The sequence below is a fragment of the Clostridiales bacterium genome, assembly GCA_015243575.1.
GTDB lineage: Bacteria > Bacillota > Clostridia > Peptostreptococcales > Anaerovoracaceae > Anoxybacterium > Anoxybacterium hadale.
On the sequence record CP042469.1, the window covers coordinates 3,171,518 to 3,229,188 of the forward strand.

Annotated in this window: 39 protein-coding genes (2 of these 39 running past the window's edge); 7 read left to right on the forward strand and 32 right to left on the reverse strand. The window is 48.7% G+C overall.

What is annotated here, in order from left to right:
• The 7 genes from FRZ06_14140 to FRZ06_14170 all read right to left on the reverse strand — a co-directional run.
• Window positions 1-180, reverse strand: partial view of a secretion protein F gene (locus tag FRZ06_14140; protein QOX65944.1) — the beginning only. 687 nt of this gene lie to the left of the window's left edge; the window shows 180 of its 867 coding nt (coding positions 1-180); it begins with the start codon at window positions 178-180; its stop codon lies beyond the left edge, outside the window.
• Window positions 181-203: 23 nt separating this feature from the next.
• On the reverse strand, window positions 204-1,136 hold the full coding sequence (locus FRZ06_14145; protein ID QOX64401.1) for a hypothetical protein: 933 nt from the start codon (window positions 1,134-1,136) through the stop codon (window positions 204-206).
• Between the two features lie 4 nt (window positions 1,137-1,140).
• Window positions 1,141-2,010, reverse strand: coding sequence for a hypothetical protein (locus FRZ06_14150; protein ID QOX64402.1), 870 nt, complete (start codon window positions 2,008-2,010; stop codon window positions 1,141-1,143).
• A 15-nt stretch (window positions 2,011-2,025) separates the two neighbouring features.
• Window positions 2,026-3,381, reverse strand: a complete 1,356-nt coding sequence (locus FRZ06_14155) for a CpaF family protein (GenBank protein ID QOX64403.1) — start codon at window positions 3,379-3,381, stop codon at window positions 2,026-2,028.
• Window positions 3,366-3,839: a hypothetical protein gene (locus tag FRZ06_14160; GenBank protein QOX64404.1), complete on the reverse strand. Its 474-nt coding sequence runs from the start codon at window positions 3,837-3,839 to the stop codon at window positions 3,366-3,368. Before FRZ06_14160 ends, FRZ06_14155 begins: the two co-directional genes overlap by 16 nt.
• A complete protein-coding gene (locus FRZ06_14165; protein QOX64405.1) occupies window positions 3,839-4,702 on the reverse strand; it encodes a ParA family protein in 864 nt (287 codons plus the stop codon). The genes FRZ06_14160 and FRZ06_14165 overlap by 1 nt, the downstream gene beginning before the upstream one ends.
• A 114-nt stretch (window positions 4,703-4,816) precedes the next feature.
• Window positions 4,817-5,575 carry a hypothetical protein gene (locus FRZ06_14170; GenBank protein QOX64406.1) on the reverse strand — a complete coding sequence of 253 codons (759 nt, stop codon included), beginning with the start codon at window positions 5,573-5,575 and terminating at the stop codon, window positions 4,817-4,819.
• 172 nt (window positions 5,576-5,747) lie between these two features.
• On the opposite strand from FRZ06_14170, the gene FRZ06_14175 reads away from it, so the two are divergent.
• From FRZ06_14175 to FRZ06_14195, 5 genes are all read left to right on the forward strand, one after another.
• The gene (locus tag FRZ06_14175) at window positions 5,748-6,971 is read left to right on the forward strand and encodes a tyrosine-type recombinase/integrase (protein ID QOX64407.1); all 1,224 of its coding nucleotides are present in this window, start codon (window positions 5,748-5,750) and stop codon (window positions 6,969-6,971) included.
• Window positions 6,968-7,960 (forward strand): tyrosine-type recombinase/integrase, encoded by a 993-nt coding sequence (locus tag FRZ06_14180; protein QOX64408.1) that lies wholly within the window; start codon window positions 6,968-6,970, stop codon window positions 7,958-7,960. The genes FRZ06_14175 and FRZ06_14180 overlap by 4 nt, the downstream gene beginning before the upstream one ends.
• Window positions 7,953-8,993 carry a tyrosine-type recombinase/integrase gene (locus FRZ06_14185; GenBank protein ID QOX64409.1) on the forward strand — a complete coding sequence of 347 codons (1,041 nt, stop codon included), beginning with the start codon at window positions 7,953-7,955 and terminating at the stop codon, window positions 8,991-8,993. The genes FRZ06_14180 and FRZ06_14185 overlap by 8 nt, the downstream gene beginning before the upstream one ends.
• A 99-nt stretch (window positions 8,994-9,092) precedes the next feature.
• Window positions 9,093-10,820 (forward strand): arsenical pump-driving ATPase, encoded by a 1,728-nt coding sequence (arsA, locus tag FRZ06_14190; GenBank protein QOX64410.1) that lies wholly within the window; start codon window positions 9,093-9,095, stop codon window positions 10,818-10,820.
• Window positions 10,821-10,832: 12 nt separating this feature from the next.
• Entirely contained in the window at window positions 10,833-11,249 is a 417-nt protein-coding gene (locus FRZ06_14195; protein QOX64411.1) for an arsenate reductase ArsC, read from the forward strand.
• 47 nt (window positions 11,250-11,296) lie between these two features.
• Here FRZ06_14195 and FRZ06_14200 read toward each other — a convergent pair whose 3' ends face one another.
• From FRZ06_14200 to FRZ06_14260, 13 genes are all read right to left on the reverse strand, one after another.
• Window positions 11,297-12,340, reverse strand: a complete 1,044-nt coding sequence (locus tag FRZ06_14200; protein QOX65945.1) for a DUF3991 domain-containing protein — start codon at window positions 12,338-12,340, stop codon at window positions 11,297-11,299.
• A gap of 43 nt (window positions 12,341-12,383) precedes the next feature.
• Complete coding sequence (locus tag FRZ06_14205; protein ID QOX64412.1) at window positions 12,384-12,932, reverse strand: hypothetical protein; 549 nt, start codon at window positions 12,930-12,932, stop codon at window positions 12,384-12,386.
• 12 nt (window positions 12,933-12,944) lie between these two features.
• Window positions 12,945-13,625, reverse strand: coding sequence for a DUF4314 domain-containing protein (locus FRZ06_14210; protein ID QOX64413.1), 681 nt, complete (start codon window positions 13,623-13,625; stop codon window positions 12,945-12,947).
• A 76-nt stretch (window positions 13,626-13,701) separates the two neighbouring features.
• Window positions 13,702-17,811: an S-layer homology domain-containing protein gene (locus FRZ06_14215; protein ID QOX64414.1), complete on the reverse strand. Its 4,110-nt coding sequence runs from the start codon at window positions 17,809-17,811 to the stop codon at window positions 13,702-13,704.
• Window positions 17,811-19,187, reverse strand: a complete 1,377-nt coding sequence (locus FRZ06_14220; GenBank protein QOX64415.1) for a hypothetical protein — start codon at window positions 19,185-19,187, stop codon at window positions 17,811-17,813. The genes FRZ06_14215 and FRZ06_14220 overlap by 1 nt, the downstream gene beginning before the upstream one ends.
• Window positions 19,177-19,848: a hypothetical protein gene (locus FRZ06_14225; protein QOX64416.1), complete on the reverse strand. Its 672-nt coding sequence runs from the start codon at window positions 19,846-19,848 to the stop codon at window positions 19,177-19,179. The genes FRZ06_14220 and FRZ06_14225 overlap by 11 nt, the downstream gene beginning before the upstream one ends.
• 10 nt (window positions 19,849-19,858) lie before the next feature.
• Entirely contained in the window at window positions 19,859-20,299 is a 441-nt protein-coding gene (locus FRZ06_14230) for a hypothetical protein (protein QOX64417.1), read from the reverse strand.
• 9 nt (window positions 20,300-20,308) lie between these two features.
• Window positions 20,309-27,328, reverse strand: a complete 7,020-nt coding sequence (locus tag FRZ06_14235) for a helicase (protein QOX64418.1) — start codon at window positions 27,326-27,328, stop codon at window positions 20,309-20,311.
• Window positions 27,329-27,369: 41 nt separating this feature from the next.
• The gene (locus FRZ06_14240; protein QOX64419.1) at window positions 27,370-27,747 is read right to left on the reverse strand and encodes a TnpV protein; all 378 of its coding nucleotides are present in this window, start codon (window positions 27,745-27,747) and stop codon (window positions 27,370-27,372) included.
• Window positions 27,748-28,509: 762 nt separating this feature from the next.
• Window positions 28,510-29,529, reverse strand: coding sequence for a chromosome partitioning protein ParB (locus tag FRZ06_14245; protein QOX64420.1), 1,020 nt, complete (start codon window positions 29,527-29,529; stop codon window positions 28,510-28,512).
• Between the two features lie 2 nt (window positions 29,530-29,531).
• The gene (locus FRZ06_14250) at window positions 29,532-30,344 is read right to left on the reverse strand and encodes a ParA family protein (protein QOX64421.1); all 813 of its coding nucleotides are present in this window, start codon (window positions 30,342-30,344) and stop codon (window positions 29,532-29,534) included.
• A gap of 98 nt (window positions 30,345-30,442) precedes the next feature.
• Window positions 30,443-33,892, reverse strand: coding sequence for a collagen-like protein (locus FRZ06_14255; protein ID QOX65946.1), 3,450 nt, complete (start codon window positions 33,890-33,892; stop codon window positions 30,443-30,445).
• A gap of 260 nt (window positions 33,893-34,152) precedes the next feature.
• Complete coding sequence (locus FRZ06_14260) at window positions 34,153-34,746, reverse strand: DUF523 domain-containing protein (GenBank protein ID QOX64422.1); 594 nt, start codon at window positions 34,744-34,746, stop codon at window positions 34,153-34,155.
• Between the two features lie 196 nt (window positions 34,747-34,942).
• Here FRZ06_14260 and zupT point away from each other — a divergent pair, with 196 nt between their 5' ends.
• A complete protein-coding gene (gene zupT / locus FRZ06_14265; protein QOX64423.1) occupies window positions 34,943-35,758 on the forward strand; it encodes a zinc transporter ZupT in 816 nt (271 codons plus the stop codon).
• A 119-nt stretch (window positions 35,759-35,877) separates the two neighbouring features.
• Here zupT and FRZ06_14270 read toward each other — a convergent pair whose 3' ends face one another.
• The 6 genes from FRZ06_14270 to FRZ06_14295 all read right to left on the reverse strand — a co-directional run bounded on the left by FRZ06_14270 (window position 35,878) and on the right by FRZ06_14295 (window position 47,461).
• Window positions 35,878-39,438, reverse strand: a complete 3,561-nt coding sequence (locus FRZ06_14270) for a hypothetical protein (GenBank protein QOX64424.1) — start codon at window positions 39,436-39,438, stop codon at window positions 35,878-35,880.
• A 15-nt stretch (window positions 39,439-39,453) separates the two neighbouring features.
• Window positions 39,454-41,199, reverse strand: coding sequence for a hypothetical protein (locus FRZ06_14275; protein QOX64425.1), 1,746 nt, complete (start codon window positions 41,197-41,199; stop codon window positions 39,454-39,456).
• Between the two features lie 257 nt (window positions 41,200-41,456).
• Window positions 41,457-42,554, reverse strand: coding sequence for an alanine/ornithine racemase family PLP-dependent enzyme (locus FRZ06_14280; GenBank protein ID QOX64426.1), 1,098 nt, complete (start codon window positions 42,552-42,554; stop codon window positions 41,457-41,459).
• A 72-nt stretch (window positions 42,555-42,626) separates the two neighbouring features.
• On the reverse strand, window positions 42,627-44,399 hold the full coding sequence (locus FRZ06_14285; protein QOX65947.1) for a long-chain fatty acid--CoA ligase: 1,773 nt from the start codon (window positions 44,397-44,399) through the stop codon (window positions 42,627-42,629).
• Window positions 44,400-44,573: 174 nt separating this feature from the next.
• Window positions 44,574-46,295, reverse strand: coding sequence for an AMP-binding protein (locus FRZ06_14290; protein QOX64427.1), 1,722 nt, complete (start codon window positions 46,293-46,295; stop codon window positions 44,574-44,576).
• A gap of 128 nt (window positions 46,296-46,423) precedes the next feature.
• A complete protein-coding gene (locus tag FRZ06_14295; protein ID QOX64428.1) occupies window positions 46,424-47,461 on the reverse strand; it encodes a hypothetical protein in 1,038 nt (345 codons plus the stop codon).
• Between the two features lie 323 nt (window positions 47,462-47,784).
• On the opposite strand from FRZ06_14295, the gene FRZ06_14300 reads away from it, so the two are divergent.
• Window positions 47,785-48,948, forward strand: a complete 1,164-nt coding sequence (locus tag FRZ06_14300) for a hypothetical protein (GenBank protein ID QOX64429.1) — start codon at window positions 47,785-47,787, stop codon at window positions 48,946-48,948.
• Between the two features lie 171 nt (window positions 48,949-49,119).
• Here FRZ06_14300 and FRZ06_14305 read toward each other — a convergent pair whose 3' ends face one another.
• The 6 genes from FRZ06_14305 to FRZ06_14330 form a co-directional block, all read right to left on the reverse strand.
• Complete coding sequence (locus FRZ06_14305; protein ID QOX64430.1) at window positions 49,120-50,469, reverse strand: APC family permease; 1,350 nt, start codon at window positions 50,467-50,469, stop codon at window positions 49,120-49,122.
• Between the two features lie 57 nt (window positions 50,470-50,526).
• Window positions 50,527-51,456, reverse strand: a complete 930-nt coding sequence (gene cysK, locus FRZ06_14310) for a cysteine synthase A (protein ID QOX65948.1) — start codon at window positions 51,454-51,456, stop codon at window positions 50,527-50,529.
• Window positions 51,457-51,493: 37 nt separating this feature from the next.
• Window positions 51,494-52,408, reverse strand: a complete 915-nt coding sequence (locus FRZ06_14315; protein ID QOX65949.1) for a DMT family transporter — start codon at window positions 52,406-52,408, stop codon at window positions 51,494-51,496.
• A gap of 149 nt (window positions 52,409-52,557) precedes the next feature.
• Window positions 52,558-53,418, reverse strand: a complete 861-nt coding sequence (locus FRZ06_14320) for a response regulator (GenBank protein QOX64431.1) — start codon at window positions 53,416-53,418, stop codon at window positions 52,558-52,560.
• Complete coding sequence (locus FRZ06_14325; protein QOX64432.1) at window positions 53,415-55,292, reverse strand: hypothetical protein; 1,878 nt, start codon at window positions 55,290-55,292, stop codon at window positions 53,415-53,417. Before FRZ06_14325 ends, FRZ06_14320 begins: the two co-directional genes overlap by 4 nt.
• Before the next feature lie 170 nt (window positions 55,293-55,462).
• Window positions 55,463-57,671: the end of an S-layer homology domain-containing protein gene (locus FRZ06_14330; protein QOX64433.1), read on the reverse strand. 2,765 nt of this gene lie beyond the right edge of the window; the window shows 2,209 of its 4,974 coding nt (coding positions 2,766-4,974); its start codon lies off the right edge, out of view — the gene reads right to left on this strand; its stop codon occupies window positions 55,463-55,465.

Below are 57,671 nucleotides of genomic sequence, written 5' to 3' on the forward strand. Positions count from 1 at the left end.
CTTGGAAAGCCTTGCCGCCAGTTCCATGATAAAGGCGTCCGAGTCCCGTGCCTTTTTCCGTTCCCGTTTGCCCATGCCAAGAATTGCCTTGGTCGCCTTATAGGTCGGTACGTTCAGCAGCTCCGCCGAAATTAGATAAAGCCCTGCTGTGAAAAACAGGGCAAAGAAAAGTAGAATCATATTCTGCACAGTGAAAGCACCTCCTAACGCTTATATTCAATGGGACGGGTATGCTTGGCGACGGCGGCCACCGACAGGAAAATCACTCCGGCGCAGATTGCCAGCAGCACCTTTCCAAACTCGGTGAACATCAGGGTATGATACCAGTCCCGATTGAGAAAGTACATGAGTGGAATACTGCCAAGCAGAAGCACCACCATGGTGATGTATTCTTTGACGGGCTCAAACAAAAGAAGGTCAAGCTCTGCCGACACCACACGCATATCCGACAGCTTGGCAACGATGGGCGGCAGGATTGTTTTCAGGTTGTAATCGTCCTGACACGCAATTACCGCATCCACCCATTCGTGAAAGACACTGTTGTCAATCCCAACCTTTAATCCCTCCAAGGCTTCCTTGGTATTGGAGTTGATGAGCTTGGCCTGCAGCAGGAAGTTGCGGAATACCTCTGCTACCGGCGGATTCAAATAAGGCTGGTTTTCTTCAATGGCACGGATGATGGTGTTCTTTCCTCTTAGGTAACTGGTGGTGATGATGGATAAGGCGGTTTCCAATTCCGTGTTGATTTGCTTTTTATGCCGCCCTGCCGTGAGCTTCACATAATAAAAAGGCAGGAGCGCCAAGCCTGCCGCCAGTACCGGTACAAGATAGCCGTTTTTCATGGAAAGGGCAATCCTAGCCCCTACCACAAACAGCAGCATGGACAGGATGCAAAGAGCGGTAAACATACCGCTCTTGCCTGTGACACGCAGAATCTCTCTTGTTTCCAGAAAGAGCAGCTTTAAGCCCTTTGGCTGTTTGTTCTTCCGGCTCTTTCTGATTTTACTTTTCATTGTGGTTTTCTGTGGACGGACATAATTCGCCAGCCCTTCAAAAAAAGTAAAGGGCGATAACGAAAGCAGAATAAAGCTGCCCGTTACCGCCAGTAAAAACGCTATTGTTATCAATATTGTCAATGTTCTATGCCTCCATTTCCTCTAAATCCTCCATTAAATCCTCATAGCCTTTATACCGGGTCACGGTATCCGTCACCTCATGCAGATGGTCAACCATATCCCGGTGGCTTTCCGGCAAACTCTGAGAAGCAATTTCCTTTCTCATATCGGAATAGCTCCCCAAGAAGCCCCAGCAGCTATCCGTTTCCTCGCCGTTTTCATAAAGCCGAAAGCCATAGCACTGCCCGGAAAGATAGCAGTCATAGCTCTCCACCTCGGATTTCAGAAGGGCTTCGGCCTTTTCTCTGCTTTCCGGGGTCAGGCTGCCGTACTCCTTTTCCATATCCTCCGGCGTGGCGTAAATCCATCCCACCTGACCGGAATCCCACTCGGCGTGCTGCGCTCTCCCTAAAAAGGAGCCGGTTGACATACGCAGCATGGAGTGGTCGTAGAGGTTTAAGGGTAGGATGATATTCTTTTCCGCAGCCAGCAGATAAAGGTCAGGGTTTGGCAGGGTGTCCACAAGGCTTTCAAAAATCTCCTGCCGGTTTGCTTCCAGCTTGCCGGGAAAGGAAGCCTCATCGTACCATTTCTTGAAGTGGGTATCATAGCTCCTGATTTCCCAGCTTGCCGCAGCGCGGTCATATTCCAGTTTCACGCTGTCTGCCTTGCCGGATTTCACATAATCAATGACTGTATCCGGCGAAACGCTGTTCATTACCAACTCTTTGAACAGCTCGTTTGTATCCTCAAAATTGTGTTCATCCCCAAGATTATACCGCCTGTGCCAGCAAGCCATATGGCCGAAGTTATCATAATCAGTGCGGGGATTTAGGGGTTCATCATCCATCATAATTTGTAGAAGATACGGCGCTTTATAAGCGACCATGCTCATAAAAATGCACCTCCTTTATGCGCTTAAAAGCCGCTGCTGCAAGGACAGCGGCATACCGTTTTCACGAAGCCGCTTGCACAGGCTTTCGGATGGACCGTTTACTTTTTCATAATGCCCTATGATCTTGGCTTTTCCGTTTTCCATGCGGTTGTCGGTGATGTTAAAGCGGTACAAGGTGCGCATAATCGGCACACCGGCTTTTACGCCCACGCACTCGGCAATTTCCATCAGGCGGCGGCTGTTGTCCTCCAGCTTCTTGGCAAAGGCCACGATGGGAAAGCCCCTTGTGGCAAGCCCCATCAGGGTGGCGTCATCCATGGAGCTGCTTTCCTTGCAGAGTGCCGCCATGCGGTAATAGGTGTCCTCACAGCCGTTGGCGTGAATGGTGGTCAAAGAGGTATGCCCGGTATTGGCCGCCTTAATTGCTTGCAGGCTTTCCTCGCTTTTCATCTCCGCAACCACCAGAAAATCCGGGTGCATGGTAAGAGCCAGTTCCAAGAGCTTTACCATGGATACCACCTGTTTGGGATCGTCAGACTCCTTGGTAATAAAGTGAATGACATTATTCAGGACCCTGCCCAACTCGTCACGCTTCACGCTGTCGAACTCACGACAGCCCTTTTCAATGGTAATCAGCCGCTTATCATTGGAAATCTGGTCGAGTATCCAGCTCATCAAAGTGGTTTTGCCGGAGGAAGTGGCCCCGGTCATACACATGGAAACGCCATAATTAAAAAACACCGAGAGCATATCCAACATCTCGGCGGTGGCTGTGCCATAAGTGACAAATTCCTCTTTTTTCAGCTTGCGGGGATTGACGATACGAATGGATACAGACAAACCCTTGTCCTCGTCCACGATACCCGGAGAGGTAGCCGTAATACGGATTTTGTTGGACAGATGCCCAATGACATAGGGCTTGGCATTATCGAGTATCATGCCGGACTTATGCAGCATACGCTTGATGACATCAAGGGCGTGCTGGGGTGAGGTAAACCGTTCCTTGGTGGGCAGCACCTCACCGTTTGCGTAAATGACCTTCACATCATCCCACTGGTTGATGTTCACTTCCTCCACATCATTTCGGTAGAGGTATTTGGACAGGAAGGAAAAGCCGGTCATTTCTCCGTACAGAAGCTCGGCAAGCTCCTCCTGTTCCATGCCTTCCACACCAAGCCGCTGTTCTTCAAGGTATTTTCGGATGTAGCTGTGAATCAGAGCACGGCTCTGGTCAGGGTCATCCTTTAGGGTTCCTGCATAATTTTTGCTGATGTGTTCCTGCACTTCCCTCAAAACCTCGGCAAAAGGGCGCAGATGGATTTCCCCACCCATCAGTCCTGCGTTATCATGAATATTTAAGATGTTCTGCAAGTTTTGTCCTCCTTTCGGACCAGGATAATTTCATACAAATACTTCGGGCAGACTGGAGCCTTATCGGTTCTCGGTCTGCCCGGTTGGTTCCAGCTCCCGCCCTTGCTGGTATAGCAGTAGGAAAATCCGCTTGCCAAAAGGCTTTTGCCGTTTTCCTCCGCTAAAATATAGGTAATGAGTCGCTGATAGCCCAGCGCCTTTGCCGCACAGCGGCAGGCTCCGTATAGTTTAGAGCAGGCGTTCCTCGTGCCGTCCGTACAGAGCCGCAGAACCTCCACAGTCATACACTGGTCAATACGGCGGGAGCGCGGTCTGCCCACAATAGCGACACCGCACAGCCTGCTATCCTCGAAACAGGCAAGGGAAAATCGGTGTCCCCGCACAGCTCCGTGATGCCGGTGATGTGCCGTCACATAGGCATTGGCATCTTTCAGTTCTATATGGCTGATGGTGAGCACTAAAACTCACCCCGGTTTTTTGCAAAGGGCAATCGAAAAGCCGGTTTTGCTTTTTGCTTTTCATTCTGCTTTGCGCCCTCTGTGTCCGTTGCCTCAGCGGGTGAAGCGGACCTTGTCTTGGATTTCACTGCGTGTATTCCCAAAAGCCGTTCCACTCCAGCGGTATATCCGGTGCTTTCCGGCTGGGCCAGCGGGGTCAGCAATGCCAGTTCATCATACTGCTGCTCCAGTTCCGGCACATAGGGCAGCACAAAATCCGTGCCGCCGTATTGCTGGGCGGCAGACTCCCAATCCTGCCCTGCTTTCAGGTTGCCGATTACGGTCTGATGGGTATCCTTTCGGAAACGGCTGTCCGCCAGCATGGAGTCATGGGTCAGATAATAGGAAACGCCCTTTAGGTTGGCCGTCCCCAGCCTGAAAACCCTGTCCGCTAGCTCTATCGCCACAATGGATGCCGGGTCAGCTTCAAATGCGGAGGTACAGTCGATGATGACATGATCGGCCAGATACCGGAGCAGGATAAAAAACTCCACCGCCTTATCCCGAGTGATTTGCGGATACCACATCAGGCTTTCTCCTGCCCGGTATCCCAAAAAGCTGATGTATTCGTTCTTTTCTGTCGGCACACAGGCATTCAGGAGCTTGGCCTGCGTCAGTGCCGGAGCCGTCAAAAGACTGCCCAGCGAAGTGTCGTGGTTCGTATCGGCAGGCAGGACTGTGGGAATGACCGGTGTAAACGGATCGCAGAATACCACAATGACATTCTTTTTTGCCGCCGAAAGCGTCAGGGCAAGTTTAAGGGCAGCGGTGGTTTTCCCGCTGCCCGGACTGCCCATGACGGCAATCATCTTGTCTTTTATCATAAAATTTTGCCCTCCATTCCTTATTCCTGCCCTGCGGATTCTGTACCGCTTTCCGCTGTGTCATCGGAAGAAATACCGGCAGGCGATGCCCCCGCGCTATGGTTATCTTCGCTTTCATAGGTGATCCTGTGTTGTCAGCGTAAAGCTGGGTTCTCCCGGCTCTTTGAACCGTCTGCCGTTCTGGCGCTTTTTCATGCGGTCGGGAGTGATGACCGCCATCACACAGTCCGGGTGTCCATGGCATAAAAAAATACCGGAGGTTTCCCCCCGGTGGTTGCCGATACCTGAATACTGTCTTGCCCGGATACACCGGGCGTTTTCCGTCAGTTCCGCATCCTCATTCATATCAATAAAAGCAGCACAGGTCTGGACTTGTGCAGGAACGGCAACCTTTAATCCCTCTCCCTTATTCGTCGTGAGTGTTGGCGAAAGACCGTGCGTGTCGTATACGTTTCCATTCATACCATTGCCGCTCGGATTGGTATTGCCCAAGCAGACGATACCTCCCGCATGACTACTCCGCCCGGTATCGTGATTGAAGGCGGTGAACGCCTCACAAGGCGGAATTTCTGAAAGCACGGCATTCTGATCCTGATTTCGATTTAGACCACGGGTATCGCTGGCGGTCAAGGTATGGGCATGGCTGATAGCGCCTGTAATACCCTCCCTTCGGTTAACCGACACAGCATAAAGCCCCGTGCGTCCGGCAAAGCCGCCGCCCTCTGCCGTCAGGGTGACGGAAACACCGCTTATGTCATAGACTCGTTTTCCTTGGCTTCCACCGATAAGCTGCTTAACAGGCGCTGTGTTTGCTCCGCCGATAGGAAATACTTTTCGTCCACGGATTCCTCCAAAATGTCCAACAAGGTACACCCGCTCCCGGTGCTGGGGGACGAAGAAGTCTTTTGATAATGTAAAGTTAAAAATAATGTAAAGTCACCTCCTTAAAGTGCTATAATTTCCAGCGTAATCTATCGTCAAACTCAACATAATTCTCTACAATCTTATTGGGCGGACAGAGTCCACCACAATAAGACTGGAGGTTATGAAGATGAAACAGGAACAAAGTACAAAGGAATTAGAAATCAAAGCCCTAATCTCAGGAGCCAAATCCCATTTAGCCCAAATCGGCTACCGGCCACGTACAATCGAGCGATTAGATGCAGTTTGGAAAATGTTAGCAGCTTACTGTGATTCGCAGGGCACATCAGTATTGACGGCGGAATTAGGCCGCGCGTTTGTTTGGGAACGGTATGGTTCAACTCTTGGAGAAAAGGACACATCGCACAATGTCAACCGAGCGGTTCATCTCCTACTGGATTTTCAAAAGTTCGGTATGGTATTTAAGCAGTCGAATATGACAATAAAAGAGTTTTCAGAACCATACCATAATCTTTTTGAAGGCTTTTTGGAGCATCTACGTCAGGAAGGCGTGTCAGACGGTTCAATCAGGACATGGAGAAGCCGCCTGTTCCGGTTTGAGTATTTTCTAATAAACAATGGCGTGGCGCATTTTTCCCAAATTGAATTGCATCACGTCAACACATATATTGAATCGCTTGCCGGATTTTCCTCTGGAACTGTTGGCGGGACAATTAAAATCCTCGGCAGGTTATTTGATTATTCTTTGGAAAACGGATACCATCACAAAAGCTTCTCCGAAGTTCTGCCAAATGTGCGCCGGATAAAGAAATACCGCATTCCAACCGTATTCACAGCCAATGAAGTGGAACGTATTTTAAAATCAGTCGACCGAAACAATCCAATCGGAAGACGGAATTATGCCATTCTTATACTTGTAGCAAAACTTGGGTTGCGTATCAGCGATGCCCGGCTACTGCGTTTTGATTCCATCGACTGGCATAACAAACGTCTGTCTATAACCCAAAAGAAAACCGGCGTCCCTCTGGACCTGCCGCTGCTTGACGATGTCGGCTGGGCGATTATTGAATACCTGAAAAATGGCCGTCCAGAAACAGGCAGCGAATACATCTTTGTCCGACATTCCGCTCCTTATGGCCCATTGACGGACACTCTCCGTAAAACGGTTGTGAACGCCATTCAAAAAGCCGGAATCAAGACTCCGGCAGATAAACCAATTGGTATGCATACATTCCGCCACAGCATTGCATCATCCATGCTTGCCAACGGAGCAAAACTGACAGAGATTGCCCAAACTTTAGGGCATGCTATGCCGGAAAGCACACAGACATACATCAGCGTCGATGTTGAATTGCTTCGTCAGTGTGCGCTGGAGGTGACGATATGAGCAAACCGTATTTTACAGGTCCCTTTGCCCCCATGTGTGAAATATTTGTAGCGCAAAAGCGCGCGGCTGGTCTTGTGTATGATCAACAGGCTATGCTCCTTCGGATGTTTGATAACTTCTGCAAAGGGCATGAAATACAGAATTATACCATTACCAAAGAAATCGCCCTTGCCTGGTGCCAAAAACGCCCGAATGAAAAAGATGTCACAAGGCGTGGCCGCGTTGGAGAGATGCAGCGTTTTTCTGTATTCCTTAGCAAACAAGGTTATCCGTCCTATTTTCTCCCTGCGCTACCAAAACATGGGGAAACACATACGCCTTATATTTTTACAAAAGATGAGCTGAAGCGTATTTTTAAACGTCTTGACACCCTTATTCCGACAAATGCCTCACCAAACCGTCATTTGACTTATCCGTTGTTGTTCCGTGTGCTTTATGGATGTGGACTGCGTATTTCAGAAGCATTGTCATTAACAAAGGAGGATGTGGACGCAGAAAACGGTGTGCTTCATATCCGGCATGGTAAAAATGATAGGGAACGCCTTGTGCCAATGTCCGAGTCTCTTACCCTCAGGTGCAGAAAGTATCTTTTGGCAGTCCATCAATCCACCCCTGGCGATCTGCCGTTTTTTTACACCAAGTCGCATTCCAACTACTCTAAATCCTGTATCAGCAGGGAGTTTAAAGGCTTTTTATGGGATGTCGGTATCCCGTATCGTGGAACAAACCTTGGGCCACGCGTGCATGATCTTCGTCACACTTTTGTTTGCCACAACATTCAAAAATGGGCGGAGGAAGGAACCGCCATTTACAGCAGGCTTCCGGTTTTGTCAAAATATCTCGGACACACTTCCGTCATCGCGACCCAATGGTATCTCCGTCTCAGCGCAGAGATATATCCCCATATCAGGCAGATATGTGAAACGGAACTGAGTGGAATGTATACTGACATTTTGAATTTTGAAATGGAGGTAGATACGGATGAATAAGGTAAAACCAACTGACTTTGCACGTTCTCTTTCTAATTATTTTTTTGAATATCTGCCAGTACAAAAAGGACTTAGCGAAAATACAATCAAGTCTTATCGGGATTCCATGTCTGTGTTTCTGGACTATTGCGAAAAAGAACGACATCTGAAACGTGAAAAACTTGAAATTCAAAACATTGATCGCAGTTTGGTTGAGGATTTCCTCTCATGGCTGGAACAGGTAAAAAACAATTCTGTAGCAACAAGGAACCAGCGTAGGATTGCGCTGAATACATTTTTTAAATACCTGCAATATGAAAATCCTGAATACGTTTTACTGTGCCAGCATATCCTTTCTATCCCCAATAAAGCTGGCAAAAAGCAGACTATTAGACATTTACCAATCAAAGCAGTAGAAGAAATCCTCAGACAGCCTGATTTGAAATCCAGAAGCGGAAGACGTGATTTCGCCATCTTAAGTCTGATGTATGAATCAGCAGCCAGAATTTCAGAGATAGCCAATCTTTGCATTGGTGATTTGCACTTTGAACGCAGTGGTGCCATTGTGCATTTGCGTGGAAAAGGTAAGAAATTTCGTGATGTACCACTTATCCGCGATATTTCAAGCCTATTAAAAAACTATCTGTCTGAAGAAAAGCATTATCGCCCATGTGATAAAATGGAGCCGGTATTCTGTAATAGAGATAAGGAAAAGCTGACACGGGCTGGTATCTCTTATATTTTCAACAAATATATCAAGTCCACAAGGTCAGCTATGCCGAATTTACTTCCCTCCAAAGTTTATCCACATATTTTTCGCCACAGCCGCGCCATGCATTGGCTGGAAGCAGGAGTTGATTTGCAGTACATTAAAGACCTACTGGGTCATGCAGATCTCTCGACAACAGAGGTGTACGCACAACTTAATACTGAAATGAAACGTAAGATTTTGGAAGAAGTACATCCCAAAGAACATCAATCCTCCCAATATCCCTCATGGACAGAAGATAAAAATCTCATGGGCTGGCTCAGTAATTTTCAAGACACCCACTAATTTAATAATGAATTATGCAAAGCTGGCAAAATCATTTTTGTTGGCTTTGCTGCATTTCAAGGAGGTGACTTTACATTATTTTTAACTTTACATTAGCAAATCTTTGACCCAAACAAAATCACCTTAACAAAATACTTGTTTTACACAGGTAAAGGTGGTGTCGGGAAAACATCTGTTGCGTGTGCAACGGCGGTAAATCTTGCAGACAGCGGCAAAAGAGTTCTTCTTGTCAGCACAGACCCGGCTTCCAACTTGCAGGATGTGTTTGGCACCCCGCTTTCAGGGAAAGCCACGCCCATTGCAGAAGTACCTAATCTGGATGTAGCAAACCTTGACCCTATGCAGGCAGCGGCAGAATACAGGGAAAGCGTGCTTTCGCCTTATCGTGGTAAACTGCCGGAATCAGTCCTCTCTAATATGGAAGAACAACTTTCTGGTTCCTGCACAGTGGAGATTGCCGCTTTCAATGAGTTTTCCAACTTCATTACCAATAAAGAGATGGAAGAAAAATACGACCACATTCTTTTCGATACCGCGCCGACCGGGCATACCCTTAGAATGTTGCAGCTTCCCTCTGCATGGAGCAATTTCATCAGCGAAAGCACACATGGTGCCTCTTGTTTGGGACAGTTATCCGGGCTTGAAAGTAAAAAGGAAATGTATAAAGCTGCGGTTGAAACACTGACAGACGGCGCACAAACAACCTTAATCCTTGTAACTCGCCCCGAAACAGCCCCCCTCAAAGAAATAGAGCGGGCTTCTTACGAATTAGCGGAGCTTGGCGTACTCAATCAATCTATGGTAATTAATGGGGTGTTGGCTGATTATGATGACACCATTTCTAAAAATCTTTACAATAAACAGCAAAGCGCCCTCTCAAATATGCCAAAGCCATTACAGGCCATTACAACCTACATGGTTCCTTTGAGGGCATATAACATTACAGGTATGGAAAATGTCAGGTCACTGCTCACAAAGGATGGTTATGTCACCAGTGATGAAACCATTAAAGCAGAGCATGTTCCCCAGCTAAAGGATGTCATTGATGACCTATACCATAGCGGCAAAAAAGTCATTTTTACAATGGGAAAAGGCGGTGTTGGAAAAACTACACTGGCTGCCGCTATTGCTTTAGGGCTTTCTGAAAAGGGTAAAAAGGTGCATTTAACCACTACTGATCCGGCAGCGCACTTAAAATTTGTTCTTGATGAAAACAACGGCATTACCATGAGCCATATTGACGAGCATCAGGAACTGGCACGGTATCAGGAGGAAGTCTTATCAAAGGCACGGGAAACCATGTCGGAAGAAGATATTGCCTATATCGAAGAAGATTTGCGCTCCCCCTGTACACAGGAAATCGCCGTATTCAGAGCTTTTGCGGAAGTGGTGGAGCGTTCCGAAAATGAGATTGTTGTTATTGATACCGCTCCTACAGGGCATACGCTTCTGCTCTTGGATTCTACTTTAAGTTATCACAAAGAGGTTCAGAGGACACAGGGCAATATTCCGGAGTCCATAAGAAAACTGCTGCCACGTTTGCGAAGCCCTGAAACGGCAGTTGTCATTGTAGCATTGCCGGAAGCTACCCCGGTTTATGAGGCACTTCGGCTGGAAGAAGATTTGAAACGTGCCAATATTGCTACCAAGTGGTGGCTTATGAATTCTTCTCTCTATCATACGAAAACAACAAACGCCCTATTAGCCGCAAAAGCCAGCAATGAAATTCCATGGATCAATGAAATAGCGGAACACACAAACGACCATTTTGCTTTAATCGCTTGGAGTGCCGATGATATGAAGGGCGATAAGCTAAGAGAGCTATAGAAGGAGGCTTTTATGAATAAGGAAATAAACAAACCAAAGGTGGCATTTATTTGTGTTCACAACTCTTGCCGCAGCCAGATTGCAGAAGCACTCGGCAGGCACCTTGCCGCTGATGTGTTTGAAAGCTACTCTGCCGGAACAGAAACAAAACCCAAAATTAATCAGGACGCTGTGCGGCTAATGAAACAGCTCTATGGTATTGACATGGAGAAAACCCAGCGTTCTAAGCTGCTTTCAGAAATCCCTCTGGTAGATATTGTTATTACAATGGGTTGCAATGTCCAGTGTCCTTTTTTACCCTGCAAGCACCGGGAGGATTGGGGACTTGATGACCCGACAGGGAAAGGCGATGAAGAGTTTATTGCGGTCATACAACAAATTGAAAACAATATGCTATCCCTCAGAGAAAGAGTGAACACTCCTAAATAATATTAAGATCCGCTATCTCCTTTTACTGGAAATGGCGGGTCTCGTCATTATCGCTCCATCTCCTCCGGTATCGCCTCTTGCACAAGTAAACCCCTATAGGCAATCAAATCCTGATTGAAGTCCTTGCCCACCGGCGTCTGTATCATGGTCTTATATCCCAAATCCGCAAAGGTTTCAGCGGAAAGCTCCGCCTGAACCTGACCATGGTTATGAGGTGTACCGTCTTTCAGCTTGCCGTCCATGTCGTTATCATAGCAGAAAACGATCTCGTTAATTTCAGGATGGCGCTGAAGGTAACGGTAAAGCGCCTTATCCGACAGGCAGCCCTCGGCTACCCGGTGATCCTCCCGCCAGTCAATGCCATGGAGTTTACAAAGGCAAGCGTGGCTCATGGCGTCTATGGCCGCTTCAAAGGCATACACCCGGTTTGATTTGCCCTCCATGCAAAAACCGTAGGTCTTATCCGAATTCTCCACATCCTGCCGAAAGCTGCTGTTTGCGCTGGGCGCCCGTAAAGCGCAATACCGGGGCTTACCCGCTTCATCGTATCCCACAAAAGCGCAGTTGTGAAAGGAATATGTTTGTCCGTCCTTCTTTATCTGCGTTCTGGCTCCGTAGACCTTTCCCTCATCGATCATGGCATAGACAATTTCCTTGTCAATGCCACGGGTCCCAGTAAGATAGGCAATGGTACGGCTAAAATTCTTGTCCTTGGGCGGCAGAACCAGTTCACCCCTTGGCGGCTTTTCTGATGGGGTAAAATTCAGCCGCGCATAGTCCTCCGAGTAATCGTGTGCGCGGCAGCCCAAAATCATTTCAATCGCCTGTGTTTTTGTAGAAAGCTCAAAATAATCCATAGCAAAATCGAGAATATTGCCTTTGGTTTCTTTCGCAAACCAGTAATACCCACGCCCATGATTAAAGAGGTACAGGCCGCCGCAGCCGTCAGGCAGCCCCTTAACATGCATGGTCGCATGGTCGCCTTTTTCGAGCTGCAAACGATTACTGAGCGCAAAATCAATAATACTGGTGTCAAAAACCTGTTTCATCTGTTCCTCGGTAAACGGCATTTTCCTTGGCTGCGTTCTCAAATCCACTCACCTCCATCAAAAAACCGCCCTGCAAGCAGGACGGTCAGCGTTCCATGTCTGTTTCATGATCCCAAGCTTCCTCAAATAAAAGCTCGGCGGTATGCTCCTGAAAGGTTTGCAGAATCTCCTTGATACCGTCAGGTTGTTTGTTCTTAGAAATGTGAATATCGCCGGAGATGTCCGCCGTGTAACAGTAATCATAGGGTAAATACCTTGCCGTAATTTCGCCAGCAAGGGCTTTCGGCAAGTCGTTATGCCCCTGTGAAATCACGCCATATTTACAGAGAAATTCTGTTTGACAATGCTCCCCGGAGGATAAAAGGTCTATCCCCAGCAGCGCAATCGCAATTTCTCCGGTTTTCTTTCCCTGTACCACACCGGGGACCACGGCATATTCCTCCTGCATATCACCATGGCCGCAAATCAGCCGGGTATCGCCGTACTGCTCCAGCATGGCCGTATGCAAACGGTTCAAAATGCCCTTTGCGTACTCTTTTTCCGCCGTTTGATAAGAGCGGTCAAGCTCATTGTAATCAATAAACGGCAGAATATGAGCATTGATATAGTCAGTGTATTGCTCTAATTTACTCATAATTTCCTCCTGTCAGCGTTCCATATCATCGTTGCCGCCCAAAAATCCCAGCATACGCAGAACATCTTCCATGTCGTTGCTGGCAGGCGGCATCACCCTGATTTCATATTCAAAATGATGGGCTTCCTCATCGGTGTACTGCTCCGGCTCCTGAAAACGCTCGGTGTAGTATTGGAGCTGCTTATCGTTCAAAGAAGCATCATTTCCCTCACCGTCATCCGCACAGATAATGAACGTGCCGCAGATAATATCGCCGTGATCCATGCGGCGGTTTCCGGGCAGGCCGTCCAGCTTGCCCTCATCATTACAGTAAAGGTGGCAATCCGGCTCTGGCAGCGGAACAAACTCAATGCAGCCGTCCACCAACCTCTGCATTGCACGGTAGTCATTCTCTATCTGCTTGGCATAGGGTGCTTTGCCCGGTTCTACCACCAGCACACGGATTAGATTTTCCTCCTGCTTTTGCTCGGGCTGGATGATATGAAACTGATCCTCATTTGGTATAAGCGCAAGCGAACGCCCATTCTGCCATGCCATGTGAAGCTGACCTTGGTCATCAATGTGTTTCACCACGCCCTGCAAGCCATCAGGCATATCACGCTCTCCTCCCATGTGGTCAAGCTGGATGCGTGTGCCGGGCGGGTATTTCTTTTTTATCTGTTCCACCTGATAAGGCTTCAAAAATCCCTGCATTGTGTCCTCCTTTTCAAACATAAAAATATCGGGGCATCGCCATTACCGGCAATGCCCCGAAGCAAATGTTTTTCACTTATTCAAAGAAAAACTCCGCACTATATACGATATTGCTCTTGTTGTACATACAGGTGTGCGGCGTGTAGTAATACATCTCCAGCTTGGTATAGATACCGGGCTGCAACGTGCCATACATATGAACCCCATTATAACTGTAAACACGCGCAGGATTACCGTCTGTGGCAGCAAAGGATGATCCGATTGACGAATCGAAGGATACCGTGGGCAACTGCTCCCATTTTCCGGTCAGTCGGTTGTAGCCTCTAACCTGACCATAATCATAGCTGGCGCTGTGTCCGCTGACCTGTGGAACCGTAAATGTCCATGAGGTAATGGTTGCACCATCTACACCATCTTCAATAATCGTCGATTCCGGGCCGGTCAAGGTCATGCCTCCGCCACGGCTTGGATCGGCAACAAAGAAGATAATCGCCGCCCATGAAGACTCAGCGCCGGTACTGTCTACCGCTTTGACACGAACCGTATTTTTCCCGAGGGGATAGGTCTGTGTTTCAGCATTTCGCCCTTCCCATACATAAGTAATGGAATCACCATCGGGATCGGCGGAAGATGCCCGGATAGTAACTGCCGTTCCGGGTGCTACGCTATTTCCGTTTGGCGTTCTGGTAATCACCGGCGTTGACGGTGCGGAGTTGGAAATCGTAAATGTTGTCTGCGCCCATTCCGACACACCGCCGTAATTGTCCTTGGCTCTGACCTGTACGGTGTGCGTGCCTGCCAGATAATAATTATCGGCGGCCTTATTCTGATATTCGTAGGTAATGGCATCGCCGTCCGGGTCGGTGCTGCTGACGGAGAGATTTACCAAAAACTTACCGTTGTTCACAGTTCTTGTTACGCTGGCCTGAATGGTCGGCTTCGTGGGAGCTGCGTTTGAAACGGTGAAGGTGGCAGCCGTCCAGTCAGATACGCCGTCAAACCCATCTTTTGCGCGGACCTTAACGGTATGCGTACCAAGGGCATAATAATTGTCGCTGCTTCTGCCGTCAAATTCATAGGTGATCGGATCGCCGTCCGGGTCTGTGCTGGCGGCAGTCAGGTTCATAAGGAATTTTCCATTTAGATATGTCCTCGTAACCGTAGCGGTCAAAGTCGGCTTTGTTGGGGCGGTATTGGTAACGGTGATGGTCTGAACGGCGGTAAACGCCCTGTCCAGCTCATCGGTTATCGTTGCGGTGAGCGTGTAGCTGCCCGACACATCAACGTGTACCGTGCCGCCGGTATTGCCCAAGCTGCCTTTGAAAAACTCAGAAACTGCCGCTGAATTGCCGTCCTTAGACAGCGACCAAGCGATAGATTTGCCGTTCAATTTTACATCGCTGCCCATATTTACGGCAAAGCTCTGACCACTATGGATAGTGGTCGGCATAGAAAAATTGCAGTTATAAAGGGGATAGATGCTGATTTTCTCACTGTGGCTGAACACTCTGCCCAGCGCATCGGTCATGGATGCGGTCAGGCGGTATTCGCCCACCTCCGGGAAACGGATTTTGCCGCCCTGTGCGTTCAGGGTGCCGCTGACTGCCTGATCCAATGGGATAAGCTCGCCATTCTTCATCAGCGTCCATTCCACCGGCAGCACATTGTTGTTGCCCCTTGTACGCAAATCAATCTGCGTATCGGTATAGCCGTTTTCCAGCAGTTCAAAGGACAGCGTAAGCACAGGCAGGACTTCCACTTTTCCGCTATTAAAGAGGAACACCCGCCCGGTCGGGTCAGTCACACGGGCCTGCAAATCGTATACACCGGCGCGCTTGAAACGAATAGAGCCGCCATTGTTTGTCAGCTTACCGTCTACATAGGTATCCCAATCCTGAAAACCATAGGTATTGTCTACATACCATACCGCTGTTAAGCCCTCCATGTCGGTAAGGACCGTGTTGGCCGACAGCATATCATCTGTGTGGACGGCTTCCGCAAGGTCAAAAGTGATGTTCGGAATCGGATACACCTTGACATTTTTACTGTCGGAGAAAGTGCGTCCGGCCTCATCCATGACAGCGGCGGTAACTGTATAATCTCCTTTATCCGTGAAGCTGATGGTGCCGCCCTCATTGGTCAGTGTGTTTTCGGCAGTCACAGGGATACCGCCTTTTTCCATGCTCCAAGAAATAGGCAGCGTTCCGGCGTTCGTCAGCTTGACAGAGGCCGCCGCCGTGCGGTCGGTATGGGTTTCCTTGGTCAGTTCCATGGAAACGGTGATAACGGGATAGACCGTAACCGGAGCCGTGTAGGTAAAGCTGCGCCCCGTATTGTCCGTAACCGCAACGGTCAGCTCATAGCTGCCCACGGATTTGAAGCGGATTTTACCGCCGTTATCCGTAAGTGTTCCAGTAAAACCGTCTGCCAATGGAAGTGATTTCCCGCCCTTTTTCAAGCTCCAAATGGCGCTTAGTCCATCGGCTTCCTTGAAAGTGGTTTTTACCTCAACCGTGGTATCCGTATGGGTCTTTTCTGGCAGATAAAAGCCGGTTTCCGCAACGGGATATACCACGATACCATCCTCATAGGTGTAGGAGCGCCCCGTTTCGTCCGTAAGCGTTGCTTTGAGAAGGTAACTGCCTTTATCCACAAACCGAACAGATCCGCCCTCATTAGTAAACGTACCCTCCAGCACATCCGCAAGCGGTACGCTTTTCCCATTATGGAGAATCGTCCATTCTGCTTTCATATCCTGCAATTCGCTGGAAGTGACCGATACCGTGACTGCCTTATCGGTGTGAGCGGTTTCCGGCAAGGTAAAGGAAAATGCCGCAACCGGGTACACCTTAATTTCTTCTGAGGCGGAGAACACTCTGCCGGATTTGTCGGTAACAGCAGCGGTCAGCGTATACAAGCCTTTTTCAGGGAAACGAATGCTGCCGCCTTCGTTATCCAGCGTCCCCTCGGCGCAGTCTGAAAGCGTTGCCGCCTGACCGTTCTTGGTCACACTCCATACAACTGAAAGCTCGCCCAGCTCCTTGGTTTCGGCGGTAATAATGGCAGGGGTATCCGTATGAGCTGTTTTCGGCACTTGCAGGCTGAGTTCCACCACCGGCAGCACCTCAATATCCGCCTTGCCGGAAAACTCCCGGCTGGTTTCATCATAAGCGGTGGCTTTCAAGGTGTATTTCCCTTTTTCCTTTAACTGAATGGAGCCGCCTGAATTGGTCAGCGTACCGGTAACGGTATCTGCCCAGCTTACTTCATTCCCGTCCTTATAGATATGCCAGTTAAGCTGCTGTTTTATATTGTCGGAAAGCGTGGTTTTGACCGTAAATGCCTGATCCGTGTTGGCATACGGCTCTGTGGTCACGATGATTTCATACACCGGGTAAATCGTAAGGGTCTTGGTAAAGGTATAGGTGCTGCCTCCATAATTCCTTGCGGCGGCAGTAAAAATGTAACTTCCGGGCTTGGTAATGGTTATTTTCCCGCCATTCTTATCCAAATCGCCTTTGAGAAAATCGCTTTCCTTGGCATCGCCGCCGTCCTGCGCAACAGTCCATTCCAGCGATTTCACATTGCGCAGGGTCGTTTTTACTTCAAATTCCGTACCGGCATGGCTGTATGCCGGGGTGATAATCTCTACCACGGCAGCGGGATAGCTGACATGTCCACCACCTGAACCACTGTCATCATCAGAACGGTCAGGCTTGGTGGGTTTGACTGGCTCCGTCGGCTTTACCGGTTTGGTGGGTTCCGTTGGCTTCACCGGAACGGTGGGGGTCGGTGTGGGCTGTACAGGCTTTACCGGCACAGACGGGTCAGCCGGTTTTGGCGTTGGCGTAACCGGTTTGGGGGTTATGGATGGCTTGGTGGGATTTGATGTGCTATTGTTGTCCTGACCGTCCCGTATTTTACCATCCTCCGATTTTTCATCAGAATTAGAAGAATCAGAGGGGGTATCTGATTCATTGCTGCTCTCCCTATCTTTTGGGAGGGTCACAGTTTCATCATTAGGAACTGCGCTTGGATGATCCGATTCGTCCGTGACTGCCGGACGGTTATCGGATTGGCGGAGCTTCATGGAGCAGCTCCCGATACCGGCAATTAAAATAAGAAGGGCGATTATGGATAGCACCACAACCGCCCGTTTGGTTTGAGGGTTCATTTTTTTCTTCATTATAAATCCTCCCGATTATATTCATTTTCCTGTTCAGGGGCATAGCCCTGTTCTTCCTGCGGCAGCATACACTCCGCTTTATGAATGATTTTATCAAGCAGATGGCTGCGGTCGGGGTCATTTTCCATTCCGGCCTGCACAGCCAGAGAGCAGATTTCGCGCATTTCTTCTGTTGTAAAAAGCGGGGTACAGTCCTGCTTGAAATACTGCAAAATCGAGCGTTCTTCTGCACTCATGCCGAATAAGGCGCCTCTGAAATGGCGCTCCTGATAAGCCTCCCTTCCAACGATCAGTTCCTTGGAGCTGTCCGGGTAAAGGGCATAGCAGGCAAGGCCGTTCCTTACCGCCTTTTTTGCATCCACCGGGCCGGTCAGCATCAGATCATCGGCGGTGTAGCCGTAATCGTGGAGCCGGTCATGCTCCAGCCGCTTTACATAGGCATCAATCTCCATCGGTTCGGCAGCGTCCCAAAATAAGCCGTGGGCCAGGGTAGCGGCACGGGACAGTGCATAGGGGTCTGACACAAGAAAAGACACACGCTCCACTGTCCCATAGCGCTGTGCAATGGATTGAAAGTTCTGATCGTATTCCTGGTAAGAAAAAGTACGGCAGCCATTGGGATTCTTGAACACCATTTCCACCGCAGACGGTTCAAAGGAGTGGGTGCAGAGATAGTCCAAATGCTTCTGATAATCCAGCTCCACAATATCGCCCATAACCTTTTCATCCCGCATACCCTTCAGCTCAATCCAAAAGGTTTTGACATGCTCGCTTTTGTTCCCGGCGCCATAAAAGTTCCATGTGTTGTGCTGACTGGTTCTGCGGATGTAGACCTCCGGTTCCGCAAAGCACCAAGTCCCACCGCTGCGGCTCATCCAGAAAAAATGCCGTTCCGCATTGCGGTCAGCGGCCGCCGCCCGGAGCTTTTCCACATCATATCGAAAATCCGACTGGTAGTAATCTGTGTTCTTTTCCATGATTCTTTGCAGGGTTTCCAGCACATTTACATTTAGAAAGCTGGCATTGCTGCGCAGGGCATAGCCCTGTCCTTTCAGACCATCCCGCAGCTCCGCCATAATATCCTCACGCCGTCCCCGGACGGAACTGCCGTTATACCGCATCCTGTCCACAAAATCCTCGCCCATATCCGCCGAAAACAAACGCAGGCCGTTGCCATGGGGAAGGACAAAGTGGCAGATGGATTCCGGTTGTTCCTCACCGGAAAGCACTGCTTCAAAAATGTCTCGCAGATTACCCTCCGATACAGGATTGTTTTGTCGGATTTCATGGATTTTTTCGCGGGGCAGGGTAAGCGTCCACAGGGAAAAATCGTCCGGGCCGAATTTGGTCAGGGTGTTGATCTGGCTATATTCCATGTTCGTCCTCCTGCTCCTGTGCATTCTCCTGCGTAATGACTTCTGGGGGCAGATTGCCCTCCAGCTTTTCTATAACGGTATGCAGTTCCTGTTCGCTCTCAAAGGTCAGGTCATCGTCATTCTTTCCGCGAAATACACAGGACTGATACAGAACCGTCATTTCTTCCCCCGTGAAAAGCTGGTTTTCGTCAATCAGGCCGGAGCGCACGATAAAATCCTTCAGCGCGCCCTCATAATTGGTTTCATAGTAGTGTCCGAGGGTCACGCCGCTGCGGTCATAATCGTACTGCCATGTGACAAAGCGGATTTCGTTGTCCTCGGACTGCGTGGCGGCAAGAAGATGGTTGCCGAACTCCGAAATCAGACGGAAATCCCGAACGCTCTTACAATCCAGCGGCTTTGCGTTCAAATACAGGTCATAGCGATTTTTCAAGTCTAACAGCAGACTGTGAAGCTCATTCCGTTCTGCCACATACGGACTGTCCCGCCAGAAACGCATGGAGCCGGTCTTTTCAAATTGGCAGATTTCCTCCTGTCCCTTAAAAGTGGTAAGCAGGAGCTTTAGGTCGTGTTCGTCCGCTTCCTTGCGGACAGAGTAGCCCATAGCGGCTGCCTTTTTTGAAAAGAGCGCCGCCAATTCAGGGATAATATCGTGCTTCAAAAAATCCCTCCTATCTCTCCATTTCTTCTGAATCTACTTCGATTGATTCGTTTTCCATTTCCAGCAGACTTTTTCGGAACGCCGGAAAGTCCTCATCTGTAATGCCGTAATCGCGCCAAGCGTTCCAATCAGGAAGCGGGGGCGCATCCTCCGCGGTCAGCTCGGAGTAATCGGTTATGGCCACTATTTCCGGTATATAGTGTTCGCCCATCTGCATAGGGGCAAGAACAGGAATAAGCTGGGTAGCTAAGTAGTTTTGATCGTAGCACTTGTCAATGAACCCCAGCCGGGTATTCAAAAGAAAATGCCCCTCCAAGGTTTCCATGGTAATTTTAGGTGCAAGGGGATATTTTGCGATAAAGGCAGCTATGTTTTCTGCATCCGCCTTGATGCAAATCTGTATATCCTCGTCCAGCCCCAATGTGTAAACGGCTAAGTATTTCTGATTCATACATTCCTCCTACCTCTCAAATTCATTTTCTTCCTCATCTTCAGATGCGTACACGGACACCTTTTCCGGCTCAAAGCCCTGACCTGCAGTGTTGGAGAACCACTGCGACATAAAATCCTTCAAGTCCTGTACCATAGACGGCTTTGCCTGTGCCGTTTCATAAAAAAGCCCTACGTTGTCCTGTAAGAACGATGTAGGGTGAATGGAAAGGTTCTGTTTGTCGATGGTAAAGGTGATTTCCGGGTCGCGCATGGCGTCACCGTTTTGCTTGTAGTAGTGAGCGATACTGTACTCACCGCCGCCGATGGCCTCCAGTACCAAATCCTCAAAGCCGTCGCTTTTCAGCTTCATATAATAGGCGTCCCCATCCAGAATGGGGCTTGCGAATACCGCCAGCTTCTGATACAGCTTTTGCTCTAATGCAAGCCGTGATGGTGGGGGCTGTGTCCTGATGGGGGTGTTTTCCTCGCCGTCCGGGTCATAGTCCAATACCTCCATGCCGTCCTCGTCCGGCTCTAAAATCTCATCGGCACTGTCCTTAAACTCCAAGGCAAGGTCAAGCTCCACCTTTTTCCGCTGGAGCTGCGCCAGCTTTTCCTCGCCCAGGAACGGTTTCTGGCTTTCCAGCCTTGCCGCCTCAAGCTGCCGGTGCAAATCCGCAAGCTCCGCTTGGCAAACCTCCAAATCACCGGCAATATGCTCCGCCAGATTTTCAATACGGGTGATGTTGCCAAGGGCGGACTCTCCCATATCGGTGGCATAGCTGCGCTGTCCGTCCAAAACAATCCGAACGCCGCTCATCATGCCCCGGTGCAGGGAAACTGAAAAGCCCGCATAGCTGCCCATATCCAGAGTATCGCCTGTTTGCCTCCCCAGCTTGCGGGCGCGTACCATAAAGTGTTCGGCGGCTTTGGTTCTCTCATCATGGGTTCTGCCGTCAATCACCATCTGAAATTCAGCCGGTTTATTTTGTCGGTAGGCTTCAAGGTCGGCGGTCATTTTTACAATCTTCTTTTCCGTACTTGTAATTTCATTCGGATACCGCTTGGAAATATCGTATTGCAGGCTATTGCGCTTGCTCTGCCATGAGGATTTCAGCACCGTCAGGCGGCTGATTTCGTTATCCGTTTCCATCTTTTCCTTAATCCTTGGGTCAGAAACGGCAAGGGCCTTGAACTCGGCGTACTGGAGCATGGTGCTGTCCACGTCCTCACAGCTTCTGAGGGTGGAGCGGCCGGTCATGATCTGGCTGATATACCGCTGTTTTTGCTCTAAAATCTGCCACAGGTAGGCATCAAAGGTCTGTTCCGTAATGTAGTTGAAAATGGAAATCTCGGGGTTGTCGTTGCCCTGACGAAGAATGCGTCCGTTGCGCTGAATCAGGTCGGAGGGGCGCCACGGCACATCTAAATGATGGAGCGCAATCAGCTTATTTTGCACATTCATACCGGTTCCCATCTTGCTGGTGCTGCCCATCAGGATACGGATTTCACCGGTGCGGACCTTTTCAAAAAGCTGTTCCCGCTGTACATCCGTCCGCGCATCATGAATGAAGGCAATTTCCTCCGACTTTACGCCCTGTGCAATCAAAGCGTCTTTGGTTGCCTCGTAAAAATTAAAACTGCCGTCACCCTTTGGAGTCCCCATATCACAAAAGATAAGCTGGGCCAGCCGTTTCTCTGCGGTTTCGTGATAGATTTCCGCAGCCTTTCGGGCGCAAACATTAAGCTTGGTATTGGGATCGTCCGGCAAGTCCGGGTCAATGGCTCTTGGGTCGGTGGAGAGCAGGCGGGCTTCCAGCGTGAGCTTTAGAAAATTATCCTCAGAGCTGTCCACCTCGCCGTTTCGGATTTTCTCCGCCCGTTCCCCAAGCTCCATAACGATGCGTTTCTTCTCCGGGGTGATTTCCGTCTTTACGATCTGCACCGCGCCGGTTTTTAGCTTTGGTGTCGGCAAATCCAGCATATCGGCTGTTTTGATGTCGGCAATCATCAGGAACATATTCATGAGTTCCGGCAAATTGTGAAACTTCGCAAACCGGTTCTTCATCTGATAGCCGCTGCCCTCCGGCTTGATTTCCAGAGAGGACTCAATCACGCCGTAGGTGCTTGCCCAGCTATCAAACATCAGCAGCCCGCGATCTTCCAGCGCCTTCGGCTGCAAGGTTTTTTGCAGTACATACAGCTCCGCCATGGTGTTGGAAATAGGCGTACCGGTAAGATATACCACACCTTTACCATTGTTCAGGTCATTGATGTACTGGCATTTTTGGTGCATATCCATGGCACGCTGGCTGCTGATACCGGTAATGCCTGCCACATTACGCATTTTGGTGTAAGAAAAGTTGTTTTTATAGGCATGGGCCTCATCCACAAACAGGGCGTCCACACCTAATTCCTCAAAGCTGACAACATCGTCTTTCTTCTCAGCCTTGAACAGCCGGTCATACCGGAATTGGAGATTGGATTTGAAAATCTCCATCTGCTTGAGTGGCCAGTCCTTACCGGCATTGGCTTTTTGCTCCGCAATGGCGTCGGTGATCGCCTCAATTTCCGCTTCCATCGCCGCAAGCTGCCGTTCTCTGGATAAGCCGATTAGTTCAAAGCTGCTGTGCCCCATAATAACGGCGTCGTATTCACCGGTGGCAATCCGGCTGACAAAACGGCGGCGGTTCTTTTTCTCAAAATCCTTTTTCTCCGCTACTAAAATATTGGCGTTGGGGTACATTTTCATATAGTGGGTTGCCCATTCACCTACAAGATGATTCGGCACGGCATACAAAGGCTTGTGAATGGCTCCCAGTCGCTTCATTTCATACCCCAGCCCGATTGCGGCATAGGTTTTTCCGGCGCCCACCTCATGGGCCATCAGCAGATTGCCGTCCCCGTAAAGACCGTGGGCGATTACATCTCGCTGGTGCTTGCGCAGAGTAATTCCCTCCGCCATATCAGGCAGGAGCAGATCATCACCGTTGTATTCACGGGGTCTGATGTTATTAAAACGGTCATTGTAGAGCTTGGTCAGGTTTGCGCCGCGCTCCGGGTCGGCAAACAGCCAGCTTTCAAAGGCCATTTTGATTTCGGCCTGTTTTTCACGGGCCAGTATGGTTTCCTTTTTATTGAGAACATATCTGGTCTTTTCCTCGCCGGTATCCGGGTCAATGTAGTCTACCGGGTCTTTGACCTCCACAGGGCGCAGATTCAGGGTGGTTTCCAGTATGTCATAGGCGTTCATCCGGTCTGTGCCATAGGACTGGTTGACCGTGACGGAGGTGCGTTCTGTACTTTTGCTGGTAATGTGGTAAGCGCCGCTGTAACGGGAAAATTCAAGGAAAATGCCAAACCGTCCCTCCTGATTACCCGGTGCGGTCTGGAAGGTATCGTACATAAATTGCTGGTAAATCTCCGGTGGAATCCATGTGGAACCCAACGTAAAGCTGATGTCCTGCGGGGTCAGTGGAACCGGCTGCACCAGCTTGAGGGCGTCCACGTTGCGGCTGAACCGTTCCGGTTCTTCCTCCGCCTTTAAGATGGCGGCCGTCAGCTTATCCCTCACATAACCGCTTAAATACTCGTCAGCGGTTTTCCAGCCGGTATGGGGATTGCCGGTGTAATCCTCCGGGTCCTGGTAAATCCTATCGCCCAGCTCCGCTATGATTTCATCCGGGGTGGCCTTGCAGTGGTCGGGACGCTGATAGAGCCAGGACATATAGGCAAGGTCAACTTTGCCCTTAACATTTAGGGAAACCATCAGGGCTTCCTCTGCGGAATGGACCGTTTTTGGCATAACCTTGGGCTTAATGGTGGCCTTATAGAAAATAGCGGTCTTATCCCATGTGTCCTTTTGATCTTTCTTTTCCGCTTCAATGGACCGGAGCAGCGGCGCATTGGCGTCCCTCGAAAACGCCATGACATTGGCGTAGGAATTGAGATACCCCTGCTTTTTGACAAAGGCATCATAAACTTGATTCAGATGGGCGATATGCTCCTGAAGCTGCTTTTCATATTCCATCGTGGGCAGCTCATGGAGGTCGGCATATTCGCTGTTCTGGAAATCGATCAGGCTGCGAATGGCTGCCGTAATGCCCAGCATACCCCGGATACGCTCGGCTTTCCGTCCGGTGATATTCTGCTTATACATCCGGGAATTCTCACGGTAATACAGCTCACTATCCATCAGCCCATAGCTGAAATTGCGCACGTTAGGGTCGGCAGGGATAGACTCCGGCAGCATTTCCTTTTCGTCCTCGTATTCCGAGGTGGCTTCGGTATATTCGCCGTCCAGATAGGAAATGGCGCGCTCCAGCCGTTCGTTCAAGTCCTCACCGGGTATGGGGTGGCAGACGGTGGTCTTTTCGTTGCCGAACATGGATTCATCAAATACCATTTCGCCCAGCACCATTTCCGGGTGGTCGATAAAATAGCGGTTCATAGGGATGCCGTCTGCGTTCTGCTCCACAGAAAGCCATGGGCTGTTTTCCTCGTCCGCTACGATTTCCCGTTCCCGCTTTTTAAGGAACAGAATATCCGTGGTGGCTTCCGTTCCGGCCACTTGCTTGAAAGCGTTATTCGGCAGACGAATGGCACCGATCAGCTCGGCTTTCCCGGCAATGTATTTGCGCATTTTGGAATTTGCCTTGTCCATGGTGAATTTGGAAGTGATCAGCGCCAGCATACCGCCCGGACGAACCTTATCCAGTGACTTGGCAATAAAATAATCATGGATGGGGAGATTATATTTGTTGTAGCGCGGGTCATCTACCTTAATGGCATTGAAAGGCACGTTGCCCACCATGACATCAAAGAAGTGATCGGAAAAGGCCGTCTGTTCAAAGCCAGCCACTTGAATATCCGCGTCAGGGTAAAGGTGCTTGGCAATATGGCCGGGGATGGGGTCGATTTCACAGCCGTAGAGCTTGGAACCGTCCATGCTGTCCGGCAGGACAGAGAAAAAGTTTCCTGTGCCAAGGGCAGGGTCTAAGATATTGCCGCCCCGAAATCCCATGCGTTCCAAGCCTTTATAAATGTGGCTGACAACGCTTTGCTCCGTGTAGTAGGAGGTCAGGGTGCTTTTCTGCGCTGCCTGAAATTCCTCGTCGGTGAGCAGGCTTTTGATTTCATCAAATTCTTTTTCCCATCCGCTTTTATCCGGTGTCAGGGCATTGGCAAGGCCGCCCCAGCCCACAAACCGGGCAAGGGTAATCTGTTCCTCGGCGGCAGCAATGCGCCCCTGTGCCTGCAATTCTTTCAGCAGGCGGATGGCCTCAATATTGTTTCTGCACTTGGTTTTCGGGCCGCCGTCATATAAATGATGGTCGGGGGAATAGTGGTAATTTAAGCCCTCCCCCCATGCACGGGCATGGAAATCATCCATAATGGTATGGCTGTATTCATCATTGGACTGATTGACAAGGGTGACAGCGTGGATTGCCGCCTTGGTTTCTTCGCTGTCATCACCGCTTTGTACCGCCTCCACCACCATAGAAGCAAGCTCGCCCTCGGTATAATGGTCTTTCAGCGGCTTGCAGTCCGCAATTTCAGATAGCGGTACACGCTCCGTAATTTTCAGGCGGTTCAGGTTCTTGAGCTGGGCAATATCACCGATTTCCACCGTGCGGCCGTCGTGCAGAAATCTAACGATTTCAAATACCCGGTCATGGTAATAGATGCGCTCACCCTCCGTAAACGGCAGGGCCTGCGGCTCATCGGCATTTCCGTCAATTACGCTGTCATTATTATCGTCCGCGCTGTCCTCATAGCTGTCCTGTGAAGCGAGAGCCATATCGAAAAGGGTAAGCTGCCTGTCAGGGGATTCCTGTACCGGTTCAGGGGCAGGGATATAAACGGTTCTGCCCTCGGCTTCCAGTTCCGCTTTATCGTCCTCCGTCAGATACCTGTCCTGCCGGATCAGGTCAGCGATACCGCTTTCCACCCGATTCCACGAAAGGACCTCATGCAGTTCCAACGTGCCGGACCGGTAATCAATCGCCAGCCCTTTCGGAGTGGACTCCAAGTGCCACTGACCGCCGTTTCCCGGACTACGGTAGCAGCCATAGGAGTTGTATTCCTTTCGGATAAATGATGCCCGGTTTTTCTTGGCAGGCATGGACAGCACCGCTTGGCATATCCGCTGTCTGCCGCCCTGTTTGCCGCTTCCGTGCTGAAGGTATTCGTCAATAATCCGCTGTCTGTCCTGTTCGGATAAATCAGCGGATACGATAGTTTCCTCCGGCTCCGATTCATCATTGTCCGATACGCCCCGCATTTCGTCTATTTCATCCGGTATTGAGAAATCGTCAATCATGCTGTCTGCGGAACTGAACGGATATGCGCCTATCAGAATCAGGCTGTCTATACGGTTTGTAAGCTCTACATAGCTGGCGGCAAACTGCTGTCCCTCTGTTTCAAAGGTCAATCCCTCACTGTCGGCAAGGATATGCAGATAATCGCCGGTTTTTGTAACGTATTCCGTATCCAGCTTGCCGTAAAAGGCTTTCAGGATTTTTGCTTTCGTGGTCTGCTTATGGCCGCCCTCAAAGAATTTATGGATTTCCGATACCCATTCCCGCGTATCAGGAGTAATGTCATCGGCGCACAGCACCACATCAATAAGGTCAGAGATTTCTTCCTTGTCGAGCGTTGATGCAAAGGAAGTGGTTTGAATATCCATGGGCTGTACGTTTAAATCAGGCACCGGCGTGATGGGCATATCTACGCTGGCAGCTTTCTGCTCAACCCCTGCCATTTGTTTTTCGTAACGTTCGATGTCCTGCGTTGTCAGCCAATTCGGTTTTTCAAGTACGGCATTGTAAAGCTCCCACATCTTGGCGATTTGGTTTTTTACGTTTCCCGCCCATAAATGCTTTTCATGTCCTTGCCCTGCGCCTAAGAAATATTCACAATCAGATTGCAGGCGGCTCAATAGCTGATACGAAAAAGACGTGTCTTGTTCCGTTGGCTCTGCTGCTTTTTCCTCCGCAGGGGAGATTTCCTGTGCTGTTTTGGGTGGTACAACGAAAAAGCCGCCCACAGACGGCTGTTTACCATCTGTGGGCGGCTCTGCGGTTTCTGTTATCGGGGGCGCAGTACCAGTTCGCTGATCACGATTTCCTCCGCTGTGGAGGTTATCATGCTCATGTGTCCGGCTCTCTCCAGCGTGTCCTCGGTGTCCGGCATCGGCTGGGCCGTTAGAAGTTCCTGTATCAGCCGTTCCTTGCGGTTCTCCGCTTCCTCGTCCACCTTCAATATCACTTCGTTGATTTTGCCCTGTGCCACCAGCTCCGACATGCGGTGCGGGTGATTTTCCAGCATGTAGTTCTTCCACAGGCTCCCGAATCCGCCCACCGGCGTCCGGTCGGTTTCCACGTTCTCCGAGATTTGCAGGTCGGGGTACAGCATCCCGTCCTCGCCCTGCTGATAGGTGAGGTTCATTAACGGTTCGGTTCTCATAAATTTGGCTCCTTTCGATTTTGATTTGCTGAATTTCCTGATGGATTTCTTTCAGGATAGGTCTGGAAAGGGACACCGTACAGCTCCCCATTGCCATAAAAAGCTCCAAGCTGTTAAAGTGGCTTATGGTGGCAAATGCGTTTTCCTCAAATAACTCTGTGGAAAGTCCGCATTTCTGAAATACGGTGTAGGCAACGCTGTCCGTGATAAGCTCCGTAAACTCCGCTTTTACCGCTTCGATAGGAGCATCATAAAGCATACTGCTTTCATCCCGCACCTTGAAGTCTTCCATATACTCCGGTAAAACCTGACGCACCCGCTGCTGAATCAGCTTATACAGGCACAATTCTATGCTGGTGGCAGGGGTATGGTACTTTTCATGGAATTTAACAAGCAGGCTGGGCTTGTACTGATCCTCCAGTTCCCACAGATAGCCTAAAACCCGCTTGAAGCTCTGCTCGTCACCATTGGTATCCATGAAGTCAAACAGGTGCTTGAGGCTTGCTGTGGGGTTTACCATGTCAACGACCGCAATGCCTTTTGCGCCCCTGTTAATGTTCCGGTTAATCCGCCTGTCATGCCACTCGTCAAAGGTGGCAAGCTGGCTTGCGTCGGGGCGCTGGGCATAAATCAGGACGGCGTTATCAAAAGAGCGCTTATAGTACCTTGCCACACAGGAAAGCAAACCTTTCCACTCCGCAGGGCTTTTCGTGTATTCCTGCACCGACTTTTTATAGAGGTCGGCAAGAATGGTTATTTTGCTCAAGTCATCACCACCTCCTGATTTTGTTGTTCAAAGTACAGGGCCAGCGCCTTATCAATGGTTTCCTCAATTTCCTTTGGGGTCTGCTGTGGCGTAAAATACTTGGAAATCACAGCAGGCTTGATTTTGACGGACTGCGGCTTACTGCTTTTGGGTTTGCGGGTTTTCTCGCCGGAGAGGATTTGCACAACGGCGGTATCGGTCAGTTTGCCGGTTTCGTAGTAGCTATGGAACAGCTCCGCCTTTTTCATGTCCACCTTATAGCTGTCGGATTCCATGAGATCGGCAATCTGCTGTTGCTTTGCGGTGTCCTCTACAAAGGAAAGGTCATAGGCGGCAAGAAAAGCAATTTCCTCGGTATCAACCCGTGAAATGAGAGGGTCAATTAAATTGGAAATACGAATGTATTTCGCTACCTTGTCCCGTGAAAGGCCGTAATCCTGACCAAGTTTTTCTCTGCTTTTCAACTTGTGCTGAGGTTCAGCCAAAGTTTCATTTTCGCTGGTATCATGCGGGTTTAAGAGCATTTCAATCTCCGCTAAAAGGTCATTTCGTTTGCCCTGACACTTCATAGCTTCATAGTGCTGGGCAAGACAGTAGGCACGCTCCGAATGGCTCATATCGGAGAAGGAGCGCTGGCGCAGATTGGTTTCCGTAACGATTAAAACGGCGTCCTCATGGGTCAGGTTTTCACGGATGATAACAGGGCCTTGGGTCAGTCCCGCAAGCTGGGCGGCATTTTTACGGTTGTGTCCGCTGAGAATGATATACCGCCCATCTTCGGTGTGCCAAAGGATAATGGGGAGCAGGATACCGAATTGGCAAACGCTCTCCACCATGTCATCAAGCTGCTGTCCCTCATAGAGCTTAAACCTGTGATTTGGAAAAGACTCCATCTGGCTGAAATCCATTTCCAAGATACCGCCCTGCACAGGAGCAGGGGCGGTATCTTGCGGAGTGTCTATACTTAGCATTTCTTGAAAATCCATAAAACGGGCTTTCGGTTTGGGTGTAGCCATACTTATGCGCTCCTTCCCGCAGTTTTGTTTTTCTCCCCTGCAAGCAACTCGTCCACGAATTTCTCATAGGCGATTGCCGCAGGATTTTCCGGCATAAATTCGCAGATGGTCTGATGATACAATACGGCTTCCGCAACCTTGATGGAACGGGGAATGCGGGTATTGAAAATGGGAACCTTATCAGCGAAGCCCTGCTGTATCATATCGTTTACCTGTGCGGAAAGAATGGTATTAGCGGAATCCATGGTAATCAGGATGCCTTCAATGCGCAGGCGGTGATTGCTGTTTTTCTGGATAAGCTGATAATGTTTGAGTAGTTCCGCAAGCCCTTGGGCAGACAGAAGCTCCGCCTGTGTCGGGATGATAAGGCTGTCGGCACACATCATCACGTTAATCATGGGCGTACCCATTTGGGGCATACAGTCAATGATGATATACTCATAGCTGTCCTTGATGGTATCAACGTATCGTGTCAGGATATGTTCACGGAAATCCACATTGCAGAGATTGCGTTCAAGGGTAAAAAGCTGGGTGTTGGAGGGGATCAGGTCAACCTCGCACTTGGTTTTGAATATGTAGCTTTCAGGCGGGGGCAATGGCTCATCCTCAACCAGTCTGCGTACCAGAGTGTTAATTGTAACCTCCAGCTTGTTGGTGTTCTTCACACCGGAAATGATACTTGAGTGTCCCTGACCGTCAAAATCAATCAGGGCGGTACGGTGTCCTTTCTTGGATAAGAGGTAGGCAAGCGTGGTGGCCGTGGCTGTTTTACCCACGCCTCCTTTTTCATTGATAATCGCAATGATTTTTGCCATCGGCGCGCTCCTTTCTTGGGTAAAAGATTTGGGTAATGGGTAAATAGGGTAAAAAAATTGGACTAAGATTAGCGAAAAACCCTTTGATATAGCGGTTTTCACTTACTTAGTCCAATTATAACAGAGTCACCTGTTTCTCCTGTTGGACCGGTTGGTCCTATTGAACCGGTGGGGCCTGTCGCCCCCACGTCTCCGGTTGCTCCGATTGGACCGGTAGGTCCTGTAGGGCCGGTTGATCCGTCTGTTCCGCTTTCTCCCGTTGGCCCTTGTGGTCCGGTTGGACCAATTTCTCCCGTTGGACCAGTCGGTCCAGTTCCACCTGCTTCCCCAGTTGGACCTTGCGCACCTGTTGGCCCTGTTGCACCAATTTCTCCTGCTGCTCCTGACGGTCCCGTGGGACCGGTCGCACCCACTTCTCCGATATCACCTGTCGGCCCTTGCGGTCCGGTAGAACCGGTCGGACCCTCAAGCCCCGTCATTCCGGTTGGTCCGGTCGGCCCTGCAGGGCCTGTTTCCCCTTGCGGTCCCTGAAGACCCGCGGGGCCTGTTGGACCTGATGGGCCGGCTGGACCAGTTTCTCCTATTGTTCCCGTAGGGCCGGTTGGACCAATCTCTCCCTGTGGGCCCTGGAGCCCTTGCGCTCCAAAGGGTCCTTGAGGGCCTGTCGCTCCTGTCGCTCCTGTTTCTCCTGTTGGGCCGGTTGGTCCTATTGAACCGGTGGGGCCTGTCGCTCCCACGTCTCCGGTTGCTCCGATTGGACCGGTTGGTCCTGTAGGTCCGGTTGATCCATCTGTTCCGCTTTCTCCCGTTGGCCCTTGTGGTCCGGTTGGACCGATTTCTCCCGTTGGACCAGTCGGTCCAGTTCCACCTGCTTCCCCAGTTGGACCTTGCGCACCTGTTGGCCCTGTTGCACCAATTTCTCCTGCTGCTCCTGATGGTCCCGTGGGACCGGTCGCACCTACTTCTCCGATGTCACCTGTCGGCCCTTGCGGTCCGGTAGAACCGGTCGGACCCTCAATCCCCGTCATTCCGGTTGGTCCGGTCGGCCCTGCAGGGCCTGTTTCCCCTTGCGGTCCCTGAAGACCCGCGGGGCCTGTTGGACCTGATGGGCCGGCTGGACCAGTTTCTCCTATTGTTCCCGTAGGGCCGGTTGGACCAATCTCTCCCTGTGGGCCCTGGAGCCCTTGCGCTCCAAAGGGTCCTTGCGGGCCTGTCGCTCCTGTTTCTCCTGTTGGGCCGGTTGGTCCTATTGAACCGGTGGGGCCTGTCGCTCCCACATCTCCGCTTGGACCGGTTGGTCCTGTAGGTCCGGTTGATCCGTCTGTTCCGCTTTCTCCCGTTGGCCCTTGTGGTCCGGTTGGACCGATTTCTCCCGTTGGGCCAATATCTCCAGACGGGCCGGTCTCACCCATCGCTCCTGTCGGTCCCTGTGATCCCGCTTCTCCCGTTGGACCAGTAGGTCCTTCAGCGCCAGTTGGACCAGTATCTCCCTCGGCTCCGGTGGGCCCTTGTGGGCCTGCTTCTCCCGTTGGGCCCGTTGGACCCTCCGCTCCAGTGCTTCCATCTGGGCCTGTCGGCCCTATTGAGCCGGTGGGACCCTGTTCTCCCGTGGGGCCTGCTGCTCCGGTATCACCAGTTGGCCCAGTATCACCACTTGCTCCCACAGGACCTGTAGCACCGGTGTCTCCCCGTTCGCCTTGAATACCCTGTAAGCCTTGTGCCCCGAAAGGTCCCTGTGGGCCAGTGGGTCCTGTTGGTCCGGTGTCTCCCGCTGGGCCGGTGTCTCCCGCTGGGCCGGTCGGTCCGATTTCTCCCGCGGGCCCTGTAGGGCCTGTGTCTCCAGTCTCTCCGGACGGGCCGGTTTCTCCGGTCTCCCCAACCGGTCCAGTGGGACCCGTTGCGCCGGTGGGACCCGTTGCGCCTTCATCTGCCGCAGCTCCCGTGGGGCCTGTTGGTCCCGTGTCTCCCGCTGGGCCGGTTTCTCCCTCGGGGCCTGTCGGCCCGATTTCTCCTGCGGGCCCTGTGGGGCCGGTGTCTCCAGTCTCTCCGGGCGAGCCGGTTTCTCCGGTCTCCCCAGCCGGTCCAGTGGGACCCGTTGCGCCGGTGGGACCCGTTGCGCCTTCATCTGCCGCAGCTCCAGTGGGTCCTGTTGGTCCGGTGTCTCCCGCTGGGCCGGTTTCTCCCTCGGGGCCTGTCGGTCCGATTTCTCCTGCGGGCCCTGTGGGGCCGGTGTCTCCAGTCTCTCCGGGCGGGCCGGTTTCTCCGGTCTCCCCAGCCGGTCCAGTGGGACCCGTTGCGCCGGTGGGACCCGTTGCGCCTTCATCTGCCGCAGCTCCAGTGGGTCCTGTTGGTCCGGTGTCTCCCGCTGGGCCGGGTTCTCCCTCCGGGCCTGTCGGTCCGATTTCTCCCGTGGGTCCTGTGGGGCCTATTTCTCCAGTTTCTCCGGGCGGGCCTGTATCTCCGGTCTCCCCGGCCGGGCCGGTGGGACCCGTTGCGCCTTCATCTGCCGCCGCTCCCGTGGGACCTGTTGGCCCGGTTTCTCCCGTTGGACCGGGTTCTCCCTCCGGGCCTGTCGGTCCGATTTCTCCCGTGGGTCCTGTGGGGCCTGTTTCTCCAGTCTCCCCGGGCGGGCCTGTATCTCCGGTCTCCCCAGCCGGGCCGGTGGGACCCGTTGCGCCGGTGGGACCCGTTGCGCCTTCATCTGCCGCCGCTCCCGTGGGTCCCGTTGGTCCGGTTTCTCCAGTCTCCCCGGGCGGGCCTGTTTCTCCAGTCTCTCCGGGCGGGCCTGTATCTCCGGTCTCCCCAGCCGGGCCAGTGGGACCCGTTGCGCCGGTGGGACCCGTCGCACCTTCATCTGCCGCAGCTCCCGTGGGTCCTGTTGGTCCGATTTCTCCTGCGGGGCCTGTCGGCCCGGTTTCTCCCACGGGTCCTGTTGCTCCGGTGTCTCCCGCTTCTCCAGTTGGACCAGTAGGGCCGGTTGGGCCGGTCATGCTCGTTCCTCCCGCTGGTCCCGTTGGTCCGGTAGGACCCTCTTCTCCGGCCAATCCTGTGGGGCCAGTAGGCCCAGTAACTCCACCTGTTTCGCCTGCCGGTCCGGTGGGTCCGGCAGGACCTGTGGGGCCTTCTTCTCCGGTGGGGCCGGTCGGCCCCGTCTCTCCCTGGGTCAGGTCATCTTCAATAATCAGGAGCGCTGCTTTAACCGGAACATCTCCTGCATAAAAGACAGTGTCTGAGCTGACGTTAACCAGCGCCAGGGTCACTGGCGCAGTCTCTACCTCTATTATGCCAAAGCCAACGGCGATGCCGGTCTTTAGCGGTGTATCCCCAATAAGTAAATCGCCCTGAGATGTGGTCAAAGCAAACACAACTCCATTAATCGATTGTGTTGATTGATTTGCGGTCCACCAATAGACAGCAAATCTGCCCGGGCTGTTGAATTGAATTTCGCCAGTTATACCATTATAGCTGATATCACCCTCCTGAAATAATATACTGTCGAAAATCACATTGGCTGAAGTTTCAACGGAACCGCCGCTTAGGCGTTCCATTTGTAACGCTATATTACTCATTCTTTCACCCTATGTCATCTATGAAATTGTTTGTTCTAAGAAAGTGCTGATTGAATGGAATATGCCCACGGAATTCATCAGCTCTTCCCGATTACCTGTTATAGTATGTTTTGCTTCATAGATTTGACATAGTTCCGCACCAGTTCCCTGTGACAAAGCTTCTTTCATGATACGATCACTCTTATAGTGATAAAGCGGCCTTGAGACAATCATAGTGCGTTGATTGGCGTGGAATGCCCTTACTGTTTGTTTTTGCTGCAGGCACCTTTTATAAACAGCTCAAACTTTGATAGAATTTCGTCCATATCAGCGGATTCATCATCTAGTGCGAGACCATAAAACGGTGGCAGCGGAAGCCCCCTCTCCTCAAGTTCTTTTCTCAGTTCCTCAATGTAGACTCCTTCTCCTGCAACAAGCGCGTCATTGTAATTTAAAGCAACGGGACAACCACCCCAGTTTTCATCCCAACTGGTAAGGGTTACCCCGCAGGTAGGTGAGCCGTCGCAGCTAAGGATTGCTGCAGTCTCGTACCCTACCTGGACATAGGACTCTATATAGTCTGCAACTTGTACGGCCAACTCCCTGCAATGTTTTCGAAAGCCCACATTGTCATAAAGATTTTTTGTTGCCCACCAGCGCTGAATCCCCAAGTAAAGGGTTTCCGGACATTGCATTTGCATAATTCCAAGGTTGTGCCGATACAGGGTGTCAAATACTTCTTTGCATAGGCCCGGATATCTCGCAAGCCCCATGACCTTATTGTTGGTGTTCAATAAGCAGCTTGATACAAAAACTATTTTTTTACTTCTTTTGTCTTCCATTCTTTCGTTCATTTTCACTCCTCCTTCAGCATTCTTGTCTATTAGTTCTTCGATTAAGGCCACAGTATATTGATTTCAGTGGATTCTTTATTGTGTCTATGATACCATAAATATAATGCCATTGATTAAGGTTTTAGATTTAATATCGCACAATTCACTGTGTTGAAAGGTGCGTTTCAATAGAAACAAAGGAGGATGAGGATTTCGCATGGACATTGCACATTCTGATTTTCTATTTGCCTTTGGACTGACTGTCTTTGCAGGACTCTCTACAGGAATAGGAAGCTTACTGTCTCTGCTCACAAACAAAACCAACACCAAGTTTTTATCCATAGCCCTTGGCTTTTCGGCAGGGGTCATGATTTATGTTTCTATGATTGAAATATTTAAAAAAGCAAACGACGCTTTGAGCCTAGAGTTTGGGGTTAAGACTGGAACGATTGTAACAACTCTCAGCTTTTTCGGTGGAATGTTTCTCATTGCTCTGATTGATAAGATAATCCCTTCTAGTGAAAATCCACATGAGGCACATACCGTAGAGGAAATGGACGGAAACAGCGAGCATCACAGGAATCGACTAAAACGTATGGGCGTATTTACCGCTCTTGCCATTGGAATTCATAACTTTCCTGAAGGGCTGGCAACCTTTGCCGCTGCCCTTGCAGATCCCAATCTTGGAATTCCCATTGCTGCTGCAGTTGCGATTCATAACATTCCGGAAGGAATTGCCGTTGCTGTTCCTATATTCTACGCTACAGGCAGTCGAAAAAGAGCGTTTAAACTCTCCTTTCTTTCCGGCCTGTCCGAACCGGCAGGGGCACTCATCGGCTACCTCCTGCTCTTCCGGTATTTCAGTGACATAACCTTCGGCATCATTTTCGCAGCAGTAGCAGGAATCATGGTCTTTATCTCGCTGGATGAGCTCCTCCCTTCTGCAAGAGAGTATGGAGAGCATCATCTTTCCATGTATGGGCTAGTATTTGGCATGATTGTCATGGCAGCAAGTTTGATCTTGTTTCTGTAGTCAATAAAACGGACAGTTCGAAATGTCAAACTGTCCGTTTTTTATCACTTGTTCTTATTTAAGTTGAAGCTCAACATCAATTTTAAGTTGAAGCTCAACATCATTGAGAATAGCTAGGTTTATGGAAGATCCACGCTGATTACCAGTTCCGGCAGCGCAGAAGATGTTGATCCTGTGATTCTGATGGAAACTGTGCCAGTCAATTCCTCAAATTGATCTTTCGGAATGACCAGACGATATGCGTTGCTGGATTTCGGTGTCTGAACAGAACTGGTAATATTCGTTCCATCCAGATACACCTTATTTACCGAGTAGTAAGAATAGCTTGTGCTTGTATCGGTGAGGTTGATATGCAGGTTGCCATCGATCCACTCCGTCGTCTGAGGATAGACGGAGGATAATTTATCGTAGATCGTCAGGTTTCGGAATACGAGGGTCCGATAACCGTCTGCTGTAACCTTGATAACTTTTTCGGTTCCTGACGATAGATAGGCATTCTTCATCTTGTCTGCCGGAATGGTTAAGGTTCCTTCGTTTACCGTAAGCTTATCTTTACCAAAGGTTGTGCCAGACGTAACGGAAGATCCGATGGTGATTCCTGTAACTGCTAGAGCCCATTCGCTGTCTCCTGAAGTCACTGTAAGCACAGCCTCCTTCCCAATTTCTGACGGTAGAGACGCTGTAGGTGGCTGAGCCTTATCTGTGAATAGGATGGTCTTATTCGCATAGTTATCCGCATACAAGGTAGCCTCGGTTTCTGCTTGGGGTAGTCCACCGGGGATCGTTGCAAAATAGTTATACCCGGAGGTGGTAACGGTGAAGTCTGTTCCTCTTGTCAAGGTCTGATTTCCCATCTTGATCTTTGTCAATGCTCCTGCATATCCGGAATTTGCAAGTTGCACATTCGTCTCCAACTCACCGTCAGCAGAGAGGAGCTCATACGCAACTCCAGAAGGCGGAACACTTAGGATCTTAACCGTCAGCATCGCCTTGCGGTATCCCGGTGCAGACAGCTTAAGCGTATAATTATCCTGATAGAGATAACCGGAAATGCTTAGTGTGATTTCTCCGCTCTTGCTTTTGTCAGCGACTGAAACCGTGGTAGCGGTGCCGGAGCTTCTGAGTAACTCCGCTCCCGTTACGGCTTCTCTCCAGGAAGCATCTTCATCAAAGAATACGGTAATGCTCTTTTTCTCTGTGTCATATTGACCCTCCACCCGCAGGCTTGGCGGCTCTGCAACGTCAGTAACGAGATTCAATATCGTATCAGCGTATCCATCGGCGGTAATCAGTAGATGATATGCTCTTGTCTCAGGGAAGCAGGATGCGGACAAGGCAAAGGAAGTGGTGCCTTTCGTAATCTGGTCTGCTGCCACAGCCTGGCCATCCAGGAATACAGAAACCTTACTGATATAACTGTTGCTGCTTCCCGCTACGACAACGCTCACACTGCCATCCGGCTGCAGTTCATAGGAAACCACGCCCGGTACCGGCGCAACAATTTCAACAGGCAGTTTCAGCGGTTGATAGCCGCTGGCTGTTATCATTAACGTGTAATTCCCCACCGTCTGATAGCTGGTAGGCCCCAATGTCAATTTCCCCGGTTCCGCTGTCATTTTACTCGTCATGTTGGTATCGGAATTTGAAGAGTTTCTCAGAACCACCGTCTGAATTGCCGCCCTCCAATCTGGATCATCCGGAAAGTTTAATAGGATAGTCCCACCGCTGTTCAAGATTCTGTTTTCTGTAACGGCTGCTTCCGGAGCTGCCTTTCTCTTCACATGAGTCTCGGGAATACTGATGGTGGCCGTCAAGTCCGAATAATTCTTTGTAAGAATCTTTATGGGTACCGTTGTTCCAGCATCAAAATATTCCGATGGTATTGTCATCGCATATGTGGGATAACTTTTTATCAGCTCAAAGGTGCTCCCTGGGAAACTAATCCCATTAATGACCACCGTCTGGATATTATCGGAAGAAATATAGGACGAGTCAGCAGAAACCACGACAGCACCGTCTGCTTCCCGGTAGACAACACTTGCAGCCGCAGGCATTGCAGTTACACGCTTCACCTGAATACGCAGCTCCTGATAATCATTGGATCGAATGACGATGGTATGACTGCCTGCAGCGTTCCAGTACGCCATACTACCGCCGTCAATTGTCACTGTCTTCCCAGCATCATCATAAGCAATACTTGACGGCAGAGAAATTTGATTTACTGTGCCGGTGGAATCGTTGATATAGAGAATCTTTCGAATTCCATCAAACCAGTCCTTCAGTTCAGAACCATCCTTTGCCTTCAGTACAACTGGCGTTCCCTTTACTGATCCTCCCTCCGTTGTTGTTCCTCCCACCTGAATTTTTTCTCCAACGGCAGTGAGTTCTGGTACAGTTTTCTTCCCCTGGGCGTTGACGGTAAAGAAATACATAAGATCGTTATAGCCTCGCTTCGTAAGGTGAAGCTCATGAATTCCTTCTGTCAGCTGATCGGTATAAACCTGGAGAGTCTTGCCGGAATTCAGATATTCATAGTACGCGGTATGAATTGCTGTGCTGATATTCTCCTTGGGCAGCGGCTTTCCGTCGATATAGAGGCCATCGTATTTACCCGAGAAGCCAGAGCCTACAGCATCAACCCGCAGCACATCGCCCTGCTTTACAATACTGTCTGCAGTAAGGGGATCGTCGTTGTTGTCTGCATTTACGCCCCGGAAGGTTACGATCCAGGGATAGCGTTCCTGATTCCCGTCAAGGTTGATGGTAAATTCCGCGTCCTGATATCCGTGGGCCATGAAGGTCAGTTTATTTTCACCTAGGCGGAATTTCTGGCTGAGCCGGATGAGGAGCTGTGTCTTATCCGGTGCATCCTGTCCTTTCAGGAAACTCGTATCACCGTTGTGGTCGCTATAACTTCCCAGCTCCATATTCCCCTGAAGAAGACCTGATTCATTTACTTTGATCCCATAGACCGCATTGGCCCAGTCAGAATCATTCTCGAAATTGAGTTTCATCATTCTCCCAAGGTTCTCTTCATGGTCGCTGAATTCTCTGTCAATACTCAGCAAAGGAGGCTCCATTCCAGTCTTACTGCTGATGAGGGTTCTTTTCCCAAAATCTCCGTTGTCCAGCAGAAACTTAACCTTATAAGGCGGTACTGTGCTGTCCTCTTTGGAACTCTGCTCCGCAAATTCTTTCCAGCTGAATTTTTCCTGATCTGAAGCAGCATTCACAGCTTCCTCATAGGAAAAATCGTAGGTTGTCTTGTCATCTGCTGTATAGCGCACTACATTTTTCGTGAGTGGGTTGGTTTCTGTACCGTTGGTCCCCAGAACAGGAATGCGGTATCCTGTCTCCCAGATTGAAAGAATCCGGTCTACCATCTCGTTTTGTATGCCGTAAGCCTTCAAGATCTTGCTGTCTGCAATCAAGCCGAGGTCAACGCCCGTCTCAATATTGACAGGCTTATTGTCATAGGGATTATACGTCGCCTGTGACACTGCGTCTATGGTTGCAGTACTGATGGCATCAGGGGTTGCCTTATTGTTCTCTGTTAAATAGAGATCCCAAAGGTTCATTTTTGTTTCCCCGTAGATTTGTAGAGATGCTGCGGATACAGGGCTTAAATTTGCCGATATGAGCAGCACTGCAGTGAGTATTGATGCAATTATTTTTCTCACCTGTGGTCTCCTTTCCTACTGTTTTACAGACGCGCCGATGTCGTTTAACTGAATCAGCATGTATTCTTTATCCTTTACCAACTTCAAAATTTGTGTCGTTCCATTATCCGGCAGCAACATTTTTACTACTAGCAGCTTGCCGTCTGCGGAATTCATAACGACGCTCACATCTTCTGTTCCGCTTAATTTCATGCCATTGATATAGTAGTCATATTCTGCAGGATTTTTAGCTTTCATTTCTTTTAAGTTCAGTGCGACGGTGGCATAGCTGGCAAAGTCCACCTTGACGATTCCTGTGGTTCGCAGATCCACCCAGTCTTTCGCCGTGGGAGTCTCGGCAGGCTCATTTCCTCCCGGTTCATTTCCTCCTGGCTCATTTCCTCCCGGTTCATTTCCTCCTGGCTCGTTTCCGCCGGGCTCATTTCCGCCGGGATCGTTTCCTCCCGGCTCATTTCCTCCCGCATTCGTACTTCCGCCGCCTGACCCGCTCTTTTTCTCCGTCACAATACCCATACCGCTCTTATCAATAACGGCAGTTTTACCGGCCTCAACAGAGATACCTCCTGCACGAACTCCACTGACGTCCGCTGCTGCGGTGACCTTTGTTCCCGGTGTATTGACAGAAAGATTATCCGCTTTGGCCGCAACGTTCTCCACCTGTCCTTTTCCGCTCAGTTCGGTGTTCTTTGCAGAAACGATTACCGAATTGACAGCAGCTCCGGACTCCACGGTAATTTTGGTCCCCACTGCCGCCGGCACCACTTCAAGAGTTGTGACCTTACCCGATTGAATGATGATCGCCGCCTGATCAAAAACGGTCAGGTTAGCAATATCCGCGCCAAGAATCACCTGGTTAATAACAAGAACGTTTTGAAGGCCGGTCTCTTCATCCGCCAAAATCCTGACTGCATTGTTCCGGTTGTTGATGATCACATCTCCCTTGACCTTTGAGGAAACCAGCTTTACGGTATCCTTGCCGCCTCCCCTGATCACGAGACGCCCTTCTACGGTAACATGATCCAGCATAATATTGCCGGTACCAACACCATCGCTAAGAATCAGATCTCCTGATATGACGGAATTTTTCAAAGTTGCTCCCGGAGCAGAAATTACAAGATTTCCGGCATAGTTTCCGGTATGCTCTCCCGATTCTGACAAATGGGTTCCCGTTATATTTGACATGAGCTGTGCAAATTCAGCTCTTGTAATCTCATCATTTGGCCGGAGCATTGCTCCGGAGCCTTTTATGTAACCGCTCTCCGCAAGAGAAGCAATGCTTTCACTTGCCCACTGTGAAATTGCTGGCCGATCTGTAAATCCCTTTAGGAATTCTGCACTGCCGCTGTTCTTCAGTTCCAAAATACGGCTAATTACCGTAAAAGCCTCTTGCCTTGATATGTTGCGTTCTGGGTAGAGCTTGTCCCCTTCACCCTGAAAGGCACCCATTTGTACTGCTTTTGCCATATCCCCTGAATACCACTTGGATCCAGGCACATCGGAATACATGCTGACGTCTCCTTTAGATGAAGCTCCGAAGATTCTGCCTACAATTGCTGCCATTTCCGCCCGTGTCAATGCACGGTCAGGATAGACCCTGCCATTATATGGGGTGAGCCAACGCTCCTCAACTGCCTGTTCCACTGCTGCCTTTGCCCAGTTGGAAGGCATATCTTCAATTTGCTGATTTGCGGCCGATACACCTTGTGCACACAAAACCAGAAAAAACGACGCAGCTATTGCGATTCGCTTCAATCGTTTCATAAGTTCCTCCTTTTAATAGTTAGTTTATGCTAACCTTGCTCCAAAAAATAAAATCCACATTCGTAGATTTCGAGTTAGCTAAAGCTAACTATATCGTATCGCCTCTAACCTGTCAATAGTAAAAAAGGTGGCTTCGCCACTCTGGTAATGTAATTTCTCATTAGGTAAAAAGGCGGTGAAGACTCACCGCCAAGTTATATTTCGTTTTTATGCTGTATTTGAAAACCAATTCTACGAAGGAATTGATTTTTCTTGCCTTATTTGCAGACGATTCTTACATTGGGGAAATTGGTAACAAACACCAAGGTAGCATAGCAAAGATCGAATTCAACGATATCTCCCACTTTGTATTCCCGCTGGGCATCCTCAACATCAAGAATCAAGTGGTCACTGCTGGCGCCCAGTACTTCAACTCCTCTATCTCGGGGATAAATCATATCCGGATATGCAACGTCAACCTTTCCGAGACCAAGCAATGCCCTTTTTCTAATTCCCCGGTCTTCATAAGTTCCTACGTTACCAAAGGCATCAAAGGAAAGCTGCCCTACCGGATAGCTGGGCTTATTCTTGAGTTCAATGATCTGCGCTTTCAATGTGAAAGCGTCCTGATACATGAAGCTCATATCCAGTTTAAAGAGATCTTTCAGATCCTTCGCCAGAATAATTCCTTCTCCCATGCGAAGATTGTTAATTCTTTTCGGCATGGTGCCATTAAGCACCATGGGAAACGATGTGGTAGCTCCTCCTGATATGAGATCAAGCTTTCTCCCGATGGCTTCTTCGATCATCTCAGCATCTGCAATCAGTTCATTCATTTTTTCTGGAGTCGCAAGGATTGATCCATAACAGCCAAGATTGGTACCAATCCCGGAAAGATACAGACCATCCAGCTCTTTTTCAACCATCACCGCAGTATCTAATAGCTCCTTTTTGTCCCAGAAGCCTTCCCGAAGATCCCCCAGATCCACCATCAGGAGAACCTTATGTATCTTCCCCTGCTTCAAGGCTTCCTCATTGAGTGCCTTGAGAACCGTAACCTCGCTGTTGAGACTGATATCTGTCAGACGTACAGCCTCGGAGGCCTCACTCAGCATTGGCACGCGGATTAACATATAAGTCGCTTTAATCCCATAATCCATCGCAGCCTGAATCTGCTCCAAGCGGGAAGATGCAATAAAGTCCACTCCCGCATCGGCAAACTCTTTTGCTGCCTGAGGGATACCGGTAAAACCCTTGATCACTCCCGCAAGCCCGATACCTAGTTTTCCACAGCGCTCTACCGCCTGGTCGACGTTGTTTCTGAATTTTTTCAAATCAAGTTCAACCAAAGGGTACCTGATTTCTGAATTACTCATTTCTTTGTCACCTCTCACAGATATTTTAAATTGGGTTTTAGAAACAACACATGAATGGGTTGTTATTTTTTTCTATTGAATTCCTTTATTTGCATCGACAAAGCGTTTTATCTTCTTTCCTGTGGTCTTTTCGAACTCCTCCTTACGGATATCGATTTTTTTGATTCGCATGAAGAATGGAAGTTGGGTATTCAGCACATCGATCTCTTTCCAAATCAATGCAGCAACATCCTCTTCACTGTAGTTCTCACCCAAAGCTTCTTTGACCTCATCATAATCTGCCCTGATGCTGGCGAAAATCAGTGTTTCTCCCGTTTCCTCGCTATTCTTTCCCCATACCAGGCATTCCTGCACATATGGAATCTTGCCCAGATGGTTTTCAAGCTCTTCCGGATAAACATTCTTGCCGTTCTTTGTGATAATTACATTCTTAATCCGGCCCGTGATATGAACGAAGTTGTCCTTGTCAAGATAACCCAAATCTCCAGTATGGAACCATCCATCCCGGAGAACATCTGCTGTGGCTTCCGGATTATTGTAATAACCCAGCATAATGTTGCCGCCGCCGGCACAGATTTCCCCAATGCCAGTTTCCGGGTCTGGTTCATGAATTTTCAGGCGGAAGCCGGGAGGTGCATACCCTGCCGCATCGTTTTTGGGATACTGATCCGGATTTAACGCACAGATGGGTGCACACTCTGTCAGGCCGTAACCCTGAAGTGCATTGACCCCGAAATCACGGATTCCCTGCAGAACATCAGGGTCGATGGCTGCTCCGCCGCAGATCAAAACCTTCATTCTGCAGCCAAAGAGTGCCTGTATCTGTTTAAAGAAGATCGGCGCTAAATCAATGCCAATTTTCTTTGTCTTTTTATTGATGGCAATGACCTTCTTCAAGGTATTCGCCTTGCCTGATTTCTTTGCATTCTGCCATATTTTTTTATACAGACTCTCGAAGATCAATGGAACCCCTAAAAAGATCGTTGGTCTTGCCTCCGAGAGATTTTTGACAATATATTTTAATCCCTCGCAATAAGCGATGGATGCGCCTCGATATAAAGGCATCAGGAAGCCGCAGGTGCATTCGTACGTATGATGAATGGGAAGAACCGAGAAGAATACATCCTGTGGAGTAACCTCAAGCAGGGTCGGGGATGCCATCAGATCCTCAACAATGTTGCCGTGGGACAGCATAACTCCCTTGGCGATTCCCGTTGTACCAGAGGTAAACAGGATGATGCTCATAGAATCTCTTTCAATCTGCGCATCTACAAAATCTCTATTCCCATTATCTAAAAGAACTTTTCCTGCTTCGGTGATTTCCCTTAGCGAGAGCCGCTGCTCGTCACTGACGGCCGCATCCATATTGACCAGGAACTGGAGTCTCGTTTCTCCACGCTCCTTAATGCCCTGGAAAATCTTTTCATATTTCTGTGTGTAAATAATGCACTCTACATCTGCTTCCTTGATCAGCTGTTCAAGCTCAGAAGCTCCCAGTTCTTTGTCCAGCGGTACCACAACACCTGTTCCGCAGACAGCAGCCAGGTAGGAAATCGCCCATTCGTAACGATTGTCCCCAATGATGGAAATGCTTTTCCCCTTGAGCCCCATGGAGCAAAAAGCCGTTCCAAGAGCATCCACGTCTCTCTTTGCTTCTCTGTAGGTGATCCCGCGATAAGGGCCTCCCACCTTGTCCTTCACATGAAACGCAATGTTGTCACCATATAATTCAACGCTGGATTCGAGCATCTGTTTTAAATCTATGATCGGTCTGATATCCCGATAAAGGATATACTTATCCTTGCTGTTCTTAATATCTTCAACCCGCTTGACAGCATACTCCATTTCCTTTTCCTTCATTGCCTTATACTGGCTGGCATCCATTTTCCCATCCTCCTTTTAATCAGGTAGTGCAATTTTTCGATCTCTCTTGTGGAAGGAAGCGCTGCTTCATTCCGTGCACACATTTGAGCGGCTAATTTTCCGTCCATCTGAGCACACTCATCGTGTCAGCGTTTCCTAAACACGGTTTGCGGTATAACGCTTTATCTTTTTTGTAGTGGTTTTCTCAAACTCTTCTTCCCTTATATCAAACCGCTTCACACGCTTGTAAAGCGGCATATGTTCGTTGATTTCATCGATTTCTTTCTTGAGCAGCCGTTTCAGTTCTGCTTCGCTGATCTTCCCGAATTTCGCTTCCACTGCTGTAAAATCGGGGAAAATTTCAGCACATACGATGGTGTCTCCCGACTTTTCTTCATCAAGACCCCAAACGACAACTTCACTGATAAAGTCGCTCTTATTCAGATAGAATTCCACCTCTTCCGGGAAGATGTTTTTACCGTTTTTGGTTACGATTACATTCTTCTTTCTGCCAGAGATATATAAAAAACCATCCTTGTCAAAATAGCCATAATCACCGGTGTGAAGCCATCCATTTACAAGAACCTTTGCGGTTTCCTCCGGATTGTCATAATACCCCAGCATGACAGAATCACCCCTGCAAATGATTTCCCCAACGCCGTTCTCATCCTCTTCAATGATGCGAATTTCCGTGCCCGGCATGGGCAGTCCAACGGAAGCAGGCTTATAGTACCGATCCTTATTGACCGCTATGATCGGTGAATTTTCCGTCATCCCATAGCCCTGAAACATCGTAATTCCCATGGCGTTGAAATCCTCGACAACGGCGGGATCTATGGCTGCCGCACCTGAAATAAACACCTGCATGTGTCCCCCCATGGCTTGGTGCACTGCTTTAAATAGTTTCTTTGTTGATTTAATATTCAATTTACCAAGCTGCTTGGAAAGCTGTACCGCAGCCCGCATTTTCTTCGCCTTTCCGCTATCCTCGGCCTTTTTCCATACTTTTTTGTGCATGGACTCGAAGATCAACGGAACACCGAGCATAATGTTGGCCTGGGACTCCGCCATATTTTTGACGATATATTTCAGTCCTTCACAGATTGCAACACAGCAGCCCTGGTACATGGAAGTAAAAACATGGCAGGTTAACTCATACGTATGGTGCATTGGCAAAACGGAAAGTCCTGTGAAATTTTGTGAAACATCAACGAACTTTGACATATTGAACACATTGGCTGTGATATTCTTATGAGAGAGCATCACACCTTTTGCCATTCCTGTTGTTCCGGAAGTAAAAAGCAGGGAGCACATTGCCTCTCTGTCGATTTCTGCATCGATAAAATTGCGCTGCTCCTCCATAAGCAATCTTCTTCCAGCTCTCTGAAGCTTTTTCATGGAAAGCTTGTGATCTATGTGATCTGTAGCGTCCATGCTAATACTGTATTCTATGCTCTCAATCCCCTGGATCGCTTCTTCTACAACAGCACCCACTTTGCTGGAATAGATGATCGCACTGGTGCCGGATCTTTCAAGCAGATTATGCACTTCCTGGGCAGGCAGCTCACGGTCCAAGGGAACAACAACGCCTACCCCGTTTACCACTGCCAGATAGGAGACAACCCACTCGTAGCGGTTCTCTCCGATGACTGCTATATTTTTACCTCCCAGGCCCAAATCCAACAGCGCAGTACCGAACTCATCGATGTCTGTCTTGAACTTGCTGAATTTGATAGGAACATAGCTTCCTCCAGGCGCATTCTTCACCAGAAACGCATTCTTATCCGCAAACAGCTCAGCACTGCTATTGATCATATCCTTTAAATCACGTATGGGTCTTCGGGTATATTCTTCATCTCTATATTTGGAGCTGTTCATTCTTTTCTCCTCCTGCAATCGATCGTTTAACATCAATCGATGTTGATACAATTTTCCATAAAATCTATATTTTAGATTAGAAAACAGTATAGAATATTCTATCATAGATTTCGTTTGGGAAGCAACACCTATCCGATTACCCGAATCAGGTCACTTAGTACACCATATGCTGTCTGTAGAATTTCAGGATCATGCTCCACTACAGAAACAGGTCCCATAAGATCAGTGGTGATGGTGACTACAGATGAAGTTCCTGATATCGATGCAAAAAGGTCCTTCTGATCGATCTCCTCCGGCCCAACACTCCCAATTACTGTTCCGTTCTGAATTGTGCCTCTGCAAAGAAGTTTGATTACCTTACCCCTTGCATCAGCCTCCCGAAGCTGATCGGTGGTGATTCCTGCAATTCCCTTCCGCTGAATCAAATCAGGTGTAATATCCGCGTCCATCAGAACATTCAGCAGTGCAGCGGTTTTTGCAGCCGCATCCCAACCTTCCACATCCAAAGCAGGATCGGCTTCGACAAAGCCTTTCATTTTTCCTTCTGCAATCACTTCATCATATGGTCTGCCTTTTGCTAACTCCTCGAGAATGAAATTTGTCGTGGAATTCAGGATTCCTTTTACCGCGGTTACCCTGCAAAGTTTCAAGGTATCCTCCACAAGGTTGAATACCGGTGTACCGTCCATCACCGTAGTCTCATAGCAAAATCTCACGCCCTGGGATTCCGCCAGTCTTCGCAACCTCTTAAAATCCCAGGCAATCGGGCCTTTATTGGCAGTAATCACATGCTTTTTCCTGTGAAATGCGGCTTCAATATGATCAATTGCGGGCCGGCCGGAAAAAATAGCAAGCGGAGTCATCTCAACCAAGATATCGTAAGCTGCTTTCTCTGCGATTTCAAGAGAGGTAAGTGTAGAAGCATCGGGATTCTCAGCGAAAAAGCGTCCTTGCTCCTGAATTTCGCTTAATGCTCTCGCAACATCCACTCCATTTTCATTGATAAGGCAGCCACGGCTTCCTGTGGCGATGGCCGTCACAATGACATCGCTTCGGTAGTTTTTCCTGATTTCTTCCAATTTATCCTGCAGCAGCGCTGCAAAGGCCTTCCCCGCATTTCCAAAACCGAGAAGAGCAATTTTAATTTTTCCTCTATCCTCTTTCATTAAGGCATTCCTTCCCTTTCCAATATATTTCTACTCCAACTGCTAGTATTTACGATCCATGTGAATGACCTCTCTAAGGTTCCCGACTCTCTGGGAGCACTCTGGTAATTTCAATTTCATTATACGGTGCTTCCCCAGAGCTGGCAAGAAAATCGTGGGTGGTATCGCTTGAAGCAATTTGATAATAAGTCCTAAGTAAGCCGAAAGAAGAAAGGAATATGACTGAATTTGAAACGTATGATAGATAGCAGAAAGATTCCATTCCTAATTTTGATAAGGGATTCAAGGATTGCATCAGGCTTGCTCCCCAATGGTGAAGTATTATGATCGAAACATACAGTTTCAATCCCCAATGTATTACATACAGCCAAATGAATATGATTTTTAACGCTAGAATCTATTACAGAAGGTTGACTACCTGGACCAGAGCCTATCTGCTTAGCCGTTATTACAATATCGGGACCGCAGAAGATCTTTTTAACCGTTTATATTCTGAATCTTTAGAGATCGGAGATATGATGCAGATCATTTTCGGACGGCGATCCTCTGAGGAATATAGTCAGTTATTAAGCCAATTTGCAATTCCTCTCCGTGAATTGATTACTGCCCAGCTTGCAGGGGATATGGAAGGAATAAGCCAAAACCTGGAGCAGATTTACGCCAATATCCAGGAGCGAGCAAGTTATCTTGAGGCCATGAACCCGTATTGGAACCAAATTGAATATGAAAACCTCCTGACCACTTATACGCAGTATATTTTTGAAGAAGCCAATGCACTGTCAAGGGGTGATTACAGCAGGGATATTCAGATCTATAATCAATTGAATGCACATACGAATCTGATGGGTGATGTGTTTGCAGAGGGTGTGTATGATTATATCACCTCTGGCGCCGGAGCTTCTGCTGCTCCGGGTACAGAAGGAGTACAATGCATTAACTATGATCAAATGAATGCCATCTATGGAATTCGAATATTCTGGTTTGAGTTAGTAATCTGGATCAGAAATTATATGCTCAGCAGATATATGGGTCTTGGAGACACAGATGAAGTCTATAACCGCCTCTTACAGGTACCGGTGGATTATGTCAATATTCTAAGGCAAATTTTCGGCGAGATTGTTGTCGGAGAATACGTAACACTGTTTTATCGCTATATTGACTTGATTGATGCGCTGGTAACGGCTCAAATAGAAGGGAATGTAGAGGAGATTGGCCTGATTACACAGCAATTGTATCAGAATGCGGATGAACGAGCGGCATTTCTTGCATCCATCAACCCTTATTGGAGTGAAGATGAATGGCGAAACAGGCTTTATACCAATCTGCGCAGCACCTTAGATCAGTCCACCTCCTTCCTAATGGGTGATTATAGCCGGAATATTAATATTTTCAGCAGTTTGCTGGATCAGGCGGAAAGCACAAGCAATTATTTTGCCGAAGGTTTATTTGATTACCTCAATCAGCAGCAGTCACTGCGCTTTCGTTAGCAGCATTCGAGACTGCCTTTCTGCCGTCAATTCCTACTCCGTTCGCCAGCCTTCAGTCCCTGCACTTGCGGTAGTTATTAATAAAAACGTCCCGAATGGCCTGTCCTCTCCGATAAAGAGTATTGGCATGCCATATCCGGGACGCTTTATTCGCATTGCGCGTTCTAGGGTTTAGAGTTCTACATCGTCCTTTGCATTCTTGCCGTATACATATCCTCCGATAATGGCCACCATACAAATAACGACAAAAATTATGAACTGTGGATTCGCCAGTCCGCCAATCAGAACGAACATTGAGCCCAAAGTGGCGCAGATTGGGAATACAACTCCATACCAAACGCCCTTAACCCGTCCTTCTCTCCAGAGTCTGAAGACCTGATAATATAGCACGATATAGAGCAAGTAGCTAACGGAAATAGCGATTTCCGCAATATCTCCATTGACCAGCAAGCTGTACTTGTTCTGCAGGTAATGGATCACCCACCAAACGCCGGATACTGCCATTGCAAAAATAGCAGAATTTACAGGCATGTTCAGCTTACGGTTGACTTTTGCCACAGCCTTTGAACCGGGGATTGCATTTCTCAGTGCAAGGGAATAAGGAAGTCTGATATAACCTAAAATAAGTCCGTTTGCAGTTCCCATAACCGAGATTGTTACAAAGACATAGATGATTCCGGCAAAGGTGGGTCCCAAAAGATTGGTCGCAGCAACTGCGACGGCAGTGTCTCCAAGCTCCATGACCTGTTCCACCCCCAGGTAACCTGTAATACCGAGGAAATACATCAGATACGCAGCTAAAATAAACAACGGTGCAGCCACGAGTGCTCTTGGAACATTTCGTTTTGAATCCCTTACTTCATGGGCAACAGCAGTGGATACAATCCACCCATCAAAAGAAAACGCGATTGGGCCGATGGCTGCTGTCCACGCCAAGGTCTTGGTTGCCTCGATTGCTTCGGGTGACGGATTTTGGATTGCCGCGATGGGGTCTCCAAAGACCAAACCGCCGATAGCGATGGCAAAAAGGGGAATCAGCTTGATCACAACAGTGGCTTCCTGAAATAACCCGCCGATTTTAGCAGAAAAGATATTATATAGGAAGCAAATGAAGAACCAGACCAATCCAACTCCAACCATTCCAACGAAAGTTAAATCCCATCCCATAGTCAGCCCTGTATAAATACCAACTACCCAGCAAAGCAAAACAGTCAGCGTTGGATAGTAAACAAATACCTGAAACCAACCAAAGAGACTTGCCCACCGTTTTCCAATAAACTCGTTGGCATAGGTGATGACTCCGCCTGGCTTGTCCGATAATGCGGCAAGCTGGCTGAAGGTCAAACAGCCGAATACGATAGTAAATGCTGCGATGCAGAATACCAGCACAGCAAGTCCTACATTACCGCCGGTATACCCCAGCATATCGTCAGACTTGAAAAAAATTCCAGAACCGATAACGATTCCTACGATCATAGCAATAGTGGTGAATAGTCCGTATTCACGTTTTTGCTGTTCCATTGAACACACTCCTTTAAGTTTGTATTAGATTAAATAAATTTCTGATTTCGGGTTTCATTAAAATAGCTCTGAAGATAAGTACCGTTCTCCGGAATCGGGAAGAAGTATGACGATCTTTTTCCCCTCATTTTCTGGACGTCTTGCCAAAAGCGTGCCGGCATAGAGTGCCGCACCTGAGGAAATCCCAACCAACAGTCCTTCTGTTTGAGCCAGCAGTCGAACTGTGTCAAAAGCATCCTCAGCCTTCACCTTCATGATTTCGTCCAGTACACTTACGTTGAGTACGGAAGGAACAAAGCCTGCGCCGATTCCTTGAAGCTTATGGGGTCCTGCTTCACCGCCTGATAAAACAGGGGAGTCGAAAGGCTCCACCGCCACAATTTTAATAAATCTGCTCTTCTCCTTTAGACGTTCTCCTACTCCGGTTACCGTGCCGCCGGTTCCCACTCCAGCCACAAAGATATCCACTTGACCGTCGGTATCCTTCCAGATCTCTTCCGCAGTGGTTTCTCTGTGCACTTTGGGATTTGCGGGATTGGTAAACTGTCCGGGAATGAATGCCTGCGGTGTCTCAGATGCCAATCGTTCCGCTTCCGCGATTGCGCCTTTCATTCCTTTTGCAGCAGGAGTCAGCACCAGTTCAGCGCCAAGTGCCGAAAGAAGCCTTCGCCGTTCCAGACTCATGCTCTCAGGCATAGTCAAAATGATGCGGTATCCTCTGGCTGTAGCAACAAAAGCCAGCCCTATTCCGGTGTTTCCGCTTGTGGGTTCAATGATTACGCTTTCGGGCTTGAGCAAGCCCTTCTCCTCTGCATCCCGGATCATAGCAAGCGCAGGTCTGTCCTTCACACTTCCCAGAGGATTGAAGTATTCCAGCTTGGCAATGAGCGACGCCTGATCGGCACCAGCTGCCTTACTGTACTGTTTCAGATACTGCAATGGCGTATTGCCGATCAGTTCTGTCAGGTTTTCCGCAATTTTCACAATGAATCCCCCCAAACTCTTTTTCTGATTTTGCTTGAAATTAAGATATGCATTCCGGCTTCTTTTTATCCGGTAATTGGGAAATAATAATGGCACTGAACATGAGAACGCAGCCCAAAAGTTCCCTTTGTGTCATAATTTCCCTCAGGATGAGAAAGCCAAATAACGCTCCAAAGACCGCTTCCATACTGAGAAGCAGTGAAGCTACTGTGGGATTGGTATGCCGCTGACCTACGATCTGCAGCGTGAAACCCACTCCGCCGGACAAGATGCCGGCATAGAGAATCGGAATTGCTGCTTGCATTAAGCCCTGTATGGAGATTTCTTCAAAGATCAATGCAGCAATCAGGCTAAACACCGCACAGACTGCAAATTGAAGAAATGAAAGCTTAATGGCATCCGTTATCCTCGGAAGAAAGTAATCGATGACCAGAAGATGAAGTGCCCAGAAACCAGCACCTACGAGAACAATCAGGTCCCCGGGAGCTATGGTGAAGGATTCTGTTATACACAGTAAGTATAAACCTGTCGCACCGAATGCCACACCGATCCAGCATTTCAAACCGGGCCTATGCTTGATCGCCAGACTGAAGATTGGTACAAGCAAGATATACAGGGCTGTGATAAAGCCTGCTTTTCCAGCGGTAGTAAACACCAGACCAAACTGCTGCAGCGTAGAGCCGCAAAATAAAATACTGCCGCAGATCATTCCTGCTTTTATCATGGTTCTCTTCTGCTCTGCAGTTTCGGCCAAGGCCACTTCCGTTTCCTTGACCTGCTCTATTTTCTTATTTTTCCCGTTTCTACTTCTCATGATGCCCATAACCGGTAACAGCACCAGTGCAGATAAGGCAAACCTTGCCCCATTGAAAGTAAAAGGATCGACAAAGTCCATCCCCACTCTTTGTGCCACAAAAGCTGATCCCCAGATAATCGATGTGAATAGCAGCAGCATGTTACCGATCAATTTTTCTCTCGTCAATTCTTTCACTCTCCTGTAAATACCATCCCAGACAAGTATAGAGGATAACCCGTCTAAAATCAAGAATCTCCTTAAAGATCAAGAGCTCTTGACGGTTACTCTTCTAAACGGATGTTTTGGCTTTACAAAACAAGATTCAGCTTATGTGCCAACTGTTCCAGCGCTCCTGCCTTTGGATATGCCCATTCATAGCCTGTTTCTTCCATATACACGCCCTGATACAAAAGTTCCAGCTTCTGTATTAGTTCAGACGAAACAACCCCTAACAAGGCACGCTTGGCATCCTCCTCAAAGACATATACATCACAATAAATTTCATCCTTTTTGATTCTATAATTTCCCCGCTTATTTTCCAGGATGTGATCAATCCCCGCTTCTGCCAAGATCCTACGGAGCAAATACATGGTAGCGTTGAAGTTTGCGTGAGCCTTTGATGGATTATATTCGGGCCATACAGCATCCACAATCTTCTGCCAGCTCTGGGGTATCCCCTTTTTATGTATGAGATATGCCAGGATTTCCTTTGCCTTCGAGTTCTTCCATATCAGAATTTCCTCATTCACAAAGATTTCAAATTCTCCAAAACACTGCACAAAAGGCTTGGCACCATGATTGCCTGCAGCTTTTCTTGCGATTAGCCTTCCGATTGTTATTTCAAGCCTCTCCTTTGAGACAGGCTTGAGTAGATAGTCAATCGCATTGATATCAAAAGCTTGAACTGCATATTGTGCAAATGCAGTCATGAATACAATTGAGATTTGTGGATTCTTTTTTAGAATTAAATTTGAGAGAGCAATGCCCTGAATACCGGGCATTTCAATATCCAGAAAAACAGCATCCAAAATACTCAGTTCCTGATACTCAAGAAGCTCATCTCCACTTGTAAACACCCCGCAGAGTTCTATCTCATCAAATTCTGCAGCCATTCGTTCAAATCGCTCCAAAATGTGGTATTCATCATCTACCGCCACAATTCTGATCATGCATTCTTTCCTCCAGATATTATTACTCGAACAGTCGTACCTTTGCCCGGTGTACTTTGTATTTCCAATTCAGTGCCATACATATGCAGCATTCTCTGATGAATATTTAATAAGGCTACGCCTGCACCGGCATCTCCCTCATCTAATAATACCTTCTGCTTTTCCGGTTCAATTCCGATTCCATCATCCTCTACTTCCACACATAAATTCTTTCCCGAAATAGTTGCCTTAATCCGAACGGTTCCACCTGTTAGTTTTTTGGAGATTCCATGTCTTACCGAGTTTTCTACCAGCGGCTGCAACATCAGAATCGGGACTTCGTGCTCAAGGGGTGCATCAATCTGCAAATCCAGTTTGATCTTCTCTCCAAATCTTGCTTTCTCTATTTCAAAATACTTCTTTACAAAATCAAGCTCCATGCCCAGGGAAGCTTTTCTGTTTAAGTCTGTAAACTCCAGTTTTTTTCTGAAGAATACCGCAAGATCCAGAATCAGTTGGCTGCCCTTCATCCCGTCTTTTTCGCTAACATTAGCGACCGCATTCAGCGCATTATATAAGAAGTGTGGTTTAATTTGGGCACTTAGGAAGGTTATTTCTGCATTCTTCGAGCGCTCCATCGCCCATGTGCGTTCTTTTTCCATGAGAATATAATGCTGCAGCAGCGGAAATCCGAAGATAAGAAGCATGAATAAGAACCCTAGTGAAGCAATATTCCCCACCGGGATCACGCAAGCCTGATATAAAAAGTCTACTACTCCTCCGGTAGTCATGATTACCGTTCCCAAGAAAAGTGAAGATTTATATGTCTTTTTACTTGTAGCAATACTATAAAGAAGGTAAAGGGTAATTAGGACAGCCCATATCTCCATAACAACAATGAGCCGTGTGAAAGTATGGATTGGAGTAATCAAAGTAATGCCAAATAAGGAAATACTGGCTGCCGGAATGATTTTTTTCATCCAGCTTTCAGGGCGCTGCAGCAGGCTTTGCAGAAAAAGTGCGATAAACATCGGGAATAGTGTAATTGACAAATATTCCAACACGATGGCAATACGGAAGGATTTGAAAAGCTTCACTAGCATGTAGTCCCCATAAACAAGGACTACGATTACCGAGCAAAGGGACATAAGCATAAAATAATAAAGTGACGGTTTGCGAATGCCCAAAAACAAAGCATATACACACAGCGTCAGCAGTGTCAAAACACTTCCTAGAATAAAGGTTCTTTGGTTGGCAATACGATTATTGATACTGCCTATATCTCCAGGTCTGCCCAGCTGCACCGGATACCAAAGTCCCCCTCTGGCATAAGTAAAATTGGAGATATGTAAGGTAAGGATTGTCTTTTCTTTGTCAGCATTAAAGATAACGGTCTTTGACTCATAGTACGGAACCGCTTCCTCTGCACTTTTTCCGATCTGCCCGTTCTGTGCTGCCAGCTTCCCGTTAATATATAACTGATAGGAAGTGGCACAGTGATCCAGTCTCAATGCCATGATCCCTTTTAGTCCAGAAATTTTCATCGTGTAAGTTGCATACCCGTAGGCAGGAAGCTTATTTCCATTCAAAACATAGCTTGTCCACACGCCAGGAATACGCACAAAAGCATCCGGCGTCGCTTGAGAATCGGGCTCGGGATCTGAAAATTGCTCCCAGTAGAAGCTCCATTCTCCGTTCAAAGGGATGACCCCATTTTGTTCGAAATCCCAACCTGTAAGATCGAGCTGCCCGGCGTTAACCCTCGGAGCTGAAGGCAGCAATGCATGTTTTACAATATACAAAGGGATAACCACAGCTGCTATCATTCCTATAGCAAGCAGTACGCTTCCTATTTTTTTCTTATCAAGGGTCAAATGGCGGCTCTTTACAATCATAACGGCTTCCCTTCGTTTGAATATGCAGTATCTTTTAATATATATCAGTAGTTTCAGTTCTGCAAGGAGAATCCTGCTCCTATGTGTAAATGAAAACTCCGCTCTGGCAGAGCTGCCAGAGCGGGGTTCATAGGGGTTATGCCAACTGATAAAGTGATTCGGGAGGTGATTTAGTTTAAATCAGTCCAACTTTCTTTACCGTTTGCTTTCTCAAAGTCATGTGCATTTGTCGCTTCCACGATGCCATAATAAGCCCAATAGCTATTCTTATTAACATCAGGGAATATTTTCAAGTTGCTGAGATTGTTGTCAATATATTCTTTATCCGCGCTTCTTCCCAACATATTATTTACAATGGTTACAACTTCTGCACGGGTGATCAGCGCTTGGGGCTTGTATGTGCCGTCTGAATAGCCATTGATCCAGCCATATCCTGCAGCGGACATAATGTATTGGTGTGCCCAGTCGGAACTGGATACGTCACTAAAGCTTGCATTGCCACCGCTTAAAACGGCAAAGCGCATTGCAATTGCAGTAAACTCAGCGCGGCTAATGTTTTTGTTCGGGCTGTATACCCCATCATATCCTGTGACCACACCGAGTGCAGCCAATGTTTCTACTGCTTTTTGATACCATGCACCTTCTGCCACGTCAGCAAAGGAAGCTGTAACGTTGACATCCTTATTCAGTAAAAGATTATAGAACATCTGCGCAGCTTCTGCACGTGTCATGTTTTTGTCTGGATTGAAGTATCCATTGTCGTCTCCCACCATATACCTGATGTGATCATCGGTGATCAGCCACTTTGCAACACCAGTCACCGATGGATCTGCCAGTCCTGTCTGCTGTTTTTCAAATTCAGCTTTTATCGTAACTGCACTTGCAGGCATGGTGAAGCGATATGTTCCATCGCTGTTCTGTATGTAAGATACTTTGTTGCCGTTTGCGTCACGAATATCCAGTTTGCTGAGTACGTAACCGTCATCGGGAGTGACCTTAAGGGTTACGGTGTCTCCGGCTTTTTTTCCTGTTGTATCACCGGTAACTTTTCCGTGAGATGGGTTGTCAACCGCCACAGTTTGTGTCACAGCAGGTTTGGAAGAACCGGAACTGCTTGACCGTGTATATCCAACAGCATAAGTAGAGAATTTATCTACATAAAGCACCGCGTATTCACCGCTCAGAACCACATATTCCTCTGATCCGACAGCGGATCCTTTTGTAAGCGTGGAACCGTCAATCTGATAGTTGTCCGCCCATACATAGGTCACTCCGTCAGCATCCAGTCTTGCCTCAGGGATCACCTGCGCCACTGCATTGCCATGGACTCGGTAGACCTTTACATTGCTGCCCTTGATATTGCTCAGGGGAACAGCAACGGTAAGCTTTTCGGGAATCGTGGTCATACGATTCTGCTCACCTGTTGCAGAATTAGGCTCCCAAACGGTTTTGAAAACCGAGAGATCAACCAGCATTGCCAGTGTCTGCCCACCTTTTATTTTATTGATTTTATCTACATCATCTTTAATTTCTTCATCAGATTCTTCATACCCAGTTGAAACCAGTTCGATGAGGATTTTACCACCGTTGGAAACAAGCTCCTGATCAGCCACGGTTACCCCTGCAGCATCATCGGTATTGGTGGTCGGTTTTAACAAATCACTCAGCTTACCTACCGCTATATCAGGGCTTTTGCCCTTCATTCTGATGCGGGTATTGGATGAACCAATGAGTTTGACACTAAAATTCTCAGGAATCAGTTTGCCGTCTTTGATCTGAATCCTCTCAGTAACCATTTCATCGGAAGTCTTCACCACGATATTGTAGTTACCGTCGATCAGATTCTCAAAGGTATGGGTAATATCAGTTCCCGTTCCGGGGATCCAAACGGAATCTACTACCGCATCACCCGTTTGGATTGATACCTCATAGGTGGTTCCGATTTCTGTATCCTTCAGGGTTATCGTTGCTGTTCCGGTACCTGTTTTTACCCCGCCTCCGGGCGTTGCTGATGCATAAGGTGTTGTAAACGTTCGGATGTCGGATGAGGCTATTGTCGGCTGTGCTTTCGCATTCTGTCCAAAAAGCTGCATCTCATACTTCGTTCCCGCATCCATACCACTAAACGCTAAGGTGTATGGGGATTTCCAGTTCCAATCTGCAGCAGGGACCGAGGTCCAGCCGGTTGTTCCAGCCTTGCGGTATTTGAGTTCCCGGGTACTGCCAAGTCCAAAACTACCGTAATCATTATAGTCTGGGTAAACGGTAATGCCCGTTGCTGTAGAATAATCGCTCATTACCAGGGATACGGAGAATGGTTTCACAACACGAACGTTAATCAAGTCAGTTGCCTCGTGATGGGTTGCCGTACCTTCCGCT

Coding starts and splice junctions, on each gene's coding strand:
- FRZ06_14260 (QOX64422.1), bottom strand. CDS start 34,746: ATGAACGAAAGAATGGAAGACAAAAGAAGTAAAAAAATAGTTTTTGTA.
- FRZ06_14305 (QOX64430.1), bottom strand. CDS start 50,469: ATGGAACAGCAAAAACGTGAATACGGACTATTCACCACTATTGCTATG.
- FRZ06_14285 (QOX65947.1), bottom strand. CDS start 44,399: ATGGAGTATGCTGTCAAGCGGGTTGAAGATATTAAGAACAGCAAGGAT.
- FRZ06_14250 (QOX64421.1), bottom strand. CDS start 30,344: ATGGCAAAAATCATTGCGATTATCAATGAAAAAGGAGGCGTGGGTAAA.
- FRZ06_14315 (QOX65949.1), bottom strand. CDS start 52,408: ATGCTGCTGCTATTCACATCGATTATCTGGGGATCAGCTTTTGTGGCA.
- FRZ06_14215 (QOX64414.1), bottom strand. CDS start 17,811: ATGAAGAAAAAAATGAACCCTCAAACCAAACGGGCGGTTGTGGTGCTA.
- FRZ06_14230 (QOX64417.1), bottom strand. CDS start 20,299: ATGAATCAGAAATACTTAGCCGTTTACACATTGGGGCTGGACGAGGAT.
- FRZ06_14275 (QOX64425.1), bottom strand. CDS start 41,199: ATGAAACGATTGAAGCGAATCGCAATAGCTGCGTCGTTTTTTCTGGTT.
- FRZ06_14280 (QOX64426.1), bottom strand. CDS start 42,554: ATGAGTAATTCAGAAATCAGGTACCCTTTGGTTGAACTTGATTTGAAA.
- FRZ06_14290 (QOX64427.1), bottom strand. CDS start 46,295: ATGAACAGCTCCAAATATAGAGATGAAGAATATACCCGAAGACCCATA.
- FRZ06_14210 (QOX64413.1), bottom strand. CDS start 13,625: ATGCAGGGATTTTTGAAGCCTTATCAGGTGGAACAGATAAAAAAGAAA.
- FRZ06_14205 (QOX64412.1), bottom strand. CDS start 12,932: ATGAGTAAATTAGAGCAATACACTGACTATATCAATGCTCATATTCTG.
- FRZ06_14150 (QOX64402.1), bottom strand. CDS start 2,010: ATGAGCATGGTCGCTTATAAAGCGCCGTATCTTCTACAAATTATGATG.
- FRZ06_14320 (QOX64431.1), bottom strand. CDS start 53,418: ATGATCAGAATTGTGGCGGTAGATGATGAATACCACATTTTGGAGCGA.
- FRZ06_14255 (QOX65946.1), bottom strand. CDS start 33,892: ATGGAACGCCTAAGCGGCGGTTCCGTTGAAACTTCAGCCAATGTGATT.
- FRZ06_14165 (QOX64405.1), bottom strand. CDS start 4,702: ATGATAAAAGACAAGATGATTGCCGTCATGGGCAGTCCGGGCAGCGGG.
- FRZ06_14245 (QOX64420.1), bottom strand. CDS start 29,529: ATGGCTACACCCAAACCGAAAGCCCGTTTTATGGATTTTCAAGAAATG.
- FRZ06_14295 (QOX64428.1), bottom strand. CDS start 47,461: ATGAAAGAGGATAGAGGAAAAATTAAAATTGCTCTTCTCGGTTTTGGA.
- zupT (QOX64423.1), top strand. CDS start 34,943: ATGGACATTGCACATTCTGATTTTCTATTTGCCTTTGGACTGACTGTC.
- FRZ06_14195 (QOX64411.1), top strand. CDS start 10,833: ATGAATAAGGAAATAAACAAACCAAAGGTGGCATTTATTTGTGTTCAC.
- FRZ06_14220 (QOX64415.1), bottom strand. CDS start 19,187: ATGGAATATAGCCAGATCAACACCCTGACCAAATTCGGCCCGGACGAT.
- FRZ06_14325 (QOX64432.1), bottom strand. CDS start 55,292: ATGATTGTAAAGAGCCGCCATTTGACCCTTGATAAGAAAAAAATAGGA.
- FRZ06_14185 (QOX64409.1), top strand. CDS start 7,953: ATGAATAAGGTAAAACCAACTGACTTTGCACGTTCTCTTTCTAATTAT.
- FRZ06_14300 (QOX64429.1), top strand. CDS start 47,785: ATGATCGAAACATACAGTTTCAATCCCCAATGTATTACATACAGCCAA.
- FRZ06_14240 (QOX64419.1), bottom strand. CDS start 27,747: ATGAGAACCGAACCGTTAATGAACCTCACCTATCAGCAGGGCGAGGAC.
- FRZ06_14180 (QOX64408.1), top strand. CDS start 6,968: ATGAGCAAACCGTATTTTACAGGTCCCTTTGCCCCCATGTGTGAAATA.
- FRZ06_14175 (QOX64407.1), top strand. CDS start 5,748: ATGAAGATGAAACAGGAACAAAGTACAAAGGAATTAGAAATCAAAGCC.